Source organism: Fusobacterium sp., from assembly GCF_030528405.1.
Classification (GTDB): domain Bacteria; phylum Fusobacteriota; class Fusobacteriia; order Fusobacteriales; family Fusobacteriaceae; genus Fusobacterium.
Map to the genome: position 1 here is coordinate 1 of NZ_JAUMYY010000002.1, position 57,671 is coordinate 57,671.

Annotated in this window: 59 protein-coding genes (1 of these 59 running past the window's edge); 52 read left to right on the top strand and 7 right to left on the bottom strand. The window is 27.5% G+C overall.

Annotated features, from left to right (window positions below):
- The 5 genes from Q4A58_RS00370 to efp form a co-directional block, all read left to right on the top strand.
- On the top strand, positions 1–829 hold an 829-nt coding region (locus tag Q4A58_RS00370), incomplete at its 5' end, for a hypothetical protein (protein WP_303115390.1).
- Position 830: 1 nt separating this feature from the next.
- Positions 831–1,511: a pseudouridine synthase gene (locus Q4A58_RS00375; RefSeq protein ID WP_303115391.1), complete on the top strand. Its 681-nt coding sequence runs from the start codon at positions 831–833 to the stop codon at positions 1,509–1,511.
- 19 nt (positions 1,512–1,530) lie between these two features.
- Positions 1,531–1,848, top strand: a complete 318-nt coding sequence (locus tag Q4A58_RS00380) for a hypothetical protein (RefSeq protein WP_303115393.1) — start codon at positions 1,531–1,533, stop codon at positions 1,846–1,848.
- Positions 1,849–1,864: 16 nt separating this feature from the next.
- A complete protein-coding gene (earP, locus tag Q4A58_RS00385; RefSeq protein ID WP_303115394.1) occupies positions 1,865–2,923 on the top strand; it encodes an elongation factor P maturation arginine rhamnosyltransferase EarP in 1,059 nt (352 codons plus the stop codon).
- A complete protein-coding gene (efp, locus tag Q4A58_RS00390) occupies positions 2,920–3,483 on the top strand; it encodes an elongation factor P (RefSeq protein ID WP_303115395.1) in 564 nt (187 codons plus the stop codon). Before earP ends, efp begins: the two co-directional genes overlap by 4 nt.
- Before the next feature lie 72 nt (positions 3,484–3,555).
- Here the strand turns inward: efp and htpX are convergent, their stop codons facing one another.
- The gene (gene htpX, locus Q4A58_RS00395) at positions 3,556–4,419 is read right to left on the bottom strand and encodes a zinc metalloprotease HtpX (protein WP_303115398.1); all 864 of its coding nucleotides are present in this window, start codon (positions 4,417–4,419) and stop codon (positions 3,556–3,558) included.
- A gap of 200 nt (positions 4,420–4,619) precedes the next feature.
- On the opposite strand from htpX, the gene Q4A58_RS00400 reads away from it, so the two are divergent.
- From Q4A58_RS00400 to rocF, 14 genes are all read left to right on the top strand, one after another.
- On the top strand, positions 4,620–5,066 hold the full coding sequence (locus Q4A58_RS00400; RefSeq protein WP_303115400.1) for an FxLYD domain-containing protein: 447 nt from the start codon (positions 4,620–4,622) through the stop codon (positions 5,064–5,066).
- A gap of 13 nt (positions 5,067–5,079) precedes the next feature.
- A complete protein-coding gene (locus Q4A58_RS00405) occupies positions 5,080–5,832 on the top strand; it encodes an SDR family oxidoreductase (RefSeq protein WP_303115402.1) in 753 nt (250 codons plus the stop codon).
- 76 nt (positions 5,833–5,908) lie between these two features.
- Positions 5,909–6,865 (top strand): formimidoylglutamase, encoded by a 957-nt coding sequence (hutG, locus tag Q4A58_RS00410; protein ID WP_303115403.1) that lies wholly within the window; start codon positions 5,909–5,911, stop codon positions 6,863–6,865.
- A gap of 31 nt (positions 6,866–6,896) precedes the next feature.
- Positions 6,897–7,622, top strand: coding sequence for a hypothetical protein (locus Q4A58_RS00415; protein ID WP_303115404.1), 726 nt, complete (start codon positions 6,897–6,899; stop codon positions 7,620–7,622).
- Between the two features lie 158 nt (positions 7,623–7,780).
- Positions 7,781–8,551 carry an SDR family oxidoreductase gene (locus Q4A58_RS00420; protein WP_303115405.1) on the top strand — a complete coding sequence of 257 codons (771 nt, stop codon included), beginning with the start codon at positions 7,781–7,783 and terminating at the stop codon, positions 8,549–8,551.
- Between the two features lie 9 nt (positions 8,552–8,560).
- Positions 8,561–9,715 (top strand): glycosyltransferase family 2 protein, encoded by a 1,155-nt coding sequence (locus Q4A58_RS00425; protein WP_303115406.1) that lies wholly within the window; start codon positions 8,561–8,563, stop codon positions 9,713–9,715.
- A complete protein-coding gene (locus tag Q4A58_RS00430) occupies positions 9,687–10,358 on the top strand; it encodes a hypothetical protein (protein WP_303115408.1) in 672 nt (223 codons plus the stop codon). Before Q4A58_RS00425 ends, Q4A58_RS00430 begins: the two co-directional genes overlap by 29 nt.
- Positions 10,359–10,393: 35 nt before the next feature.
- Positions 10,394–11,371: an NAD(P)-dependent oxidoreductase gene (locus Q4A58_RS00435; protein ID WP_303115410.1), complete on the top strand. Its 978-nt coding sequence runs from the start codon at positions 10,394–10,396 to the stop codon at positions 11,369–11,371.
- Positions 11,346–12,185, top strand: coding sequence for an MBL fold metallo-hydrolase (locus Q4A58_RS00440; RefSeq protein ID WP_303115413.1), 840 nt, complete (start codon positions 11,346–11,348; stop codon positions 12,183–12,185). The genes Q4A58_RS00435 and Q4A58_RS00440 overlap by 26 nt, the downstream gene beginning before the upstream one ends.
- Entirely contained in the window at positions 12,169–13,461 is a 1,293-nt protein-coding gene (locus Q4A58_RS00445) for a F390 synthetase-related protein (protein ID WP_303115415.1), read from the top strand. Before Q4A58_RS00440 ends, Q4A58_RS00445 begins: the two co-directional genes overlap by 17 nt.
- Positions 13,458–14,387: a 3-oxoacyl-[acyl-carrier-protein] synthase III C-terminal domain-containing protein gene (locus Q4A58_RS00450; RefSeq protein ID WP_303115417.1), complete on the top strand. Its 930-nt coding sequence runs from the start codon at positions 13,458–13,460 to the stop codon at positions 14,385–14,387. The genes Q4A58_RS00445 and Q4A58_RS00450 overlap by 4 nt, the downstream gene beginning before the upstream one ends.
- Before the next feature lie 25 nt (positions 14,388–14,412).
- Entirely contained in the window at positions 14,413–15,135 is a 723-nt protein-coding gene (locus tag Q4A58_RS00455; RefSeq protein ID WP_303115419.1) for a hypothetical protein, read from the top strand.
- 16 nt (positions 15,136–15,151) lie between these two features.
- Entirely contained in the window at positions 15,152–15,589 is a 438-nt protein-coding gene (locus Q4A58_RS00460; RefSeq protein ID WP_303115422.1) for a flavodoxin domain-containing protein, read from the top strand.
- Between the two features lie 50 nt (positions 15,590–15,639).
- Positions 15,640–16,551, top strand: coding sequence for an arginase (gene rocF / locus Q4A58_RS00465; protein ID WP_303115424.1), 912 nt, complete (start codon positions 15,640–15,642; stop codon positions 16,549–16,551).
- Between the two features lie 63 nt (positions 16,552–16,614).
- Here the strand turns inward: rocF and Q4A58_RS00470 are convergent, their stop codons facing one another.
- Both Q4A58_RS00470 and Q4A58_RS00475 read right to left on the bottom strand, forming a co-directional pair.
- Positions 16,615–17,811, bottom strand: coding sequence for an SAM-dependent methyltransferase (locus Q4A58_RS00470; protein WP_303115426.1), 1,197 nt, complete (start codon positions 17,809–17,811; stop codon positions 16,615–16,617).
- Positions 17,812–17,857: 46 nt separating this feature from the next.
- Entirely contained in the window at positions 17,858–18,751 is an 894-nt protein-coding gene (locus Q4A58_RS00475) for a GTP-binding protein (protein WP_303115428.1), read from the bottom strand.
- A gap of 196 nt (positions 18,752–18,947) precedes the next feature.
- Here Q4A58_RS00475 and Q4A58_RS00480 point away from each other — a divergent pair, with 196 nt between their 5' ends.
- The 22 genes from Q4A58_RS00480 to Q4A58_RS00585 all read left to right on the top strand — a co-directional run bounded on the left by Q4A58_RS00480 (position 18,948) and on the right by Q4A58_RS00585 (position 43,803).
- The gene (locus Q4A58_RS00480; protein ID WP_303115430.1) at positions 18,948–20,150 is read left to right on the top strand and encodes a pyridoxal phosphate-dependent aminotransferase; all 1,203 of its coding nucleotides are present in this window, start codon (positions 18,948–18,950) and stop codon (positions 20,148–20,150) included.
- A 34-nt stretch (positions 20,151–20,184) separates the two neighbouring features.
- Positions 20,185–20,514 carry a hypothetical protein gene (locus Q4A58_RS00485; protein ID WP_303115432.1) on the top strand — a complete coding sequence of 110 codons (330 nt, stop codon included), beginning with the start codon at positions 20,185–20,187 and terminating at the stop codon, positions 20,512–20,514.
- Between the two features lie 24 nt (positions 20,515–20,538).
- Positions 20,539–21,759 carry a YihY/virulence factor BrkB family protein gene (locus Q4A58_RS00490; RefSeq protein WP_303115435.1) on the top strand — a complete coding sequence of 407 codons (1,221 nt, stop codon included), beginning with the start codon at positions 20,539–20,541 and terminating at the stop codon, positions 21,757–21,759.
- A 101-nt stretch (positions 21,760–21,860) separates the two neighbouring features.
- Positions 21,861–23,909 (top strand): penicillin-binding protein, encoded by a 2,049-nt coding sequence (locus Q4A58_RS00495; RefSeq protein ID WP_303115527.1) that lies wholly within the window; start codon positions 21,861–21,863, stop codon positions 23,907–23,909.
- A gap of 13 nt (positions 23,910–23,922) precedes the next feature.
- Entirely contained in the window at positions 23,923–26,220 is a 2,298-nt protein-coding gene (priA, locus tag Q4A58_RS00500) for a primosomal protein N' (protein WP_303115437.1), read from the top strand.
- A gap of 17 nt (positions 26,221–26,237) precedes the next feature.
- Positions 26,238–26,747: a peptide deformylase gene (gene def, locus Q4A58_RS00505; RefSeq protein ID WP_303115439.1), complete on the top strand. Its 510-nt coding sequence runs from the start codon at positions 26,238–26,240 to the stop codon at positions 26,745–26,747.
- 7 nt (positions 26,748–26,754) lie between these two features.
- Positions 26,755–27,027 carry a septum formation initiator family protein gene (locus Q4A58_RS00510; RefSeq protein WP_303115441.1) on the top strand — a complete coding sequence of 91 codons (273 nt, stop codon included), beginning with the start codon at positions 26,755–26,757 and terminating at the stop codon, positions 27,025–27,027.
- Between the two features lie 11 nt (positions 27,028–27,038).
- Positions 27,039–28,085, top strand: coding sequence for a class II fructose-bisphosphatase (glpX, locus tag Q4A58_RS00515; RefSeq protein WP_303115443.1), 1,047 nt, complete (start codon positions 27,039–27,041; stop codon positions 28,083–28,085).
- Positions 28,086–28,108: 23 nt separating this feature from the next.
- Complete coding sequence (locus tag Q4A58_RS00520; protein ID WP_303115445.1) at positions 28,109–28,600, top strand: hypothetical protein; 492 nt, start codon at positions 28,109–28,111, stop codon at positions 28,598–28,600.
- Positions 28,601–28,632: 32 nt separating this feature from the next.
- On the top strand, positions 28,633–29,901 hold the full coding sequence (gene aroA / locus Q4A58_RS00525) for a 3-phosphoshikimate 1-carboxyvinyltransferase (RefSeq protein WP_303115448.1): 1,269 nt from the start codon (positions 28,633–28,635) through the stop codon (positions 29,899–29,901).
- A complete protein-coding gene (gene aroC / locus Q4A58_RS00530) occupies positions 29,882–30,949 on the top strand; it encodes a chorismate synthase (RefSeq protein WP_303115450.1) in 1,068 nt (355 codons plus the stop codon). The genes aroA and aroC overlap by 20 nt, the downstream gene beginning before the upstream one ends.
- Positions 30,950–30,976: 27 nt before the next feature.
- Positions 30,977–31,750 (top strand): sulfite exporter TauE/SafE family protein, encoded by a 774-nt coding sequence (locus Q4A58_RS00535; RefSeq protein WP_303115452.1) that lies wholly within the window; start codon positions 30,977–30,979, stop codon positions 31,748–31,750.
- Between the two features lie 333 nt (positions 31,751–32,083).
- Complete coding sequence (locus tag Q4A58_RS00540; RefSeq protein WP_303115454.1) at positions 32,084–34,432, top strand: aminotransferase class I/II-fold pyridoxal phosphate-dependent enzyme; 2,349 nt, start codon at positions 32,084–32,086, stop codon at positions 34,430–34,432.
- A 155-nt stretch (positions 34,433–34,587) separates the two neighbouring features.
- The gene (locus Q4A58_RS00545; RefSeq protein WP_303115457.1) at positions 34,588–36,789 is read left to right on the top strand and encodes an ATP-dependent helicase; all 2,202 of its coding nucleotides are present in this window, start codon (positions 34,588–34,590) and stop codon (positions 36,787–36,789) included.
- A 15-nt stretch (positions 36,790–36,804) separates the two neighbouring features.
- A complete protein-coding gene (gene lpxC / locus Q4A58_RS00550) occupies positions 36,805–37,635 on the top strand; it encodes a UDP-3-O-acyl-N-acetylglucosamine deacetylase (RefSeq protein WP_303115459.1) in 831 nt (276 codons plus the stop codon).
- A 99-nt stretch (positions 37,636–37,734) separates the two neighbouring features.
- Positions 37,735–38,160: a 3-hydroxyacyl-ACP dehydratase FabZ gene (gene fabZ, locus Q4A58_RS00555; RefSeq protein ID WP_022819156.1), complete on the top strand. Its 426-nt coding sequence runs from the start codon at positions 37,735–37,737 to the stop codon at positions 38,158–38,160.
- A 15-nt stretch (positions 38,161–38,175) separates the two neighbouring features.
- Positions 38,176–38,949 (top strand): acyl-ACP--UDP-N-acetylglucosamine O-acyltransferase, encoded by a 774-nt coding sequence (lpxA, locus tag Q4A58_RS00560; RefSeq protein WP_303115464.1) that lies wholly within the window; start codon positions 38,176–38,178, stop codon positions 38,947–38,949.
- A complete protein-coding gene (locus tag Q4A58_RS00565; protein ID WP_303115466.1) occupies positions 38,949–39,752 on the top strand; it encodes an LpxI family protein in 804 nt (267 codons plus the stop codon). The genes lpxA and Q4A58_RS00565 overlap by 1 nt, the downstream gene beginning before the upstream one ends.
- Before the next feature lie 25 nt (positions 39,753–39,777).
- Positions 39,778–40,839, top strand: coding sequence for a lipid-A-disaccharide synthase (gene lpxB / locus Q4A58_RS00570; RefSeq protein ID WP_303115469.1), 1,062 nt, complete (start codon positions 39,778–39,780; stop codon positions 40,837–40,839).
- 48 nt (positions 40,840–40,887) lie between these two features.
- Positions 40,888–42,645 carry an ABC transporter ATP-binding protein gene (locus Q4A58_RS00575; RefSeq protein WP_303115472.1) on the top strand — a complete coding sequence of 586 codons (1,758 nt, stop codon included), beginning with the start codon at positions 40,888–40,890 and terminating at the stop codon, positions 42,643–42,645.
- Between the two features lie 129 nt (positions 42,646–42,774).
- Positions 42,775–43,212, top strand: coding sequence for a single-stranded DNA-binding protein (locus Q4A58_RS00580; protein ID WP_303115474.1), 438 nt, complete (start codon positions 42,775–42,777; stop codon positions 43,210–43,212).
- 18 nt (positions 43,213–43,230) lie between these two features.
- Entirely contained in the window at positions 43,231–43,803 is a 573-nt protein-coding gene (locus Q4A58_RS00585; RefSeq protein ID WP_303115477.1) for a cob(I)yrinic acid a,c-diamide adenosyltransferase, read from the top strand.
- Between the two features lie 68 nt (positions 43,804–43,871).
- Here the strand turns inward: Q4A58_RS00585 and Q4A58_RS00590 are convergent, their stop codons facing one another.
- Positions 43,872–44,306 (bottom strand): DNA starvation/stationary phase protection protein, encoded by a 435-nt coding sequence (locus Q4A58_RS00590; RefSeq protein WP_303115479.1) that lies wholly within the window; start codon positions 44,304–44,306, stop codon positions 43,872–43,874.
- A 209-nt stretch (positions 44,307–44,515) separates the two neighbouring features.
- Between Q4A58_RS00590 and Q4A58_RS00595 the strand changes: the two genes are divergently transcribed.
- From Q4A58_RS00595 to Q4A58_RS00630, 8 genes are all read left to right on the top strand, one after another.
- Positions 44,516–45,352, top strand: a complete 837-nt coding sequence (locus Q4A58_RS00595) for an N-acetylmuramoyl-L-alanine amidase (RefSeq protein WP_303115482.1) — start codon at positions 44,516–44,518, stop codon at positions 45,350–45,352.
- Between the two features lie 25 nt (positions 45,353–45,377).
- Positions 45,378–45,575 carry a hypothetical protein gene (locus Q4A58_RS00600; RefSeq protein WP_303115484.1) on the top strand — a complete coding sequence of 66 codons (198 nt, stop codon included), beginning with the start codon at positions 45,378–45,380 and terminating at the stop codon, positions 45,573–45,575.
- 129 nt (positions 45,576–45,704) lie between these two features.
- Entirely contained in the window at positions 45,705–45,989 is a 285-nt protein-coding gene (locus Q4A58_RS00605) for a hypothetical protein (protein WP_303115486.1), read from the top strand.
- Between the two features lie 244 nt (positions 45,990–46,233).
- On the top strand, positions 46,234–47,274 hold the full coding sequence (locus Q4A58_RS00610) for a C4-dicarboxylate TRAP transporter substrate-binding protein (protein ID WP_303115488.1): 1,041 nt from the start codon (positions 46,234–46,236) through the stop codon (positions 47,272–47,274).
- 102 nt (positions 47,275–47,376) lie between these two features.
- A complete protein-coding gene (locus tag Q4A58_RS00615) occupies positions 47,377–47,847 on the top strand; it encodes a TRAP transporter small permease (RefSeq protein ID WP_303115490.1) in 471 nt (156 codons plus the stop codon).
- 12 nt (positions 47,848–47,859) lie between these two features.
- Positions 47,860–49,146, top strand: coding sequence for a TRAP transporter large permease (locus Q4A58_RS00620; RefSeq protein WP_303115492.1), 1,287 nt, complete (start codon positions 47,860–47,862; stop codon positions 49,144–49,146).
- A gap of 85 nt (positions 49,147–49,231) precedes the next feature.
- A complete protein-coding gene (locus Q4A58_RS00625; RefSeq protein WP_303115494.1) occupies positions 49,232–50,023 on the top strand; it encodes an HAD-IIA family hydrolase in 792 nt (263 codons plus the stop codon).
- 22 nt (positions 50,024–50,045) lie between these two features.
- Positions 50,046–50,561, top strand: a complete 516-nt coding sequence (locus tag Q4A58_RS00630; RefSeq protein WP_303115496.1) for a nitroreductase family protein — start codon at positions 50,046–50,048, stop codon at positions 50,559–50,561.
- A 29-nt stretch (positions 50,562–50,590) separates the two neighbouring features.
- On the opposite strand, the gene Q4A58_RS00635 is transcribed toward Q4A58_RS00630, so the two are convergent.
- The 3 genes from Q4A58_RS00635 to nagA all read right to left on the bottom strand — a co-directional run bounded on the left by Q4A58_RS00635 (position 50,591) and on the right by nagA (position 55,486).
- Positions 50,591–52,468: an ABC transporter ATP-binding protein gene (locus tag Q4A58_RS00635; RefSeq protein WP_303115497.1), complete on the bottom strand. Its 1,878-nt coding sequence runs from the start codon at positions 52,466–52,468 to the stop codon at positions 50,591–50,593.
- Positions 52,461–54,194 (bottom strand): ABC transporter ATP-binding protein, encoded by a 1,734-nt coding sequence (locus Q4A58_RS00640; RefSeq protein ID WP_303115500.1) that lies wholly within the window; start codon positions 54,192–54,194, stop codon positions 52,461–52,463. Before Q4A58_RS00640 ends, Q4A58_RS00635 begins: the two co-directional genes overlap by 8 nt.
- 143 nt (positions 54,195–54,337) lie before the next feature.
- Entirely contained in the window at positions 54,338–55,486 is a 1,149-nt protein-coding gene (gene nagA, locus Q4A58_RS00645; protein ID WP_303115502.1) for an N-acetylglucosamine-6-phosphate deacetylase, read from the bottom strand.
- A 414-nt stretch (positions 55,487–55,900) separates the two neighbouring features.
- Here nagA and Q4A58_RS00650 point away from each other — a divergent pair, with 414 nt between their 5' ends.
- From Q4A58_RS00650 to rph, 3 genes are all read left to right on the top strand, one after another.
- Positions 55,901–56,686 (top strand): hypothetical protein, encoded by a 786-nt coding sequence (locus tag Q4A58_RS00650; protein WP_303115504.1) that lies wholly within the window; start codon positions 55,901–55,903, stop codon positions 56,684–56,686.
- A 13-nt stretch (positions 56,687–56,699) separates the two neighbouring features.
- Positions 56,700–57,311 (top strand): hypothetical protein, encoded by a 612-nt coding sequence (locus Q4A58_RS00655; RefSeq protein WP_303115506.1) that lies wholly within the window; start codon positions 56,700–56,702, stop codon positions 57,309–57,311.
- Positions 57,312–57,480: 169 nt separating this feature from the next.
- Positions 57,481–57,671, top strand: the beginning of a protein-coding gene (rph, locus tag Q4A58_RS00660) for a ribonuclease PH (RefSeq protein ID WP_303115508.1). The gene runs 529 nt beyond the window's last position; 191 of the gene's 720 nt are visible here — the first part of the coding sequence; it begins with the start codon at positions 57,481–57,483; its stop codon lies beyond the right edge, outside the window.

A 57,671-nucleotide genomic window follows, 5' to 3' on the forward strand; every position in this document is an offset into this window, starting at 1 on the left:
CGAAGAAGAAAAAATCCAGAAAAAACTTCAGAAAAAAATAAAAGAGAGTATCGAAATAGAAAGTAAATATTCTAAGGAAGAAGATAAGTCTGGAAAAGATAAATTAAGTCAGGAGTATAAGAAGCTCTCGGAAGAGATTGCTGCCCTTCAAGCAGAGTACTATTCTTTAACAGGGACTTATTATGAAGAATTTAATGAACAAAATAAATCCTTAGAAAAAGTCTTGGAGAGAAAACTTTCTCCTGATGAACAGTTTAAAGAAGACTTAAGAAATGTGTATCTTAATCAAAATTACTCTTTAGCTAATACAAGTTTATTTCAAAAAACAAAGAATTTTTTCAGTTCAAATAAAGTAGAAAATTTTGAAAGTGATAATCAAAGAGCTAAGATAATTTATGCTTCAGATAAAATTATGGTACAAGAGTTTAGAGAAAATGAACTTATAAGAGAAATAGAATATAGAACAGAAGACGGATACAATATAGTAACTGTTAAAATAGACGATAAACAACAGGGTTTTATAAGAAATTTAGATGATATAAAAAGTGGTTTTGGAGTTGATAAATTAAAGGATGGTGCAAAGATAGAATTTCGACATGAAAATCAAGTTCCAACAGGCCCTGCAGTTAAGTACTATACAAATGGTGATAGAGAAGAATTTATTTATAGAAATGGGAAAAAGCATGGTTTTTCAACTTATTACTTTTCAAATGGTGATAAAGAAGAAGTATACTATATAGAAAATGTATTAGAGGGAAAAGCAAAATATACTTATTCAGATGGCTATGTTGAAATATACAGATATAAGAATGGTAAAAGAGAAGAATAGTATGAGATTGGATAAGTTTCTGGTAGAGTGTGGAATTGGGAGTAGAAAAGAAGTAAAAGATATAATTTATAATAAAAAAATAAAAGTAAACAATCAAATTACAGTTAGTCCAAAAGAAAATATAGATCCTTTCAATGATAAGATTTGTTTAGAAGATAAAATGCTAGAATATAAAGAGTTTAGATATTATCTTATGAATAAGAAAGCAGGATATATAACTGCTGTAGAGGATAGTAGAGAGAAGACAGTTATGGATTTACTTCCAGATTGGGTTGTAAAAAAAAATTTAGTGCCAGTTGGAAGGCTGGATAAAGATACTGAGGGTTTACTTTTATTTACAAATGATGGAAAGTTAAATCATAAACTTCTTTCACCCAGAAATCATATTGAAAAATGTTACTATGTTGAAATAGAAAAAAGCATTAACATTGAAGATATAAGAAAATTAGAAAATGGAATCTGTATTGATAACTATAAGACTATGCCATCCAAAGTATATAAGTTGGAAGAAAGAAAAATTTTATTAACAATAATGGAAGGAAAATTTCATCAAGTAAAAAAGATGTTAGAAGCAGTTAATAATAAAGTTTTGTATTTAAAAAGAATATCTTTTGGAAAATTAAAGCTTGATAATCTTGAATTAGGAGAAGTTAAAGAAATTTTTATAGAAGATATAATTTAATTTTACAAGGAGAACAACTATGAAAAAGACAGTTTTAATTGGATTATTTGCACTATTAACTCTAAGTGCTTGTACAACATCATTAGGCTTAGGGGTAGGAACTGGAAGTAGCGGAATATCAACTTCGGCATCAGTTAGCAAAGAAATAAAAAAAGAAAAAAAAGAAGTAAAAAAAGTTAAGAAAACGAAAACAGAAAATGTAGAGAAAAAAGCAGAAAAGAGGGTAAAACAAACAAGAGAAGATGCAGTGAATAAAATGTCAGAAGAAAAACAAGAAATACAAGGAGAGAAAACTCCAAATTTAATAAACAAAAGAATAAAACAAGAAAGAAACTAAATTCTTTGTGAATATTATGGAAATAAAAAGTATAGATATTTTTTGTGAAGTTATTGATAATTATGGAGATGTTGGAGTTGCTTATCGTTTAGCAAGAGAATTTAAGTTTTATTTTCCTGATAGAAGGCTAAGATTGATAATAGATAGAACAGAAGAATTAAGACTTATAAAGAAAGATAATGATGGTATAGATGTTCTTGAGTTTTCTGAATTAAACGATGAAATAATAAGTTCTGATTTAATAATAGAATGTTTTGCATGTAAGATTCCAGATATTTATATGGAAAAAGCTTATAATAATTCCAAAATATTGTTGAACTTAGAATACTTTTCTTCAGAGGATTGGATAGAAAATTTTCACCTTCAGGAGTCTTTAATTGGAAAAGGTAGTTTAAAAAAATATTTTTTTATGCCTGGAATAAGTTTAAAGAGTGGTGGAATAATAATAGATAGAGAGTTTATTAGCAGAAAAGAAAAGGTTATAGAAAATAAAAGTCACTATTTAAAAAAATTCGGTATAGAGGAAGAATATGATTTAATAGGTAGTATATTTTCTTATGAAAAGAATTTTGATAAACTTATCTTTGAATTAGAAAGGACAGGAAAAAAAATCCTATTACTAATTATGAGTGAAAAAACTCAAAAAAATTTTACAAAATATTTTGATAATATTAATATATATGATAAAATACAATTTGTTAAATTACCATTCTATTCCTATGATGAATATGAAGAAATTTTAGCATTATGTGATTTTAATTTTGTTAGAGGAGAAGATAGCTTTGTTAGAGCTTTATTGCTTGGAAAACCATTTTTATGGCATATTTATCCTCAAAAAGAAAATGTTCATATGATTAAATTAAAAAGTTTTTTAGATAAATATTATGGTAATTGGGAAGAGTTAAAGGATGTTTTCATAAAATATAATTTAAATAACGATGACTATGAATATTTTTTTAAAAATTATGATAAAATTTCTTATTATAATCAAGAATGTAGCAAATATCTTTTGGAGAATTGTAATCTAGTTGAAAAATTAAATAATTTTTTAGAAAATTTAGGAGGTAACAAATGAAAATTGCACAAGAATTAAGGGCAGGAAGTACTATTAAAATAGGAAATGATCCCTTTGTAGTATTGAAGGCTGAATATAATAAATCAGGAAGAAATGCTGCGGTAGTAAAATTTAAAATGAAAAATTTAATATCAGGAAATATATCTGATGCTGTTTATAAGGCAGATGATAAAATGGACGATATTAAATTAGATAAGGTAAAGGCAATATACTCTTATTTAAATGGAGATTCTTATATGTTTTCTAATCCAGAAACTTGGGAAGAAATAGAATTAAAAGGAGAAGATTTAGGAGATGCTCTTAATTATCTTCAAGAAGAAATGGAATTGGAAGTAGTGTATTATGAATCAATACCAGTTGCGGTAGAATTACCTACTTTTGTTGAAAGAGAAGTTACTTATACAGAACCTGGTCTTAGAGGAGATACTTCTGGGAAGGTTATGAAGCCAGCAAAAATAAATACAGGTTATGAAATTCAAGTTCCTTTATTTGTTGAGCAAGGAGAATGGATTAAAATTGATACAAGAACAAATGAATATGTGGAAAGAGTAAAAAAATAAATACTTTGTATGGCACTCCCAATCTTAAAAGATACGATTGGGAGTGCTTTTTTGTACTTGTTTTACATATTTCTATAAGTATCCTTTTTCAATTGCTAATTTTTCAAGCTCTCTTATTCTATCATAAGTAGAAGGATGTGTTCGAAATAAATTTTGTAAACCTCTTAGACCTGAAAAAGGATTAACAATAAACATATGTGCAGTAGCAGGATTTTTTACATTATTCATAGAAATTTGATGGCTATAATTCTCAAGCTTTTCCAAAGCATTTCTTAGATATAAAGGGTTTCCTGAAATTTCTGCTCCAGCTCTATCAGCCATAAATTCTCTTCTACGTGAAATTGTCATCTGTATAATAGAAGCTGCTATGGGGGCAAGTATGGCAGCTAAGAGAGCAAAGCCAGCATTGTTATTTCTATTGTTTCTGTTATTGTTGTAATTTGCATATGGTAGAAAACGAGAAATATTAGCTATTGCACCAGCAAAGGTTGCAGCAATAGTACTAATTAAAATATCTCTATGTTTAACATGACCCAACTCATGTGCCATAACTCCAGCCAATTCATTATCGTTCATTAAATCTAAAAGACCTTGAGTACAAGCAACAGCAGCATTTTTAGGATTTCTTCCTGTTGCAAAAGCATTAGGCTGTCTCTCAGGAATAATATAAACTTTAGGCATTGGTAAATTTGCATTCATTGCAAGTTTTTTTACAATCCCATAAAGTCTTGGATTTATTGTAGAGTCAACTTCTTTCGCTTTATAAGCTTTAATTACCATTTTATCACTGAACCAATAGCTAAAAAAACTCATACCGCCTGCTATAAAAAGACCAATTAATGCACCGTTTTCATTTCCAAATAAACCTCCAATAAAAGTAAACAATGCAACTAATACAAAAATTAAAAAGCCAGTTTTTAAACTATTCATAAACATAAGTATATTCTCCTTAATTATATCAAAATTTATTTTTAAAAATTTATTATACTAATTATATCATATTGTAAAAAAATATTTTATTTTTTATTAATTAATTATTTTTTTAAAGTAAAATAAAAGTATACAATTATATTTTTAATCTCAGTAAAATATATGTTATTATATATATGCTACAAAAAGACTAAAGGAGAGTGACTATGAAGAAAATAATTTTGATAATAGTAATGGCTATTTTTTTTTCATCTTGTATAATTGGTAGTGTAGTTGGTGGGACTATAAGTGCTGCTGGTAGTATAGTAGGAGGAACAATAAAGGCAACTGGAAAGATTATTGGAGCTATTATAGGTGATGATGAAGGGGAAATAAAAGCTAAGGGTGTGAAGTATACTTACTCAGATGCAAAAGTTGAAGTAGATCATGATAAAACTGTAGTTTCTGGGACTGTTTATCACAATACAAGAACTAAGGAAAATGTCAGAATTGAAATTCCTTGCTATGATAAAAATAAAAATTATCTGGGAGATGCAGTTGATACTATAGAAGTTTTAGAAAAAAAAGAAAAATGGAAGTTCAATGCCATAATCTACAATACAGATGTTAAATATGCAAATGTGAAAGATGCATATATTTCATCTAGCAATTAAATTTGGAGGAAGAATGAAAATTTTTATAACAGGAGGAACATCAGGAATTGGTTTAGGTTTAGCAAAAGAATATTTGTTACAAGGATATGAGGTTGCTGTCTGTGGAAGAAATGAGAAAAAAATTTCTGACTTGAAAGAAAAATATCCTAAATTAAAAATATATAAGGTAGATGTTAAAGATAAATTTGAACTAAAAAAAGCTGTTGAGAATTTTTCACAGGATCATCTAGATATTATGATAGCTAATGCTGGGACTTATTCAAGTAATAGAGCTAAAAAACTTAATCAAGACGAGCTGATAAACTCACTTGATGTTAATCTAACAGGTGCTTTACATGCACTAGAAATAGGAAGAGATATAATGTTAAAGCAAAACGAAGGACAACTTGTAGTTATATCATCTGTCGCAGGTTTACTTGAATATCCAGATGCTTCTGTTTATAGCAAATCCAAAAGAGCACTAAATTATGTATGTGAAGCTTATAGAGAAGCATTGAAAGGAAGTAATATAAAAATTACAAATATTTTGCCTGGTTATGTTGAAACAGAGAGATTAAGAGACTTAAATGCAGAAGACACAGATAAAAAGGCTTTTATTATATCAGAGAATGAGGCAGTAAGGATAATAATTGAAGCTATTAAAAAGAAAAAAGAAAAAGAAATTTTTCCTAAAAAGATGAAAATAGCTATCAGCATAATTTCAAAATTACCTAAGAGTTTAATAAACTTTCTTTTCCATTTTTATGAAAAAGAAAATGGAGAATAAAAATAATAACTCTTGCTTGTTATATTATAAAGTAATATAATATAGAACAAAATTTACTATAGAAGGAGAAAAAATAATGGACTGGACAGGTCGTGTAGACGGTTATGATGAAGATGTATTAAGAGTACATCAAGTTGTAAAAGTAAAGACATTAAAAGAACTATTAGAAGATGATTCAAAAGATAGAAAGGTGTGTTTTGTAAGTTTTAACTCTGATGAAGGAATTAGGAGAAATAATGGAAGGACAGGAGCAAGTGAGGGTTGGAAGCATTTAAAAGCTGCACTTTCAAATTATCCTGTTTTTGATAATACTTTAAAGTTATATGATTTAAAGGAGTCTATAGATGTAATATCCGGTAATTTAGAAGCAGCTCAAGAAAAATTAGCTGATACGGTTGCAGAACTAAAGAAAAGGAATTATTTTGTAGTATGCTTGGGTGGTGGGCATGATATAGCTTATGGAACACATAATGGAATTTTAAAATATGCAAAATCAAAAGAAAAAAATCCAAAAATAGGAATAATAAATTTTGATGCTCATTTTGATATGAGGGATTACAAAGAAAAAGGTGCTAATTCAGGCTCAATGTTCTTACAAATTGCAGAGGATAGAGAAAAAGACGGATTGAGATTTGATTATAATGTAATTGGAATACAAAAATTCTCAAATACTAAAAGATTATTTGATACAGCTAAGAGATTCGGAGTAAACTATTTTCTGGCAAGGGACATAGAAAAAGTAAATGAACTTAATATAAATCCAATTTTAAATAGAAATGACTATATACATTTAAGTATTTGTACAGATGTGTTTCACGTAACTACTGCACCTGGAGTAAGTGCTCCTCAGTCATTTGGTATTTGGCCAAGTCAAGCTAATAGGCTTCTAAACATTATTGCTCAAACTGATAAAGATTTAACGCTTGAAGTGGCAGAAATAAGCCCTAGATATGACTATGATGATAGGACTTCAAGATTGGTTGCCAATTTTATTTATCAAATAATTTTAAGGTATTTTAAAGTTGAAATTTAATATGTTGAATAAAAATAAGAAGGGGCTAGCTATGAAAAAAAAGTTATTATTAGTTTTTTCTATTTTTTTAATCTGTTCATTTTATATTTTTGGAGTAAAATTTCCTGAAAAATCTCAAAAGATAGAAGATTTTATTCCTAAAGATTGGAAACTTATTAGTGATGCAAGGGGGGATTTAAATAAAGATAAGTTAGAAGATGTTGCTTTGCTTATAGAGAAAGATGATCTGGCAAATATCAAAAGTAATGAAGAAAAATTAGGACCACTTAAGTTAAATCTAAATCCAAGAATACTTTTAGTTTTATTTAGAGAAAAAGATGGGATGTATAGTCTAAAAGCTAAGAACGATAAAGGCTTTATAGCTAGTGAGCATAGTGATGATAATCCAACTCTTGAAGATACTTTTAGTGGGATGGATATAAGAAATAATACTCTTAGCGTAGCTTTTAGTTTTTTTACAAGTGCAGGAACTTATGGCTCTTCAAATAGTGTTTATATTTTTAGATTCCAAAATAAGAGAATAGAACTTATAGGAATGCAGGACTTTTCATTTATGAGAAATTCAGGTGATGGTGAAGAGATTAGCATTAATTTCTCTACAGGGAAATATAAATTAACAAAAGGACTTAATGTTTTTAGTAAAGAAGAAAACAAACCAAAAGTAACATGGGGAAAACTTAAGAGTTCTAAGAAATATAGCTTAGAAGAAATGGAAGATTCTGTGATTGGAAAAATATACGAATCTATATACAACTAAAAAGAATTTTGTATCAAATATTACTAATTAAATAAATTTTTAATAGTTCCAGAAAATAAAATCTGGGACTATTTTTTGTATAGCAATTAGTTTTAGTTGTATGCGATAAAAATATATAGTAAAATAACTTCAGTAACTTTATTTAAAGGTGATATATTATGTCAGTAGTTTTAATAACTGGAGCAAGTTCTGGAATTGGAAAGGAATTAGCCTATTTTTTTGCAAAAAGAAATTATAACTTAATTTTACTTGCAAGGAATACTCAAAAATTATTAGAGATTAAAGATAGCATTGAAAAAAAATTTAATATTGCTTGTAAAATAATAAGCTATGATTTAAAAAATACTGAAAATTTAGAAAAAATAGTTGAAGAGAATAATTTTGATATTTTAATAAATTGTGCCGCCTTTGGAGAAATGACAAATTTTGATAATTTAACTCTAGAAAAAGATATTGAGATGTTAAATGTAAATTTGATTAGTCCAATTATACTTACAAAATTATTTTTAAAAAAAGCTCTTGAAAGAGATGAGGGAACAGTTATGAATATCTGTTCGACGGCAGCACTGTATTATCACCCATATATGACTATGTACAGTACAACTAAGGCGGGGCTTCTTAATTACTCTTTATCTTTAAGTGAAGAAATAAGATTTAGAACTAAGAATGTGCACTTACTTTCAATTTGTCCTGGTCCAACTGCAACTCCTTTTTTTGAAGAGGAAACAAAGGCAAAGTTTGGAGTATTTAAAGTCTGGGAGATGTCAGCAGAATCTGTTGCAAAAGATATTTTAAGAGTTTTTGATAAAAAGAAAAGATTTGCAATAATAGGTCTGAGAAATAAAATTTTAGCAAAGTTTACAGCAATGTTGCCTATAAGTTTGCAACTTAAGGTAGTTGCCAGACATCTTAGAAAAGGTGCTAAATAAAGGAGTATTATGAAGATAATTTTTTATTTTATTCTCTCTTCCATTTTTTTAATATTTTTATTAAGACTTATTCTGTCTTTAAAATATTTTAAAAAATTTAACAGTTTTCCTAAAAAGACTTTGGATGAAACTAAATATACAATTGTTCAACCAATTCTTTCAGGAGATCCAAGACTGGAAGAAGACTTGAGAGAGAATCTTAAAAATATAGAAGCTATGAAATTTATTTGGCTTATTGATAAAAGCGATATGGAGGCTCAAAGAATTTCAAAGGAAATATTAAAAGAAGACTTGTATGCTAAGAGGATTAAAGTACTTGAGATAGATGATGTTCCACAAGAAATCAACCCTAAAACTTTTAAATTAAACTTTGCCTTAAATCATATAGAAAGTGAGTATACAATTATTCTGGATGATGACAGTGTAATAGATACAAAATATTTACATGAACTTGCTAACTATGAAGATGAAGAAGAGTATTTAGCAACAGGTATAGCCTATAATTATGGAAATAAAAACATTTATTCCAAATTACTTGCAGCTTTTGTCAACAGTAATTCATTTTTAACTTACTTTACTATGGCAGAACTTAAGGAAAATAAGAGTATAAATGGTATGTTTTATATACTTAGAACGGGAATTTTGAGAAAATATAATGCTTTTGAAGAAATAAAATATTATTTATGTGATGATTTGGCACTTGCAAGTCTTATGCTTGAGAAGGATGTTAAACTTATTCAAACTCGTATTTTTTGTAATGTAAGAACAAGTATAGCAAATTTTAAAAAATATATACTGCAGATGAAAAGATGGTTACTTTTTTCAAAAATATATATGATGAAAAATTTCTCGTTTAAATTTTTTATATTTATACTGCTACCTACAATTTTACCAATAATAATGCTACTAAGTAGTGTAATTTTAGGGGTAAATTACTTGTTATTGACAGCTCTCATATTTTTTGTCAAATCTTTTATTATGTATTTTTATCGATACTATATATTAAAAACAGGGGATGAATTATCTTCTATTTTATATGAATTTTTAAATGATTTAATATTACCACTGATATTTGTATATACACTTACAACAGCTCCAGTTATAACTTGGAGAAATAAAAAAATAAGAGTACTGGATGGAAAAATTCGTTATGAGCAGATTTAAAAAATATTTAGAACAATTAAAAAAATTAGACATTAAAAATAGCTTTTTTAATATATATCAGACTTCTGAAAAGGTCGTTATGATATTAAGTGGGAGTAGTTGTTATGAAACGGCAGCTCTTTCAGAAGAACAAAAAGAATTTTTGTCCATATTTAAAAAATACGGTTATGATATAGTTGAATCAAATTTTCCATATAATTTAGCTTTTCCTTATAAAAATTATGTTGATGAGAATTTAATAAAGGCAAGTTATGTCACAGCAATTTACTATATCCATACTTTAAAAAATAGAGAATTTCAAAATCAGATAAAAAAGCATCTAGAGGGGATTTTTAAATTAAAGAAGGTAATTATCATTACACAGAGTTCAGGACTCAATGTACTGAATAGATTCTTAGATTTTTTTGAAGAAGAAGATTTTAAAGCTACAGATATAAAAGTTTTTTCTTTAGGACCTGTTGCAAAAGAAACTAAAAAATTAAAAATGCTAGACTATACTATAATTAAAGGAAAATACGATGAATACAGCAGAGGACTGGATTGTCATAAGACAGATGTATGGCTTAAGTGTAGGCATTTAGGCTATTTAAAAAATAAAGAACTCTTAAAATATATAGAGGAATATTTGGAGGACAATTTGTAAAATTTATTGATATAAAAATAAAAAAAGGTGATAAAATGAAGATTCTAATAACAGGAGCAACAGGTTTTTTAGGTAAATATACTATTCAGGAATTAGAAGAAAATAATTATGAAATAGTTGCATTTGGGAGAAATGAAAAAATAGGAAAATCTCTGCTAAGTAAAAGAGTAAGTTTTTTTAAAGGAGATTTTACAAAGATTGAGGATTTATATGAAGCTGCAGAAAATGTGGATATGATAGTTCATGCGGGAGCACTTTCAACTATTTGGGGAAGATGGGAAGATTTCTATAATACAAATGTACTCGGGACGGAAAATGTACTTGAAGTTTGTAGAAAAAAGAGAATAAAGAGATTAGTTTATATATCTTCACCAAGTATTTATGCCGATGCCAAAGATCAAATCAACATAAAAGAAGAGGAAGCCCCTCTGGAAAATGAGCTAAATTTTTATATAAAAAGTAAGATTTTAGCTGAAAAGAAAGTAAAAGAATACTCGGATGTAAACACAGTTATCTTAAGACCAAGGGGAATTTTTGGAATAGGCGATACCAGTATTATTCCAAGACTTCTAAAATTAAATCAGGAAAAAGCCATACCACTTTTTGATAATGGAGAAAATAAGGTGGATATAAGCTGTGTTGAAAATGTTGCTCTAGCTATCAGGCTTGCTTTAGAGAGTGAAAAGGCAGTAGGAAATGTCTATAATATAACAAATGATGAGCCTATAGTTTTTAAAGAAATATTGGATTTATTTTTTTCTGAAATGAATATTAAAGGAAACTACAAACATTTAAACTATAACTTTATGAAAATTATAGTAAGTCTTTTAGAAAAAATTTATAAAATTTTTAAAATAAAAAAAGAACCGATTTTAACTAAGTATACTCTTTATCTTTTAAAATATTCTCAAACATTGTCTATTGAAAAAGCAAAGAGAGATTTAGACTATAAGCCAAAAATAAGCATAATTGAAGGGATAAAAAAATATGTTGAATACAATAAAGGAAAGTAAAGAACAATCTTTAATAGAGAGTGTTGATTATTTTTCCTGTGGTTACTGTATAAATAAAATAGAGAATATTTTTTCTGAGGTAAAAAAGGAAAAAATAATATTTGAAGCTGGAGTTTTTTTAATAAAACATAGAAAATATGGCTATATACTTTATGATACAGGTTATAGTACAAAAATTTTAAAAAATAAAGCTAAATATTTTCTATATAGATTTTTGAATCCTATAAATATAAAAAAAGAAGCTATGATAAATTTTCAACTTGAAAAACGAGGGATAAAAACCAAAGAGATAAAGTATATAATTTTGTCTCATCTTCATCCAGATCATATAGGTGGTTTAGAATTTTTTCCTCAGTCAAAAATAATTATTACTCAAAAATGTTTTGACGACTTAGAAAAAAGTACACTTCGTTCATTGATATTTAAAGAGTTATTGCCAAAGGATTTTAAAGACAGGCTAAAAGTTATAGAATCTTTTACTGAGAATAAAAACTTTAAATATTTAAAAAGCTATGATTTGTTTTCTGACGAGAGTATACTTCTAACAGAATTAGATGGGCACTCATCTGGACAGTGCTGTGCTTATATAAAGGATAGGAATTTATTTATTGCAGCAGATGCTACATGGAGGACGGAATTTTTAGATATGGTAGATAAGATGAAGCTTCTGCCTAGGTTAATACAAAATAACTTTTCAGAATATAAAAAGAGTATAGATATTTTAAAAGAGATTCAAAATGATGGAATAAAAATTCTTGTTAGCCACGATAAATCAATCAGGGCGTGGAAGGTGTTAAATGAAAAAAATATTTAAATTAATTTCCGTATTTATAAAAGTACGTTTTTTTGATAAATGGGATAGTCGTGAGAAAATAGAGAAATACCAAAATAAAATGTTAAAAAGACAGATGGAATTTTTTAGAAATAACTCACCGTATTTTAAGGCGGGAAAATTTAAAGAAAATGCTTCTATGAATAAAGAATTTATGATGGAAAATTTTGATGAGTTGAATACTGTTGGTATTAAGAAAGCTGAGGCCTTTAAAATTGCTATAGAAGCTGAACAAAATAGAGATTTCAAAGATAAATATAAAAACATATCAGTTGGACTTTCTTCAGGGACATCAGGCCACAGAGGACTTTTTATTACAACAGAAGAAGAACAGGCTATTTGGGCGGGGACTATACTTGCAAAAATGTTACCAAAGGGTTTTCAGAAACATAGATTGGCATTTTTTCTAAGAGCAAACAATAACTTATATAGCTCAGTAAACTCTTCCTTTATAAAACTTGAGTATTTTGATACTTTTCTAAATCCTAGTGGACATATAGAAAAATTAAATAATTATGCACCAACCATATTAATTGCACCTTCTTCAATATTAATTATACTTGGAAAATTTAAAGAAGAAGGTTTATTAAATATTAACCCGAAAAAAATAATTTCAGTTGCAGAAATTTTAGAGGATAGGGATAAAGAATACATAAAAAAATGCTTTTCAGTAAATGTAGTTCATCAAGTTTATCAGGCAACGGAAGGCTTTTTAGCTTATACCTGTGAATATGGTAATTTACATTTAAATGAAGATATTATAAAATTTGAAAAAGATTATATTGATGAGAGAAGATTCTATCCTATAATTACTGATTTTAAAAGAAGTAGTCAACCCTTTGTAAAATATCATTTAAATGATATTTTGGTAGAAACGAATGAAAGTTGTAGCTGTGGTTCTAAATTGCAAAGAATAGAAAAGATAGAAGGACGCTCTGATGATATTTTTAAATTTTATAATGATAAAGGGGAGATTATAAATATTTTTCCCGATTTTATAAGAAGGTGTATGCTTTTTATTGAAGGTATAAGAGAATATCAAGTTTTTCAAACTGATTATAATAAGATAGAAGTGGCTGTTTTAGATATAGAGCAGTTGCAAAAAGAAAAAATAAAAAAAGAATTTAAAAAACTCTTTAAAAATTTTAGAATAAAGAATGTAGAAATTAATTTTATAAGTTATAATATTGATAGTAAGGTTAAACTAAAAAGGATTATAAATAAAAGCAACTTAAGAAAAAGAGATGAGGAAGTATGAGAAAAATAAAAATAAGTGGCTATGGAATGAGCCTACCTAAAAATATTGTAAATTTTAATGGACAGATTCGCTATAGAATAAGTGGAGATGAAAATCAACTTTCACTTGCAGTTAGTGCATGTAAAAAAGCACTTATCTCAGCAAAAAAAGAAATTGAAGATATTGATTGTATAGTTTCAGCTAGTGCAGTAGGAATACAGCCTATTCCATGTAGTGCTGCCTTAATTCATGAAAAAATAGCAAAAGGATCAGATATTCCTGCACTTGATATAAATACAACTTGTACAAGCTTTATAACTGCACTTGACTTGATGTCTTATCTAATTGATGCAGGAAGATATAAAAATGTATTAATAGTTTCTAGTGATGTGAGTTCCCAAGCTTTAAATTCTAAACAAAAAGAAAGTTATGAACTTTTTAGTGATGGTGCAACGGCTTTTATAATATCGGCTACAGAAGAAGAGGAAGGAATTATTTGTTCTTTACAAAAAACTTGGTCGGAAGGAGTCCATGCGACGGAAATTAGAGGAGGACTTTCTGCTTATCTTCCAAAAAATTATACTGAGGCTACAAAAGAAGAATATATGTTTGATATGAATGGAAGAGATGTTTTATCATTATCAATAAAAAAATTACCAAAAATGATGGATGAATTTTTAAATAAAAATAATTTAAAAATCACAGATATAGATATGGTCATTCCACATCAGGCAAGTGTTGCTATGCCGATGGTAATGTCAAAATTAAACATAGAAGAAGAGAAATATCTTAACTTTGTTTCAGAATATGGAAATATGGTGTCCGCCTCTGTGCCTATGACTTTATGCCTGGCGCTTGATGAAAAGAAAATTAAAAAAGGCGATAAAATATTTTTAATTGGAACTGCAGCAGGACTAACGACAAATATGTTATATATGAAAGTTTAAATATATTATATAAGGAGGAGATTATATGAAAAAATTTGTATTTTCCACATTAACTGTGCTTTTTTTTACTGTGTTTTCTTTTAACATAATGGCACAAATTAAAGAAAAAGATGTAACAGAACTTGTTTTTATCTTAGATAGATCAGGTTCTATGGCAGGACTTGAAAATGAAACAATTGGAGGTTTTAATTCGATTCTTGAAAAACAGAGAAAAGAAACTAGAGGCTCTGTCATTGTAACAACAGTTTTATTTGATAATGAATATGAAATATTACATAACAGACTTCCTATTGATGAGGTTAAAAAGATTACAAATGAAGAATATTATGTTAGAGGTATGACAGCTCTCTTAGATGCAATAGGAAAATCGATAGTTAACTTAAAAGAAATTAATAAAAGTAAAAAAAATAAAGATAGCAAGGTTTTATTTGTAATAATAACTGATGGTATGGAGAATGCAAGCAAAGAGTTTACTATAGCTAAAGTAAAGGAGTTGGTGGAACTTCAAAAAAAAGAATTTAAATGGGAATTTTTATTTTTAGGAGCGAATATAGATGCAATACAAACTGCAAAAAGCTTTGGTATTGATGCTTCAAAAGCTGTTCAATATCACTCTGATAAAATAGGGACTGAAAAAAACTATAGAGTTTTGAATGAGGCAGTAAGTGAGTTTAGATCGGGAAAAGAATTGAATGCTGAATGGAAAAAAGAAATAGAAACAGATTTTAAAGAAAGAAAACAACAATAAGTTTAGGAGAAATTTTATGAATAAGATTGCAGTAGTTTATTATAGCTTTACAGGAAATACAATGAGGATGGTTTCAGCCTTAGAAAAGGGATTGGTGGAAGCTGGAGCTGATTATAAAATTTTTAAAGTTATGGAAATGAAGGAAGAAGATAGAGAAATAATGTTTGCGAGTGATATTATTGCAATGGCTTCACCTGCAAATGAAAGAGAGGAAATTCATAAACTTGCCTGGCAACCATTTATGGCAGAGAACGGAGAAAGGTTTAAAGATAAAAGAGTTTATCTTTTCGGTTCTTATGGCTGGGGGGAAGGAGTTTATCTTAAAAATTGGAAAAAACAATTGGAAGAACTTGGAGCGGAAATTGTAGCAGAAGCAATACTTTCAAATGGTAATCCTAAAGCTGAAGAAAAAGAAAAACTTTTTGAAATGGGTAAAAAACTAGTGTATATATAATTTATTTTTGAAAATAAAGATAAAAATTTGAGATTAAAAGGGAGGCGAAAATGAAGCCTGAATTAAAAAAAAATATTTCACTTATAGGAGTACCTCTTGATTTGGGAGCAAGTTTAAGAGGGGCAAATTTAGGTCCAGATGCCATTAGATATGCAGGAATAAAAAAGAGGTTGGAAGCTATTGGGTATAAAGTTAAAGATGAGGGAGATATACTTGTTAAAAGAGAAGAAGCTTTTACTGTTTTAGGTTCAAATTTAAAAAATATGAATGTTGTTGTAGATGTAAATAAAAAACTTTGCGAAAAAGTAGATCAAGTTATGAAAAAAGGTAGTTTACCTGTTGTTCTTGGTGGTGATCATAGTATTGCACTTGGTACAATAAAAGGAGTTTTACACAATGTAAAGAAACTAGGTATTATTTGGTTTGATGCACATGGAGATATTAACACCAATGAAACTACTCCAACAGGAAATATTCACGGAATGCCTGTTGCAAGTTTAATGGGACTTGGTGCAAAGGATCTAAAAGAAGTAGGTGGAGAAGAATATAAAATAGATAAAGCTAACTTTGTTTATATTGGTTCAAGAGATTTAGATGCACCTGAGCGTAAAATGATGAAAGAGCTTGGAATGAATGTTTTTACTATGCATGAAATAGATAAAATAGGAATAGTAGCTGTAATGGAAGAAGCTCTTCGTATTGCAACAGATGGAACAGATGGAATACATGTGAGTTTTGATATGGATGTATTAGATCCAGAAATTGCACCAGGAACAGGGACAAAGATAAAAGGTGGCATGACTTATCGTGAGGCACATTTATCCATGGAAATGATTGCCAAAAGTGAAAAGCTTGTAAGTGTAGAATTTGTAGAAGTAAATCCATTACTTGATCATGAGAATATGACAGGAAAAGAGGCAGTAGCTCTTGCAGGTTCTTTGCTTGGCGAATGGTTAATATAGAGTGAAAAAGGAACTGTTATTTAGCATAACCATTTGGTTTCTAAACAGTTCCTTTTAATTATTTTAAAGTATGTAAAAATATTTTTTTATTAAATCTTCAAGTAAGGGATCAATAGATAAAAAGTCTTTAAATCTTTTATATTCTTCTAATTTTTGCTCCAGCTGTTTAGGAGAAATATTGGATTTAATAGCTTTAATAAGTATATTTTTAGGTGTATGCTCCATATCTATAAATTCTGCCATTTTTACCTTATAACCACATAGTTCTAACGCTAGGCTCCTAAAAGAATCAGTTGCGAGTGTTGAAAATTTTTCCAGAATTATCCCTGAATCTACCATAATTTTTAAATTTTTATAAAGCTCACTGTTTTTAGTAATTTTTTCGTAAAATTCATGATGACAGCAAGGAACTGCAAGTATTGCTTTAGAATTTAATTCCAGTGCTTTTACTATAGAATAATCAGTTGCATTGTTACATGCATGTAGAGAGAAAACTAAATCAACTTCTTCACCATTAAAATCTTTAATATCCATATTTAAAAATTTTAAATTTTTATAATTTAATTTTCCAACCAGATTATTACAAAACTCAATTACATCTTTTTTTAGATCCAAGCCTATTATATTAAATGTAAGTTCTTGCCTAAATTTCTTTAAGTAATAATGCAATGCAAAAGTGAGATAAGATTTTCCACAGCCAAAATCTAATATATTGATAGAGTTTTGTATAAGTTTCTTATCTTTTAATTCTCTGATAGTATCGTCTATAAATTCTAAATATTTATTAATCTGCTTAAATTTATTATATGAATTTTTAAAAATTTTTCCTTCTTTAGACATAAGCCCTAGTGTAATTAAAAAGTCGATTTTTTCACCTTCATTTAGAAAGTATTTTTTTTCTTTGTTATGTGCAACTGAATTAAATTTCAAATTATTTTTTATTTCCTTTTTTGAAAATTTTCCATTTTTTTTACTAAAAATATAGTCAATACCAGCAGTTTTAGCTAAAATTTGCTTAAAATTATCTAAATACTCATCAAGTAAAAAGAAAAGTTTTTCTTCATCTAGAGAAAAATTATTATGAAAAACTTTACTTTCTTTGAAACTTTCAATTTGAATTTTTATTTCGTTTTTTATATTTATAGCAGAAAGAGTAACCTTTTTATATTCATAATCTTTTGTATCCGAGAAGATATATTTTATAATATTTTTATTTTCTATATTTTCTTTTAGAACTTTTAAAACATTTTCTTTGTTCATAAAAAACTCCTAATTTTTATTTTGCTTTAGTAAAATCAATATAAGTTTACTTTTTTAAATATGCTTCTAAAGATTTTATATCTAGATTATTTCCAATTACTACAATTTTACTTTCAGATACAGGATGACATGCTTCCATTTCAAAATTTTTATGGACTAAATTAAATTTACCCCATTGTCCATCAATTTGAATTAGTCCCTTAGCTCTATAAATCTTTCCAAAATTTCCATCCATTATTTTATTTAAAAATAGCCCAAATTCATCCATAGTAGAAATTTTTATATTTACTTGTGAAAAAGTTTTTAAATTTATATGTTTAAAAATTTTAAAATTTGGTAAAATTTCTTTTTTTTCTATATCAGTATTAAAAATATCAATAAAAAAATCATTCCCTAGTTTTCTATAATCATAATCTATAATTTCTATGTTAGGGTTTATTTCTAAAATTGACTTTTTTATGACTTCAATTTCAAATTTTGAAGAATTTTCTAATTTTGTTAATAAAATTTTCCCTGTATTTTTTATATTATCTATAAAATAGTCCTTAAAGTTTTCAAAATATTCATTAAAACAAGATACATCTATCATTGAGATTGGGTTTAGAAGCTTTATTTCATTATTTTTAATAGCTTTAATATTATTTATAATTGAACTTAGCATTCCAACACCAGTAGGTTCAATTAGTAGATATTCAGGATCTATTTGTGTATAAATATTTTTTATAGAATTTTTAAAATCACCTGTCATAGAACAACAAATACAGCCTTCTGATATTTCCCAAACATTTAATTTATTTTCAGTTAAAATGTCTTTATCCATTCCGATATCAGCGTATTCATTTTCTAAAACAACAAATTCCATATTTATATTTTTAGCTAAATGTTTTATAAAAGTTGTTTTGCCTGCACCTAAAAATCCTGATATAATTAAAATTTTCATAGCTATCTCCTTATTATTTAGAGCAAGTTTTTTAAGTTTCAGTAAATAATATTGCTCAATAGAATTATATAATAAATTCTATTTTAGTTCCATAAAAACTTCTATAAAAAATTTCAAAAATAGTATATAATAATAAAAGGATTTAGTTTTCATTTTATTATTGAAAATTCGGATTACTTTAATGGGAGGAAATGTTATGGAGATTTCAAAAAGAGCAATCAAAATGGAATATTCAGCAGTCAGGAAGCTACTTCCTTTAGCTAATGAAGCTGAGGCAAAGGGAATAAAAGTATTTCGTTTAAATATAGGTCAACCTAATATAGAAACACCTGAATTGTTTTTTGAAGGAATTAAGAATATAGATGATAAGGTTATAAAATATGCTGATTCCAAGGGCTTAACTCTTTTAATAGATAGATTAATAGAAACATATAAAAGAGATGGATACAGTTTGGAAAGAGAAAATGTTCTTGTTACACAAGGTGGAAGTGAAGCTTTAACTTTTGTTATTTTAGGTATCTGTAACGAAGGGGAAGAAATATTAATACCAGAACCATTTTATAGTAATTATAAAAGTTTTATAGGTTTTGCAGGGGCAAAAATAGTTCCTATTCCTACAGTTATTGAAAATGATTTTGCTCTTCCAAGTAAGGAAGAAATAAAAAAACTTATAGGACCAAAAACAAGGGGGATTTTATTCTCTAATCCTTGTAATCCGACTGGAAAAGTATATTCTAAAGAGGAAGTCAAAATTCTTTCAGAAATTGCAACTGAAAATAATCTATATTTAATAGGAGATGAGCCATATAGAGAATTTATATATGATGTTGAAAAAAAACATTATTCTATTTTGGATATGGAAAAAGCAAAAGAGAACATTATTTTAATTGACAGTGTATCTAAGCATTATAGTGCTTGTGGAGCAAGGATAGGCTTTATAATTTCTAAAAATTTAGAATTTATGAGTTATATGTTGAAATTCTGTCAAGCTAGGCTTGCTGTACCAATAGTTGAACAATACGCTGTTGCGAATTTGTTAAAAGCTCCTAAAGAATATTTTAAAGAGATTAAAGAGATCTACAGAAGAAGAAGAGATATAATAGTAAATGCTTTGAATCAGATAGAGGGAGTTACATGTGCAACACCTAGTGGAGCTATTTATGCTTTTGCAAAACTTCCAGTTGATAGTTCAGATAGATTTTGTAAATGGTTGTTGACAGATTTCTCATATGAGAACTCAACACTTATGTTAGCGCCTGGTGAAGGTTTTTATACAACAGAAGGACTTGGAAAACAAGAAGTTAGGTTTTCATTCTGTGTTGGAGAAGAAGAAATAGATAAAGCTATGACTGTATTAAAAATAGCCTTAGAAAAATATAATAAGGAAAATAAAAGATAGGAGGTTTTGTGATAGCTCAACATCACAAGAAATTATGAAAAAACTATTATTAATGTTTATGTTTATTGCGTCTACACTGGGTGCAGTTGAAATTTTAAATGAGTTTTATGTTATGCAAAAGGTAATACCTTTTATTGAAAAAGGAGATACTTATGATCTAAGTGGTACAAAGGTAAAGGTAGCTAGAGTTGATTCTAAAATATTAAAGGCACTTTCTACAAATGATAATCCTTTTTATTTTTATGATTCAAATCGTCAACAGACATTAGTTAGAATTGGAGATTATTTGATAAGTCCTTTAAATCTATCTGAAATATATTCGGTGGATGCAGAAATTTTTAAAGCAAATTATATAAAAGATTAAAATTGAATTAAAGGCGAGGAAGACATGGATAAATTTTTGAAATTACTTACTTTCGATAACATAACAGAAGGTGTAAAAAAAGCTTATGAAAAATATAAAATAGCTAATTCAAGTTTTTGGGTAGAATCTTTATCCTTTAATACAATTTTAGCTTTAGCACCTATTTTAGCAATTCTTTTTAGTTTAGGAAGTTGGTTTGGAGCTAAGGATTATCTATTGGAGCAATTAGTTGAGTCTACACCTCTTCCAAAGGATGCAGTGGACTTGATTTCTACTTTTGCAGATAATGCTTTAAAAAATGCAAGGAATGGATTATTGGCTGGGGTAGGTTTTTTATTTTTAGGTTGGACTTTTATTTCAATGTTTACTTTGATTGAAAGGTCATTTAATGATATTTGGCATATAAAAGTAACTAGAAGTTTTATAAGAAAGGTAAGTGACTACATATCTTTTTTTATTTTCTTACCTTTATTTTTTGTAATAATAAATGGACTTTTAATATTTCTTATGTCAAAGGTAGAGAATATTTCAATACTTTATGAGATTTTATCAAAAGTTTTACCTTATACTAGTTTACTTATATTTTTGGGAGCCCTTTATATGGTTATGCCTAATACTAGTGTTAAACTTGTTCCTGCTATGTCATCGGCCTTTGTAATTTCAGTAATATTTTCAATTTTTCAATTTCTATTTATAAAAACACAATCTCTTATAAATAGTTATAGCGTAATTTACGGAAGTTTTTCTGTCATTTTTATATTTTTGCTATGGATAAGAGTATCTTGGTTTTTTATTATTTTGGGTGTACATTTGACCTATTTATTTCAAAATGTAAGTCTTGATATAAGTTTAGAGGGCGAAACTGTTAATATAAGTTTTAACTCAAAATTATACATAACTTTAAAGATATTAGAAGAAATTATAAAAAAATATATTAATAATGAACCTCCTATAACATTTGAAGAATTAAAGAAAAATGTAAGTACATCTTCATTTTTACTTGAAAATATGTTAGAAGACTTAATTAAAATAGATTATTTGATTTTGGGCTATAACTCAAAAAATGAAAGAGTGTATACTATTGCAAAGAATATAGATGAAGTAAAATTGAAAGAAATATATAATTTAGTTGCTAGAAGTGGAGAAGAAATATTCATATTGAGAGATGAATCATTAGATAAAATAGAGAATATTATTTTTAATGAGGATTATGATAGAACATTGAAAAGTTTAGGAGGAAAATAGTGTCTAAAATATTAAAAATTATAGCATTATTAGTAGCAAGCTTAATATTTTTTGCACTGTCTTTTTCGCTTATAAACCAAAAAAAATTTTTTTTGTTGGTAATGCTTATAACTTTAATTATCTATATTATTTTTTTATTACTTTCTTTTAAAAATATAAAGAGAAAACAGATTTTTTATATAAGAAATAAAATGGCTGTATTTATAATTACGTTTTTTATGCTAGTTATTTTTTTAAGATTGGTGCAGATTCAAATTTTTGATAAAAATAAATATATAACTATGATGAACCAACAGATAATAAGTAAAAATGAAGAAGAGGGAGAAAGAGGAATAATTTTTGATAGTACAGGGAGAAAATTAGCTTTTAATAAAAGGCTTTATACTATGTACGTAAATCCTAGCTTACTTAATGATGAAAAATATTCTGAAAATTTATTAAAGGACATAAAGCTTATATTGGAGAGTAAGTTAATAAAACTTAATAAAAATATCATAGAAGAACTTAAAGAAATGGCAAGAAAAAATAAAAAGTATAAAATTCTAGCTAAAAATATTGATGATGAGACCAAAAAGAAAATAGATAAATTATTAGAAGAGGAGCATAATGTATCTGGTAAAAAAAATTATAAGACTTCTCTAGCCTATCAAAAAATAATAGAGAGAGTTTATTATCATGAAAAAGAATATGAAAAACTTATAGGTATGGTTAAATTTACAGATAACTCAAAAACAAAACTTGGAATTTCAGGAATTGAAAAACAGTATGAAAATTATCTGATAGAAAGAAAAAGAGCTATATCAAAATTATATGGACTTAATAAAAAAACAATATTACCATTATCTAAAGATACTATTTATTCTGATTTAAATGGTAAGAATGTGTATCTGACAATAAATTCAAATATGAACTATATTTTAAATGATGAGATGAGGATTCAATTTGAAGAAACAAAGGCTCGAGAAGCTTATGGAATCATAATGGATCCTAATACAGGACAAGTTTTAGCTATTTCAGCTTTATCAAGAGATAAAAAACTTTTGAGAAACAATATTTTTCAAAGCCAATATGAACCAGGTTCTATTTTTAAACCTATAATTGTTGCAGCTGCATTAAATGAGGGTTTAATAAATAAGAATACGAAATTTGATATTGGAGATGGGAGTATCTTAAAACATAAAAAGACAATAAAGGAAAGCAGCAGAACAACAAAGGGAATATTAAGTACAAAAGAAGTTGTAATGAAATCCAGTAATGTTGGTATGGTATTAATAAGCGATTATTTTTCTGACGAACTTTTTGAAAATTATTTAAAAAAATTTGGACTGTATGATAAGACAAATGTTGATTTTCCTGATGAATTAAAACCATATACAGTGCCATATAAAAAATGGGATAAGCTAAAAAAAAATAATATGGCATTTGGACAGGGAATAGTTGTAAGTCCTATACAGATGATAACTGCATTTTCAGCACTTGTTAATGGAGGAACTCTATATAGACCATATTTAGTTGATAAGATAACGGATAATGATGGTACGGTAATAATGAGAAATATACCAGAAAAGATAAGAGAAGTGGTAAAACCTGAAGTTTCTAAAGACATTATAGAAATGATGGAAGAAACAGTAACAGATGGAACTGGTAAACGAGCTATTGTAGAGGGCTATAGAATAGGTGGTAAAACAGGAACAGCACAGTTAAGTGCAGGAAAGTTTGGATACGAAAAGAACGAATATTTAGCATCTTTTATAGGATTTTTTCCAGCTGAAAAGCCTCGTTATGTTGTATTGGTTATGTTTATGAGACCGCAATCAGATGAGCAATATAAGAAATTTGGTGGATATGTATCAGCACCAGTGGTTGCTAATATAGCTAAAAGAATAATAAAAGATGACAAGGTATTGTTGCAAAATGTTTCTAAATTAAATTCTCAAATTCAAGAAACTCAAGAATATAAGAAAATTGATAATAGAGAAGAGAAAATAATGCCTAATTTAATAGGAATAAGCTCAAGAGAAGTTATGGAATTATTTATAGATGAAAATGTAGATATAGAAATAATAGGAACAGGTTTAGTTAAAGAACAAAGTCCACAAGCTGGTGAAAATATAGAAAATATTAGAAGAATAAAGGTTATTTTAAAATAAAAATGGAGAAATTATGCAATATTTTGATATCTATGTAGATGGAATGAAGGAGCTATATACCTATTCAGATATAAATGATGAATTTTCTGAGGGGGACTTTGTGTTAGTACCTTTCAGAAATATAAAGAAGTCTGCACTTATTATAAGAAGAAATATGAATGAAAGTTTTGACTTTAAAATTTTAAATATAAGTTCTGGAATAAAAAATTCAATTAAATTAAATAAGAACCAATTAAAACTTATAGAGTGGCTTGTAAATTATTATTTGTCTTCCTATGATAGTGTTGTAAAAACTTTAATACCCAAAAATTTAAAAATAAAATATAAACAGAACTACTGTTTAAATTTATATGAATCAGATTTTTCCCTACATAGAAATAATAAGATATTAAATTTTATCTTAAATTTAGCAAAAATAAGTTATTCAACAGCTAAAACTAAATTTAAAAAATCAGTTATTGATAAATTGCTCCAAGATAAATATTTAAATCTAAATTGCAATAAATTAGAGATAAGTATAGATAAGTTTTTATCCCTAGAATATGAAAATAAAGAAGTTTTTGATTATTTTTATAATAAAACCATTATAAGAAAGGAAAATCTTGAAAAAGTTTTCTCAAAAATTGAGATAAAAAAAGTTGTAGACATGGGTTTTTTAAAAATTAAAACGGATTTAGATGAAAAAAAAGAGTTTTTAAAAGAAAATTTGAAGAATATTAATAGAAAAAATAGTATTTTGACAAAAGAGCAGGACTTTGTAAGAAAAGAGATAGAGGAATCAGAACAAAGGTATTTTTTATTAAAAGGTGTAACGGGCTCTGGTAAAACAGAAGTGTATATTGAACTCATAAAGAGAGCTTTTTTTAAAGGTGAAGGAAGTATATTTTTAGTTCCAGAAATTTCTTTGACACCACAGATGATAGCTAAGTTTAAAAATGAATTTAAAAATAATATAGCTATATTACACAGCAGACTTACAGATAATCAAAGAGCGAAGGAATGGGAAAGTATTTATAGTGGAGAAAAGAAAATAGTTTTAGGAGTAAGATCAGCCATATTTTCTCCTGTAAAAAACTTAAAGTATATAATTTTAGATGAGGAACACGAAGCTACATATAAGCAGGATATGAATCCAAGATATCATGCGAAATATGTAGCAATAAAGAGATGCCTTACAGAGAATGCAAAATTAATATTAGGTTCAGCAAGCCCTTCTATAGAAAGCTACTATTATGCACAAAAGGGAATATATAAGTTACTAAATATGGATTTAAGATATGGAAATGCAAAAATACCAAGTATAGAAATAGTAGACATGAAAAAAGAGGAAGATATTTTTTTCAGTAAAAAGCTTCTAAAAGAGATAAGAGAAAGTTTAAAAAGAGAAGAGCAAATTATACTCCTTTTAAATAGAAAGGGCTATTCTACTTATATTCAATGTAGAGATTGTGGTCATGTTGAAGAATGTGAAAATTGTTCAATAAAAATGAGTTATTATAATGGAATAAAAAAGTTAAAGTGCAATTATTGTGGAAAAGTAAAAAATTATTCAGGAAAATGCTCAAAATGTGGAAGTAAAAATTTAGTCCATAGTGGAAAAGGAATTGAAAGGGTTGAGGAAGAATTAAAAAAATACTTTGATGTACCTATTATAAAAGCGGACGGTGATTATTCAAAAGATAGAAATTTTTTTGAAAATTTATATAATGATTTTTTAGATAAAAGATATAGTATTCTTATAGGAACACAAATAGTTGCTAAAGGTTTACACTTTCCAAATGTTACCTTAGTAGGAGTTATAAATGCGGACATAATTTTAAATTTTCCAGATTTTAGAGCTGGAGAAAAAACATTCCAGCTTTTAACACAGGTTTCGGGTCGGGCTGGAAGAGCAGAAAAGGAAGGAAAGGTTATTATTCAGACTTATCAAGATGAAAGCTATGTAATAGAGAACAGTAGAGAAGAGAAGTATATAAATTTCTATAAAAAAGAGATAGAGCTTAGAAAGATGTTTTTCTATCCTCCTTTTTCCAAAATAATAAATATAGGTTTGAGTTCAGAAAATGAAGAAAAATTGAAAGAAGAAGCTAAACATATATTTGAAGCTATAAAAAATGAAAAGATTGAAATTTATGGACCTATGCCAAGCATGGTATATAAAGTAAAAAGAAGATATAGAATGAATATTTTTATTAAAGGAAAGAAAAACGATATAGATGATTTTAAAAAAGAGCTTAGAAAAAAAATTAAAAGTTTCGAAAAAAGTGATTTGAGAATTGTAATAGATATAGATCCAATTAATTTATTTTAATAAAGAAAGGATAAAATATGGTTTATGAAATAAAAAAATATGGTGAGGCAGTTTTAAAAGAAGTCGCTAAAGAGGTTGATGTATCAGAGATAAATGATGAATTTAGAAAATTTTTAGATGATATGGTAGAGACTATGTATGCAACAGAAGGAATAGGGCTAGCAGCACCTCAAATAGGACTTAGTAAAAGAATTTTTGTCTGTGATAATGGAGAAGGAGTTGTTAGAAAAGTTATAAATCCTGTCATAACTCCTTTAACAGAAGAAATTCAAGAATATGAAGAAGGTTGTTTAAGTGTACCTGGGATATTCAAAAAAGTTGAGAGACCTAAAAAAATTCATATAAAATATTTAAATGAAAATGCACAAGAAGTAGAAGAAGAGGCTGATAATTTTCTTGCAGTAGTTATGCAACATGAATATGATCACTTAAATGGAATACTTTTTGTTGAAAGGGTTTCACCTATGGCAAAAAGAATGATAGCAAAAAAATTACAAATGTTGAAAAAGGAAACTTTAAAAGGATAAGAGAAAAATGGATAAAAAATTTTTTATTTGCTTAGCTATAATAAGCTTATTTAGTTTAAAAGTAATTCCTCAGATAAGGAGTAATATTTCTAAAAAGGAAAATCTGGAAAATGAAATAAGATTGACAGAAGAGAAGATAGAAGTTCTTAGGGAGCAAATAATTAGATATGAAAACTTTATAAAAAAGTTGGAAACAGATTTTGAACAGGAAAAGATAGCTAGGAATAAGCTTAAGATGATAAAAGAAAATGAAGTTATTTATAAATTAGTTGAAAATTAATAGGAGGAAAAATGAAAAGAGAGCTGGCATTAGAATTTGCAAGAGTTACAGAAGCTGCAGCTTTAGCTGCACATAAATGGGTTGGCAGGGGAAAAAAAGAATCTGCTGATCAAGCTGGAGTAGATGCAATGAGGACGATGCTCAATAGACTTGCTATAGATGGAGAAATAGTAATAGGAGAGGGTGAAATAGATGAAGCACCTATGTTATATATAGGTGAAAAAGTGGGAAGAGCTTACTCTAAGGAAGATGAAGAAGAAGATGGACAAACAATTTTTCCAGAAGTTGATATAGCAGTAGATCCTATTGAAGGAACAAGAATGACAGCTCAGGGGCAAGCAAATGCAATTACAGTTTTAGCTGTGGGAAAAAAAGGAAGTTTTTTAAAAGCACCAGATATGTATATGGAAAAATTGATAGTTGGTCCAGAAGCAAAAGGGAAAATAGATCTTTCAAAGCCTCTTATTGAAAATATAAATGCTGTAGCTAAAGCTTTGAATAAATCTTTATCAGAGCTTATGATAGTAATTCTTGATAAACCTAGACATACACAAATAATAAAAGATTTACAGGCTCTTGGAATAAAAGTTTATGCTCTACCTGATGGAGATGTAGCGGGTTCAATCTTAACATGTATGATAGATTCAGATGTAGATATGTTATATGGTATAGGAGGAGCTCCAGAAGGGGTTATTTCAGCGGCTGTAATTAGAGCTTTAGGTGGAGATATGCAAGCTAGATTAAAACTTAGAAACGAGGTAAAAGGAATTTCTGTTGAAAATGATAAAATATCAAATTTTGAAAAATCAAGATGTGAAGCACAGGGCTTAAAAGTAGGAGAAATTTTGAAATTGGAAGATTTAGCGAGTAGTGATGAAATAATATTTTCAGCAACAGGAATTACAGGTGGAGATCTACTAGAAGGAGTTAAAAGAAAAGGTAGCATAGCTAGAACACAAACTTTAGTTGTAAGAGGAAGATCAAAAACAGTTAGATATATAAATTCAATTCATAATTTAGATTTTAAAGATGAAAAGATAACGCATTTGGTAAAATAAAATATAAAAAATGGAGAATACTTATGTTATTTTATGAAGATTTACTTAAAGAATTAGAAAAAAATAGAAACGAAGAATTAAAATTAAAAAAAATAGAGAAATTTGGGTTAAATTCGAGTAAAAGTATAGCGGGTTATGGAATATCAATACCCCTTATAGCCATAGGTTTATTTCAAATATATTCATTTACAGTTTATAAAAAATGGTATTTATTAATTTTAGGAATGATATTTCTAGGTTTAGGTTTAAAGCAATTTAAAAATATATTTACTTATTCTATTTTAGTTGATACTGAAAGTGGAAGAATAAAAAGCGGGAAATTGGATATGTTACTTTCTAATGCAGAAAGCTTAATTCTAAAAGAAATGAAGTTGGGTAAAAGAGTTGTTCCAGTAATAGATATGGTTACTCTTGATAGAAAGCAGGTTATAATTCCTCTTTATATGAGGCAGCAACTTAGGTTTATTTCTGTTTTAAGAGAGTTATCTGGAAGTAAATTTTCAATTCAAAAGTAAGCTTATAATTAATTGTAATATAGAGGATTTTTATGAAAAAAATAGTTTTGGAAAAATCTAAGTTAAAAGGAAAAGTGTTCCCACCAGCTTCTAAAAGTATATTGCATAGATATATAATAGCAGCTTCAATGGCAGATGGAAAATCCAGAATAAAAAATATAAGTTTATCTGAAGATATTTTCGCTACTATATCTGCTATGAGAAATTTGGGTGCAAAAATAGAAATAGTTAATAGAGAACTACTTATTGATGGTAGTTCTTTTTCTAATGAAAAAGTGGTTGACATAAATGAAAGTGTTCAAATTGATTGTAATGAATCAGGTTCAACATTGAGGTTTCTAATACCAATATCGATGACAAAAAAAAATAAAATAATTTTTAAAGGAAAGTCCAGTCTATTTAAAAGACCACTTGAACCCTATTTTGAAATATTTGAAAAAAACTCTATAGAATATAAATTTTTAAAAAATCAAGAAGGAAAATTGTCAATAGAAGGTTTATTAAAGAGTGGAGAATATGAAATAATAGGCAATGTGAGTTCGCAATTTATAACGGGTCTTTTATTTGCCCTTCCTCTTTTAGAAGGGGATTCTTTAATAAAAATAAAGGGAAACCTTGAATCTAAATCTTATATAGATTTAACTTTAGATTGCTTAAAAAAATTTGGAATAAGTTTTAAAAATATTGACTACAAAGAGATTTATATAGGAGGATCTCAAAAATATAATGCTATTGATATAGATGTTGAAGCAGATTTTTCTCAGGCTGCTTTTTTTCTAGTTGCGAACGAGCTTGGTTCAGGTATAGAAATAAAAAATATAAACATTAACTCCTTACAAGGAGATAAAGAAATAATAGCCTTAATAGAGAAATTAAAAACTAAAAATAAAGAAATATTGATAGATGGTTCTAACTGCCCCGATATAATACCGATATTTAGCTTATATGCAGCTTATTTAAATAAAAAAGTTAAAATAATAAATGTGAGAAGACTTAGAATAAAAGAGTGCGATAGACTTAGTGCTACGGTTCAAGAACTTTCAAAATTAGGATTTGATCTTCAAGAAAGAGAGGAAGAAATATTGATTAACTATATGGGAAATAAAGATTTAAAAAAAGAAAATCAAAAGTTATCCTCTCATAATGATCATAGAATTGCAATGATGATAGCTATAGCTTCAACTGTCTATGAAGGAAAAATAGAGTTGGATAATGCAACTTGCGTAAATAAATCATATCCAGATTTTTGGGATATATTTTCTTACCTAGGAGGTATATATAATGAATGTATGGGGAAGTAAATTAAGACTTTCAATATTTGGGGAATCTCATGGTCAAGCTTTAGGAATAGTAATAGATGGATTACCAGCAGGAACAAGATTAAATTTTGAAAGTATTAATTTTTTTATAGATAGAAGAAGAGCAGGAAAAAACTCTTTTACAACCTCTAGAAAGGAAAAAGATGAGTATAATATTTTAAGTGGATTTAAAGATGGTTTTACAACTGGCTCACCTCTTTGTATAATTTTTGAAAATACTGATATTATAAGTAAAGATTACGGAAATTTAGAAAGTTTATTAAGACCTAGTCATGCTGATTACCCTGCAAAAATAAAATTTAAAGGTTTTAATGATTTTAGAGGAGGAGGACATTTTTCTGGAAGAATAAGCTTAGCTTTAGCTTTTGCAGGAGCTATAGCAAAGGATATTTTAAAAGAAAGAAAAATAGAAATCTACTCTCATATAAAAAAAATAAAGCATATTGAAGATGACAAATTTTCAGAAGATATTAGCTATAAAATTTTAAAAGAATTAGAAAAAAAAGATTTAGCATTTTTCAATTCTAAATTGGAAGAAGAAGCAAAAACTTTTCTTGAAAAAGTTAAAAAGGAAGGAAATTCTGTAGGAGGAGAAATAGAATGCATTTGTCTTAATTTACCAGTTGGCTTAGGGTCTCCATTTTTTGATAGTTTAGAGAGTAAAATAGCTCACCTTGCTTTTTCTGTACCAGCTGTAAAAGGGATAGAGTTTGGAATAGGTTTTGATTTTGTAGATAAGTTTGGTTCGGAAGCTAATGATGAATATAGGCTGGAAGGAGATAAAATTAAGACGAGAACTAACAATAATGGAGGAATTTTAGGAGGACTTTCAACAGGGATGCCTCTTATATTTTCAGTTGTTATAAAACCAACTGCTTCAATTGCTTTGGAGCAAAAAACGATAAATATAAAAACCATGAAAGAGGAAGTATTAAAAATAAATGGCAGGCATGATGCCTGTATAGTTCCCAGAGTTTTACCAATTATTGAGGCAATTATGGCACTTGTTATTTTAGATGAGATACTTTAATTATTTTTTAAGAGGTGAAAATAAAAAATGATTTTTGGTTTTTTTGTAGCTTTAATAACTTCAATTGTAGGTTCTATAACTGGAGTTGGAAGTGGAATTTTAATGAAGCCCATATTAGATTTATTTGGGAAAGATTCGGTAGAGGTTATAAATATTATGTCTTCTATCACTGTTTTTGCAATGTCCTTATCAGCAATGTTAAAGGAATTAAGAAATAAAGTAAGAATTGATTATAATACAGTTATTTTTTTATCAATTGGTAGTATAATCGGAGGCATAATAGGCAAGAAAATCTTTGAACATATTAGACAGAGTTACGGCAATGTAATAATTCCAACTCAATCAACTATTTTTTCAATTCTTATGTTTTTAATAATTGTATATTTATTGAAGGGAAAAGATATAAAAACATATAGAATAAGTTCAAAAATAGTTGTAGCCTTAGTTGGATTTTTATTAGGTTTTATATCAGCTTTTTTAGGTATAGGTGGAGGACCATTAAATGTAGTCCTATTAATTTTTTTATTTTCTTTATCTACAAAAGAAGCCAGTTTAAACTCAATATTTATAATTTTTTTCTCACAGATAGCCTCTTTAGTTTATGGGCATATAAGTTATGGTATGCCTGATGTAAATTACTTAGTACTTGTTTTAATGGTTGTTGGTGGAGTAGTTGGCGGAATATTAGGAAGAAATATGGCAAATTATTTTTCAGATTCTAGTGTAAAAAAAATGTTTGTATTAGCGATTTTATTTTCATTTATAATGGGGATAGCTCACCTATCTACTGTTGTATTTTAAATTTTTAAAAAAGTATTTAAAAGTTTATTAAACTTTATTTTTTAAATAGGAAATAGTTGCATGAAAAATTATTATTTGTGCTAATATTGATATTTGGAATGCATGCTTTAAAAACTAAAAATTTAACCTTGGAAGAAGTCAATGAAATTTTGTAAGAAATGGGATTTGAAGCATATGAATAATAGGAAAAATTTTTATTGACATTTGATTATAAAAAACATAAAATAGCTTGTATTTGAAAAATATGAAATAAGGTGAAGTAAGATTTCTAGTGTTTATTAAACTAAATTTTAACTTCACCTTTAAACTTAAATAAAAGGAGGTTTTAATTAAATGTCAAAGCTAGATCAGAATAAAACACCCTTATTCAGTGTTTTGAAAAATGAGTATGTAGGCAGAGATATATTACCTTTTCACGTTCCTGGACATAAAAGAGGAAAGGGAGTTGATAAGGAGTTTTATGATTTTATGGGAGAAGGACCTTTTACCATGGATGTTACTATTTTTACAATGGTAGATGGTTTGCATCATCCTAAATCTTGTATAAAAGAAGCTCAAGAATTAGCAGCAGATGCTTATGGAGTTAAGCATAGCTTTTTTGCAGTAAATGGAACTTCAGGAGCAATTCAAGCGATGATAATGTCAGTGATGAAAGCTGGAGAAAAAATTCTAGTACCTAGAAATGTTCATAAATCAGTTTCAGCAGGAATAATATTGAGTGGATCAGAACCAGTTTATATGAATCCAGAGATAGACGAAAATTTGGGAATAGCTTTGGGAGTTAAACCTCAAACAGTTGAAAATATGCTTAAACAAGATCCAGATATAGCAGCTGTTTTAATAATTAATCCAACTTATTATGGAGTGGCAACGGATATAAAAAAAATAGCTGATATAGTTCACAGTTATGATATACCTTTAATAGTTGATGAAGCACATGGTCCACATTTACATTTTCATGAAGAGTTACCTGTATCAGCAGTAGATGCTGGAGCAGATATTTGTACTCAAAGTACACATAAAATTTTAGGGGCATTGACACAGATGTCATTAATACATGTAAATTCAGACAGGGTAGATGCAGCTAAGGTTAAGCAAATATTGAGTTTACTACATACAACATCACCTTCTTATCCTTTGATGGCGTCTCTTGATTGTGCGAGGAGACAGATAGCAACTCAAGGAAGAGAACTTTTAACAAAGACTATAGCACTTGCAAGAAGGTTTAGAACTGAAGCTAATAGAATACCTGGAATTTATTGTTTTGGTGAAGAGCTTGTAGGAAAAGAAGGTTTTTTTGCCTTTGATCCAACTAAAATAACTATATCAGCAAAAGAATTGGGACTTAAAGGCTTTGAATTAGAAAGCTTACTTGTCAATGACTATAATATTCAAATGGAATTATCAGATTATTACAATACTTTAGGACTTGTAACTATAGGTGATACTGATGAAAGTATAAATAGACTATTAGAAGCTTTAAGGGACATCAGCAAGAGATTTATAAATAATGCTAAACAATTAGAAAAGAATTTTATAAAATTACCAGATACTCCAGAGCTTGTTTTAATGCCAAGAGAAGCTTTTTATAGTGAAAAAAATAAAGTACTTTTCAAAGAGAGTGTTGGAAAGATTTGTGGTGAAATGATAATGGCCTATCCTCCAGGTATTCCAATAATAATTGCTGGGGAGAGAATAAGTCAAGATATAATAGATCACATTGAGGAACTTAAAGATGCAAAATTACATTTACAAGGAATGGAAGATCCTAATCTTGAAACTATAAATGTAATTGAAGAAGAAGATGCAGTATATATTTATTCAGAGAAAATGAAAAATAAACTTATAGGTGTTCAGATGAATTTAGGAGCTAATAAGAGTGGAACAGAATTTGGACCTGATGAGCTTCTTCAAGCATACCCAGATACTTTTGATGAAATGGAAATAATATCTATTGAGAGGCAAAAGGAAGATTTTAATGATAAAAAATTGAAATTTAAAAATACTATATTACATACTTCTGAAAAAATAGCAAAAACTGTTAATGAAGCTGTAAAAGATGGTTATAGACCTATAATGATAGGTGGAGACCATACAATAAGCTTAGGAAGCGTGGCAGGTGTTACTTTAGAAAAAGAAGTTGGTTTAGTCTGGATAAGTGCACATGGAGATATGAACACACCTGAAAGTACTTTAACAGGAAATATTCATGGAATGCCTCTGGCGTTACTTCAGGGAATAGGAGACAGAGATTTGGCAAACTGTTTTTATGAAGGAGCAAAGGTTGATAGTAGAAATGTTATCATCTTTGGAGCTAGAGAAATAGAATTAGAAGAAAGAAAAATAATTGAAGAGTTGGGTATAAAAATAATTTACTATGATGAAATCTTAAGAAAAGGAATTGATAATGTGCTAGAAGAGGTAAAAGATTACCTATCTATAGATAATATACACATTAGTTTTGATTTAAACGCTATTGATCCTGAGATAGCACCAGGAGTTTCAGTACCTGTTAGAAGTGGATTTACAGAAGACGAAGTATTTAAAACTTTAAAATTCTTATTTAAAAATTATTGGGTAACATCTGCAGATTTAGTTGAATTTAACCCTGTAAATGATACTAATGGTAAGACGGCAGAGCTTATAAATGATATAGTTTCTTATATGACTAATCCAGACTAAAAATAAAATCACAGTTGATAGAGATGTTGACTGTGATTTTTTATTTATAAAAATATAAGTTAAATTTTAAAATTTAGCTATTTAAAATATTATTATTTTTGTTTTATCGTTATATATGATATAATTAATTAATTTTAAGAAGGAGAATTTAACTAATGAGTTTTGAATTGTTAGCAAAATTAAATGATAAACAAAGAGAAGCGGCAAAACAAGTTGAAGGTTCAATTTTGATACTTGCAGGTGCTGGTTCTGGAAAAACAAGAACAATAACATATAGAATAGCTAATATGATAAAAAATGAAAATATAAATCCTTATAATATTTTAGCTGTAACTTTTACAAATAAAGCAGCAAAGGAAATGAAAGACAGAGTTGAAGCTTTAATTGGAGAAGATGCAAAAAAATGCACTATTTCAACTTTTCATTCTTTTGGAGTAAAACTTTTAAGAATGTATGCAAAAGAATTATCTTATGATTCAAACTTTACAATATATGATAATGATGACCAAAGAAGAGTTGTAAAAGGAATATTAAAAGAATATGGCTTAGAAAATATTAAAGAGAGAGAAATAGTTTCCCTTATTTCAAAGATTAAAGAAGAAGATTTAGATTTAAAAGATTTTGAATATATAAATAAAAATTTTACAGAAATATATGAGAGATATAATAGAAATTTAAAAACTAATAATGCCATAGATTTTTCAGATATCCTTGTAAATACATATAATTTATTAAAATTGCCTCATATTTTAGAAAAAATTCAAGATAAATATAAATATGTAATGATAGATGAGTATCAAGATACAAATAATTTACAATATAAGATAATAGATTTGATTGCTAGAAAGCATTTAAATCTTTGTGTTGTTGGTGATGAAAATCAAAGTATTTATGGGTTTAGAGGAGCAAATATATCAAATATTTTAAATTTTGAAAAAAATTATTCTGACTCTAAAATAATAAAACTTGAGGAAAATTATCGTTCTACCTCAACTATATTAGAGGCAGCTAATGAAGTAATAAAAAATAATAAATCTTCAAAAGATAAAAAATTATGGACACAAAATGGGAGTGGAAATTTAATTCAAATTCTTGAATGCGATAATGGAAGGGATGAGGTAAATAAGATAATTGAAATAATAAAAGAAGAACATTCACAAGGAATTCCCTATAGAGATATGACAATACTTTATAGAACAAATGCTCAATCAAGAGTTTTTGAAGAAGGATTTTTGAGGTATAATATTCCTCATAAGGTTTTTGGTGGAATAAGCTTCTACGCAAGGGCTGAAATAAAAGATATAATTGCTTATTTATCAGTCATAATAAATTCAAAGGATGAATTAAATTTAACAAGGATTTTAAATGTACCAAAAAGAAAACTTGGAGATAAGGGTTTGGAAAAGCTAAAAGAATACGCAAATTCTAATTCAATAAGTTTATTTGAAGTGCTTTCTCATGTAAATGAAATTTCAGGGCTAACAGTATCCACAAAGGAGAAGTTACTTAATTTATATAAGTTGATAAAGGAATTTCAAGAACTTTTAACCTATGATACAGCTTCTGTAATAGTTAATGATTTAATTGAAAAGATAGCTTATTATGACCATATAAAGGATAGTTATGATAATTTTGAGAGTAGAATAGAGAATATAGAAGAATTTAAAAATTCTATATTAGAGCTAGAAAATGTTCTTGGAAGCGTAAGTCTTAATGAATATATAGAGAATATATCTCTTGTCAGTGCAACAGATGATTTGGAGGAAAGCAGTGACTATATAAAACTTATGACTATACATAATTCAAAAGGTTTAGAGTTTCCCATAGTTTTTTTAGTAGGTTTTGAAAATGAAATATTTCCAGGAAATAGAGCTTTAACAGATGATAATGAGCTTGAAGAGGAGAGAAGACTTTGCTATGTTGCTATAACCAGAGCTGAAAAAAAATTATATTTGAGTTATTCACATTTGAGATTTTTTTATGGCGAAGACAAAGTTATGAAAAAGTCTTTATTCTTAGATGAAATTCCAAGAAAACTTTATGAAGAAAAATTCAAGAAAAAAGGTAGGGATTTTTCTAGCACATCCTTATTATCCTCAACTAAATCAAATAGTTTTGAGGATAAATTTAATAAAAGATCTAGTTTTGAAGCAAAAAATATAATTCCTAACTCTATAACAAAATCTGATGTAAGTTGTAAATTAGGTTTCTATGTAGGAGATAGGGTTAAACATAAAAAATTTGGTTTAGGTGTTGTAAGGGACATAACAGATAAAAAAATAATAGTGCAATTTGTAGATGGAAACAAGGAAATAGCAAATATAATTGCTGATAAATTTCTTACAAAGGTAGAATAATAAAGAAAGGAAACTATGAAAAGAAAAACTTTGAAAAATGAAATAAAACATGAGGGAATAGGTTTACATAAGGGAGAAATGATAAAATTAAAATTGATTCCTGCAAATTCTGGAGGAATAGTTTTTAAGAGGGTGGATTTAGAAGAAGGAAAAAATATAATAAATTTAAGTCCTGACAATACTTTTGATTTAACAAGAGGAACTAATTTGAGAAATGAACATGGAGCAGAAGTTTTTACAATAGAACATTTTATGTCTGCTATGTATATTAAAGGAATTACAGATTTAATTGTTGAATTGGATGGGAATGAGTTTCCAATATGTGATGGTAGTGCATTAAAATTTCTTGAACTTATAGAGAATGCAGGAGTTCAAGAACTTGAGGAAGATATTGAAGAAATAGTTGTAAGAGAACCTATATATCTTTCAAAAGGTGATAAGCATGTTATAGCACTTCCTTATGATGGTTATAAATTAACTTATACAATAAAGTTTGATCATACATTTTTAAAATCACAATTAGCTGAGTTTGAAATAGATGAGAGAACTTATAAAAGTGAAATAGCACCTGCAAGAACTTTTTGTTTTGACTATGAGATAGATTATTTGAAGAAGAATAATCTGGCTTTGGGAGGGAGTTTAGAGAATGCTATAGTGATAAAAAAAGATGGAGTTTTAAATCCTGAAGGTCTTAGATTTGAAGATGAATTTGTAAGGCATAAGATGCTTGATATAATAGGAGATTTAAAAATATTAAATAGACCAATAAAAGCTCATATTATAGCCATTAAAGCTGGTCATCTTATAGACGTTGAGTTTTCTCAACTATTGAATAAAATAAGTTAGGTTGTTATAGAATATTTCATAAGTTAAAAAATTATAATTTATCATATTAAATTAACTTTTTTAATAAAAATAAAAAAATAAATTTCAGGAGGAATATTGATGTTAAATGTTTTAGAAATAATGGAAAGAATACCACACAGATATCCATTTTTATTGGTGGATAGAATAATTGATATGAATAAGGAAGAGCAGTCAATTAAAGGGAAAAAGAATGTAACTATAAATGAAGAATTTTTTAATGGACACTTTCCAGGGCATCCTATAATGCCAGGAGTTTTAATAGTTGAAGGAATGGCTCAATGTCTAGGAGTTTTTGTTTTAGAAGGAATAGAAGGAAAAGTTCCATATTTTGTTGGTATTGATGAAGCTAAATTTAAACTGCCTGTAAAACCTGGGGACACAATAATCTATGATGTGAAAGTTGATAAAATAAAAAGAAATTTTGTAAAAGCAAGTGGAAAAGCTTATGTAGATGAAAAAGTAGTTGCAGAGGCAAGCTTCACTTTCTGTATAGCAGATAAATAGTAAGGGAGGCACAAAATGGTAGAAATACATAGCACTGCCATTGTAGAGCAGGGAGCCATTTTAGAAGATGGAGTGAAAATAGGCCCTTATTGTATAGTTGGAAAAGATGTAAAAATAGGAAGAGGAACTATTTTACAATCACATGTTGTTGTTGAAGGAATTACAGAGATTGGAGAGAGTAACACCATCTATTCTTTTGTTTCAATAGGAAAGGCAAATCAAGATTTGAAATATAAAAATGAGCCAACAAAAACAATAATAGGTTCTAATAATTCAATAAGAGAATTTGTAACTATTCATAGAGGAACAGATGATAGATGGGAAACAAGAATAGGAAATAATAATCTACTTATGGCCTATGTGCATATTGCCCATGATGTAATAGTTGGTGATGGTTGTATATTAGCAAACAACGTAACTCTTGCTGGGCATGTTGTAGTAGATAGCCATGCTATAATCGGGGGACTTACTCCAGTACATCAATTTACAAGGATAGGCTCTTTTTGTATGGTAGGAGGAGCTAGTGCAGTTAATCAAGATATTTGTCCTTTTGTTTTGGCAGAAGGAAATAAGGCTATTGTAAGGGGTCTAAATAGTGTAGGATTAAGAAGAAGAGGCTTTACAGATGAAGATATATCCAATTTAAAAAAGGCTTATAAGATCTTGTTTAGGCAAAATGCTCCACTAAAGGATGCCATAGAAGAGCTGGAAAGAAACTTTAATCAAGATAAAAATATTATGTATTTAGTAGATTTTATAAAAAGTAGTAGTAGGGGGATTGCAAGATAATGGATAAAATAGGGCTTATTGTAGGAAATGGAGATTTTCCATTTTATTTCATAGAAGAAGCCAAAAGAAACAATATTCTTATATATCCCATAGGTCTTTTTCCGACTATAAATGTCAATATTAAAAAAATAGAAAACTATGTTGAATTTAATATAGGAAACATAGGAGAGATAGTAAAATATTTGCTTAAAAATGATATAAAGAAAATAGTAATGTTAGGTAAGGTAGAAAAAAAACTTATCTTTGAGGACTTAATACTTGATAAATATGGAGAGCGGATAATGGAAATTGTTCCAGATAAAAAAGATGAAACTCTCCTTTTTGCAATTATCGGATTTTTAAGATTAAATAAAATAAAAGTTTTACCTCAGAGTTATTTAATGAAAAAATTTTTATTTGAAGATAGGTGTTATACAGATGTAATTCCTAACAAAGAGGACCAAAAAACTATAAAAATTGGTATAGAGGCTGCAAAAGCATTAAGTCGTGTTGATGCAGGACAAACAGTTGTATGTAGAGATATGTCTGTAATTGCAATAGAGGGTATTGAGGGAACAGATGAAACAATAAAAAGAGCAGGTCTTTATTCAAATAAGAATAATATTATAGTTAAAATGTCAAGGCCACAGCAAGACATGAGGGTAGATATACCAACAATAGGTATAAATACATTAAAAATAGCTTATGAAAATAATGCTAAGGGAATAGTTGCTGAAGCAAAAAAGATGATGTTTTTAGATCAAGAAGAATGTATCAAATTTGCTAATGAAAAAGGACTTTTTATAGTAGGTAAAAAAATATAGAAATTTAGGAACAAAGGGTGGTTCTATGAAATTTTTTGTTTCAAGTGGAGAAGCTTCAGGAGATTTGCATCTTTCTTATCTTGTAAAAAGTATAAACAATAGGTATAAAGGTGTTGAATTTTTTGGAGTCGCGGGTGAGAAATCAGAAAAAGAAGGAGTAAAAGTTCTTCAAAATATAGATGATTTAGCTGTCATGGGTTTCACTCAAATTTTAAGTAAGTATAAATTTTTAAAAAAGAAAGCTCAAGACTATATGGATTTTATTAAATTAAATAATATAAAAAAAGTTATTTTAATAGACTATGGAGGTTTCAACTTAAAATTTTTAGAAATGTTAAAAAAAGAAATTAAAGGTATAGAAGTATTTTATTATATTCCACCTAAGCTTTGGATTTGGGGAGAAAGAAGAATAGATAAATTAAAATTGGCTGATCATATAATGGTAATATTTCCTTGGGAAGTAACTTTCTATAAAAAACATAATGTTGAAGTTATTTATTTTGGAAATCCTTTTTCAGACATATATAAAAAAAATATTGAAAAGGGAGATGATATACTATTATTGCCAGGGAGTAGAAAACAGGAATTGAAATCAATGTTACCTATTTTTCTAGAGTTAGTTAAGAAATTAGGGAATGAAAAATTTATATTGAAATTAAATAGTAAAAATGATTTAGTTTACACAAAAGAAATTTCAAAATATAAAAATGTAAAAATCAAGATTGAGGAGAAGTTGACAGATATTTCAAAAAAATCTAAAATTGCAATAGCTACATCTGGTACTGTTACTTTAGAGTTAGCATTACTAGATCTACCAAGTATAGTAGTTTATAAAACAAGCTTCATTAATTATTTTATAGGTAAATATATTTTGAAAGTAGGCTTTATATCTTTACCTAATTTAATTTTAAATAGTGAGATATTTCCTGAACTAATACAGGGAGAATGTACATCGGATAATATAATAGATAGTATAAAAAATTTAGAGGGAAAAAAAGAAGAGATTTTTCTTAAATTAGAAATGATGAGACAAAAAATATCAGGAAAATCAGTAATAGATGGTTATGCAGATTTTCTAATGAAATAGATTAGTTCCCTTTATAAGAATAGCAAAAATTTGATAGCGGAGAAAAATATGAAAATTTTAAAATTTAAAAACAAATCATTAAATATTTTTTTAGAGTATAGTTATAGATATAAGTGGTATATGGTAGCTGTAATTATACTTTCTACTATTGCTTCAGCAATGAGTGCATTGCCAGCATGGCTTAGTAAATATTTAATAGATGATGTTCTAGTAAGACGGAGAAAAAATGAATTTTATTTAATACTCATAGCAGTTTTTGTATCGACTATAATAAAAGTTGTAGCAGCATATTATTCAAATATAGCTTCCAACTATGTCACAGAAACTATAAAAAGAGAGATAAAAATAGATATTTTTTCTCATTTACAAAAGTTACCAATAGAATATTTTAGAAAAAATAAACTTGGTGATATTTTATCAAAACTTACAAATGATACTTCCAATTTAGGACGTATGGGTTTTATAATTTTTGAAATGTTTAAAGAATTTTTAACAGTTTTGGCCCTAACAATAAGATTATTTCAAGTAGATTATATTCTTGCTTTAATTTCTCTGGTTTTAATGCCGTTTATTTTAAAAATAGTTAAAAAATATACAAAGAAAATAAGAAAATCTGGGAGAGAGAGACAGGATACAGCTGGAAGAGTTACGGCATTTACTCAGGAAACTTTATCTGGAGTTTTTGTAATAAAAGCATTTAATAATATAGATTTTGTAACTAAAAAATATGAAGATTTTAGTGAAGAAGAATTTAAAAATTCATATAAGACTACAAAAATAAAGGCAAAAGTATCTCCAATTAATGAGATTATTACAACATTTATGGTACTTTTAGTTGTTCTTTATGGAGGGTATAAAATTTTATATGAAAAATCTATTAGTTCTGGAGATTTAATTTCTTTTGTTACTGCATTGGGACTTATGCATCAGCCATTAAAAAGATTAATTAATAAAAATAACGATCTCCAAGATGCTTTACCTTCTGCAGATAGAGTTGTTGAAATTTTTGATGAAGAGATAGAAAAAGAATATTTTGGTGAAAAAGTAGAATTTAAAGAGAGTATAAAAACAATAGATTTTAAGAATGTTTTTTATAGATATAGAGATTCAGATGGCTATGTCTTGAAAGATGTAAACTTAGAGGTGAAAGCTGGGGAGATAATAGCGTTTGTTGGAAAAAGTGGAAGTGGAAAAACAACTCTAGTAAACTTATTAGCAAGGTTTTTTAATGTAGATGAAGGTTCAATTAGTGTTAATCATGTAGATATAAAAAATATTCCGTTGACTGAATATAGAGAAAAATTTGCTGTTGTACCTCAAGAAACTTTTTTGTTTAGTGGAACGATAAGAGAAAATATAAGATTTGGTAGAAATGTTTCTGAAGATGAAGTTATCTCTGCATTAAAAATGGCCAATGCTTATGATTTTATAATGGAATTTCCAGATAAATTAGATACTCAAGTTGGAGAAAGAGGTGCTTTATTGTCAGGTGGACAAAAACAAAGAATTGCAATAGCCAGAGCACTAATAAAAAATCCAGAAATTATGATATTAGATGAGGCGACATCAGCTCTTGATAGTGAATCAGAGATGTTAGTTCAAGAAGCCTTAGATGAACTTATGAAGAATAGAACAACATTTGTCATAGCTCATAGGCTATCTACAATAATAAGAGCTGATAAAATAGTTGTTATGGAAAATGGAGAGATAAAAGAAATAGGTAAGCATTCAGAGCTTTTAGAGCTTAATGGGATTTATAAAAATCTCTATGATATCCAATATAATGAAAGTTTGGTTGCAAAATAATATAAAAAGTAATTGTTATAGCTTTGGAAGTCAAAGATAAAGCTTAAATTTATCTTGACTTATATCTGTATTTATATTTTAATATAATAAAAATGGTAATTTTAATTTAAAATTTTTTAGGAGGTTTTTATGAATTTAGTTGTTTTAAATGGAAGACTTACAAGAGATCCAGAATTGAAGTTTGGACAGAGTGGGAAGGCTTATTCAAGATTTTCAATTGCTGTAGATAGAGGTTTTCAATCTGATAAAACTACACAGACAGCTGATTTTATAAATTGTGTTGCTTTTGGTAAAACAGCTGAGTTTATAGGAGAATATTTTAGAAAAGGAAGAAAAATTTTACTAAATGGTAAATTACAAATGAGCCAATATGAAGCTGAGGGGAAAAAAATTACAACTTATGTTGTGGTAGTTGATTCTGTAGAATTTGGAGAGAGTAAGGCAGCTTCTGCAGATACAGGTTCATACAGTAGTTACACTAAAGCTACTGACAAGAATACAAATGAGCCAGAACCTATGTTTGATGAAAGCTCAGATTCTAACTTTGATGATGAGTTTCCATTTTAATATGGAGGTGTTTTGTTAATGGAAGATAAAAAGGAAAACAAAAAATATGTGAGCATAGGTAAAGTATACACTAAAAGAGGAGATAAAGGAGAAACTGATCTATTAGGAGGAAGTAAAGCTAAAAAAGATAGTTTAAAAGTTGATTCGTATGGCTGTATAGATGAAGTTTCAGCTTTTATAGGATTAGCTAGATATTACACTAAAAATAAAGAAATAAAGGAAAGGTTAAAAGAAATACAAAATAAATTACTCGTTTTAGGTGGATATTTAGCAAGTGATGATACTGGAAAAGATATGTTAAAAGATCAAATATCAGAAGCAGATGTTAAAAATTTAGAGGACTTTATAGATGAATATAATCAGAAATTAGGAGCTCTTTTTCAATTTATTTTACCTGGTGATGAAGAAGTTTCTGCACATTTTCATGTTGCGAGAACTGTTGTTAGAAGGGCTGAGAGAAAGATAGTAAGTTTAGCTAGAGAGGAGCTCTTGGAGCCGTTTATTCAAAAATATATGAATAGACTATCTGATTTAATGTTTGTTTTAGCTAGATATTTCGAAGAGGTTGAAAACAAAAAAGCAAGTTTTTAAACTTGCTTTTCTTTTTTTCAATGTAATGTATCGTTTCTTAATATATTTTATAAGGATGGTTGTAAAACTTATTTCATTATAGAATTAATAAACCAAAGTTGTTTAGTGAAGTGTGCAATATGATCTTCCATTTCATTAGCTACAGCAAAATCGTCCTCTTCATTTGCAATTTCTCTTATTTTTTTAGCATCTGCCAATAATAATTCCATATCTACTTTGATAAGTTCCATAACTTCTTTTGTACATAAATCTTTAGAATCTAATTCCTTAACAGTTGCATTAGCAAGGTAATCAGATAATTTCGCTAAAGGATAATGCCCCTTCATCTTAATTATTTCAGCAACTTCATCATATTTTTCAAAATAATAATCATATAACTCTTCAGTGTAATTGTGTATAGTAGTGAATTGTAATCCTACAACATTCCAGTGTAAATTGTGAGTTTTAGTTATTAAAACTGCTAAGTTTGATAAATATACATTTAAATTCTTTAAATTATTCATTTTTTCCTCCTAGATTGATTTAATTTCTTTCATTGTTCATATTCTAACATAGTATATAAAATATGTCAATATTTTTTTGTAACTATTACAAATCTGTAATATGAGATATTGCTAATATTAAATAAATTTAAATAGTTTTTATACTAGAGAAAAAAATTTTTTTTAACAAATGAATATGTTATAATTATATACTAAAGAGAGGTGTTAAAATGAAGAAAAAATTTTATTTATTATTTTTTATATTTGTATTGTTAATTACAGGCTGTACAGCTGGTAAAAAAATTTATCAAATTGATAATAAAAAATATGTGGCAAAAGGTAAGAATGAAAGAATACAATTTATAGTTATTCATTACACAGCAGGTTCAAATGAAGCTTCAATAAGAGAGTTAACTTCTGAACGAGTAAGTTCTCATTTCTTAATTCCTTCAGGAAAAGATGAAAAAATATATAATTTAGTTCCAGAAAATGAAAGAGCATGGCACGCTGGGGTTAGTGCTTTTAGAGGAAGGACTAATATAAATGATACTTCAATAGGAATAGAAATTGTAAATGAAGGTATTTACGAAAAATATAGAAATTATGAAACTTATAATCTGTACGAACACTATGTTGACTATGAAGAAATGCAAATAGAAAAAGTTGCTCAGCTGATAAAAGATTTATCACTCAAATATAAAATACCTGCAAGAAATATTTTGGCACATTCTGACATAGCCCCTTCAAGAAAAAAAGATCCAGGAGCAAAATTTCCGTGGAAGAGACTTTATGATGAATATCAAATAGGGGCTTGGTATGAGGAAGAAGATAAACTTCTTTTTATGAATCAAGAAGAATTTTCTAAAAAAAGTATAAAAGAATTAAAACAAGAACTGAAGGATTATGGTTATGAAATAAATGATACAGATGAATGGGACAAGCAAAGCAGAGATGTTATCTATGCTTTTCAGCTTCACTTTAATCCAAAAAATTTAAGTGCTGAAATGGATCTGGAAACTTATGCTATTTTGAAGGCATTAAATAAAAAATATTTACATAAGAAATAAATTTGAAAATTTAAGGTGAAAAAATATGAGTTTAAAGAAAAACAGATTTACTAAAAATGATAATCTTCTTATTAAAGTATCAAAAGTATATTTATTTCCCTTGTATGTTTTGGCTCTTTTTCTTAGATTTTATGATGGCTTAAAGTTAAAGTTAAAAAATATTATAGACTATAAAATTTTAAAGAAGAAAAAAGAAGTCAAGATTGAGGATTGGTGGGTATGATGAATGATGAAGAAATTGAAATTTCTATGCAAAAAGCAATTAAAAAATTGCCTTTTGAAATTAAAAAAATAAAGTTTATTTTGGCATTAATAAAATTATTAAAAAAAAATAAATGAATTGGGTGAATTTATGTTAGATGAAAAATTACTGAAAAAAATAAAAACAATAAATGAAAATTTTATAAAATTGGGCTTTGATTTAGAAACAGATTTAATAGAGCTCTTAACTGAAAGAGAGGATATAAGAAAAAAAATAGAGAATACAAAATATAAGAAAATGACTTTTGCAAGAGATGAAGAAAATAATTCCTATATATTGAATTTAGAAGATTGTCAACTCAGTTTTGATATATTATATGGCGAAGATGAGGAAGGTCCTTGGTATGAAGTTGAGTGTAATATTTTATTTTTTTGATGAAAATAAAAGCTAAATAAAAAATAAAAAAATATTGATTAAATAAATATTAGATAAAAGGTAAAAAAATAACCAAAAAAAATAGGTAAAAGTTCTAAATTTATTCTAAAAAAAAGCCTGTATCTTGTTGACAGCTTTTTTTTTCTGTGTTATTATTAGTTTGTATATAAAAACAATATATTCGACAAAAATCAGAACACATATGACTGATTTTGAAAATCACTATTTTTAGGGAGGATTTCTTATGAAAAAGTTTTTATCTTTAGTTTTACTATCACTATTCACTTTTATATTAGTGGCTTGTGGTGGAGAAAAAAAAGAAACTGCAGCAAATACAAGTGCACCAGTTGAAAAAAAGGTTATAAAAGTTAGTACTAAGTTTGTTGATGATGAGCAAACAGCTAAGTCATTAGTGAAAGTTGTTGAAGCAATTAATACTAGATCTAATGGAAGTTTGGAGCTTCAATTATTCACAAGTGGAACTTTACCGTATGGAAAAGATGGTATGGAACAAGTTATGAATGGAGCAGACTGGATATTAGTAGATGGACTTAATTTCTTAGGTGATCATATTCCAGATTACAATGCTGTTACAGGACCATTTTTATATCAATCATTTGAAGAATATTTTAGAATGATGAAAACGCCATTAGTTCAAGATTTAAATGCACAAGCATATGAAAAAGGAATCAAGATTTTATCTCTTGACTGGGTTTTTGGTTTTAGAAATATGACTACAAATAAAGTTATAGTTACTCCAGAAGATATGAAAGGTTTAAAAGTAAGAGTTCCAACTAGTCAACTTTATACTTTTACAATGGAAGCTATGGGAGCAAGTCCTGTTGCTATGCCTTATCCTGATACTTATGCAGCATTACAACAAAAAGTTATAGATGGTTTAGAAGGTTCAGTAATGTCTTATTACGGAACTAAACAATATGAAAATGTTAAAAACGTAGCTAGAACTAGACATTTATTAGGGGTTTCTGCAGTATCAATTTCTAGAAAATTATGGGAAAGTTTGACTGAAGAGCAAAGAGTGATAATTCAAGAAGAATTTGACAAGGGAACAGCTGATAACTTAGCTGAAACAGAAAAACTTGAAAAACAATATGAAGAAGAATTGGTAAAACTTGGAGTTCAATTTAACGATGTAGATGCAGAAGCTTTCAGTAAAGCAGCAGCAGTTGTATTTACTCAATTTCCAAAATGGACACCAGGAGTTTACGATAAAATAATTGAAAATCTTACTCAAATTAGAGAAGATATTAAAAATGGAAAATAATAAATCTAAACTTAATTAGTAAAAGAAATAATACAATTATATTTTTATGGAATAGGGGATTTATTCAGTCCCCTATTTTATAAATTTACAGAGGGAGAGAAAATGAAGAATTTTTTTAAGAAATTTGAGTTATACATAGGAAGTATATTTTTAAGTATAACTACAATCGTAGTTATAATGAATGTATTTACTAGGTATTTCTTAAAATTTACTTATTTTTGGACAGAAGAAATAGCTGTTGGTTGTTTTGTGTGGACAATTTTTTTAGGAACAGCGGCAGCATATAAAGAAAAATCACTTATTGGTGTTGAAGCAATAGTTGTTTTACTACCTGAAAAAATAAGAAATGTAGTAGAGTTTTTCACATTTATTTTATTAAGTATTTTAAGTGCCATAATGATGGTATTTAGTTTTACATATGTTTCATCTTCTTCTAAAATAACAGCAGCTTTGGAGTTTTCTTATGGATATATTAATTCATCAATAGTTCTAAGTTTTGCTTTGATGACTTTATATTCTGTGATGTATGCAGCTGCAAGTTTTAAAAAAGGATTTTTAAATAAAAAGAATTAGGAGGAGGACACGATGCAATCTTTATACCCAATATTTTTGCTATTTGGATTATTTTTTCTAAATATTCCTATAGCTTTTGCTCTAATAGGAGCATCACTTTTTTACTTTATATTTATTAATACAGGAATGCCTATGAATTTGGTCATTCAACAGTTTGTTACAGCAGTTGAGTCTTTCCCATATCTTGCAGTTCCTTTCTTTATAATGGTAGGTTCTGTAATGAATTATTCAGGTATAAGTGAAGAACTGATGAATGTTGCTGAAGTTCTAGCAGGACATATGAAAGGTGGACTTGCACAAGTAAACTGTTTACTTTCAGCTTTAATGGGAGGTATTTCAGGTTCTGCTAATGCTGATGCAGCTATGCAATCTAAACTTTTAGTTCCTGAAATGATAAAAAAAGGATTTTCTAAAGAGTTTTCAGCAGCTGTTACAGCTTCCTCATCGGCTGTTAGTCCAGTTATACCGCCAGGAACAAATTTAATTCTTTATGCTTTAATAGCAAATGTTCCTGTAGGAGATATGTTTTTAGCAGGATATACCCCTGGAATTTTAATGACAGTAGCTATGATGATAGTAGTTTATATTGTTTCAGTTAAAAGAGGTTATGCACCAAGTAGAGATAAAATGGCAAGTCCTGCAGCTATAGCTAGACAATGTCTTAGATCTATATGGGCTTTAGCTATACCTTTTGGTATCATAATGGGAATGAGAAAGGGAGTTTATACACCAACAGAAGCTGGAGGAATAGCAGTTTTATTCTGTTTTATAGTAGGATTTTTTATATATAGAAAGCTAAAACTTCATCATATACCTATAATATTAGTTGATACAGTTAAGAGTACAGGTGCAGTTATGATTATAATAGCTAGTGCAAAGGTGTTTGGTTATTATATGACATTAGAGAGAATACCACAGATAATTACTCAAGGTTTAATGAATTTTACAGCTAATAAATTTGTTTTATTAACTATAATAAATTTCCTTTTATTATTTGTAGGAATGTTTATAGAGGGAGGAGCAGCTCTTGTAATATTAGCTCCGTTACTAGTACCAGCTGTAAAAGCTTTGGGAGTAGATCCTCTGCACTTTGGGGTTATATTTATAGTTAATATAATGATAGGTGGATTGACACCGCCGTTTGGTTCAATGATGTTTACAGTGTGTTCAATAGTAGGAGTTCGTTTAGAAGGCTTTATTAAAGAAGTATGGCCGTTTATAATATCACTTTTAATAGTGTTATTCTTAGTGACATTCTCAGAACCAATTGCATTGTTTATACCAAATCTTTTAAAATAGAATTAGAAGAAAGGGGCTGTTTTAATAATTTTCAAAATATAACAGCCCTTTTTTATTATAAAAATATATAATTTTAGGAGGAAAAATGAGGAACATAAAAGATATAAAATGTTTTTTATTGGATATGGATGGAACTATTTATTTAGGAAATGAATTGATAGAAGGTGCTAGAGAATTTTTAGATACTTTGAAAAAAAAGAATATTAAATACTTATTTTTAACAAATAACTCATCAAAAAATAAAGATAAGTATGTTGAAAAATTAAATGTATTAGGTATAGAAGCTAATAGAGAGGATGTTTTTACTTCTGGAGAAGCTACGACAATTTATTTAAATGGATTGAAAAAAGGAGCTAAGATTTTCTTGCTGGGAACAAAAGACTTAGAGGCTGAATTTGAAAGAGCTGGTTTTACTCTTGTAAAGGAGAGAGGTAAAGAGATAGACTTTGTTGTTTTGGGTTTTGATACAACTTTAACTTATGAAAAATTGTGGATAGCTTGTGAATATATAGCTGAAGGGGTTAATTATATAGCAACTCATCCTGATTTTAATTGTCCCTTAGAGGGAGGAAAGTTTATGCCAGATGCAGGCTCTATGATAGAGCTAATAAAAGCTTCAACTGGTAAGATTCCAACAGTTATAGGTAAACCTAGTTCACATATAATAAATGCTATTACAAGCAAATATAGATTAAATAAAGAAGAACTGGCAATGGTAGGAGATAGATTATATACTGATATAAGAACAGGTTTAGATAACGGACTTACATCAATTTTAGTTATGAGTGGCGAAACTAATGAGGCAATGTTAAGAGAAACAATTTATAAACCTAATTATATTTTTAAATCTGTAAAAGAATTAGCAAAAGAATTGTAATTTAAAAATTAAAGGAGGGTTTATGTCACTTTTAAAACTTATGGAGGAAAGATATACTTGCAGAAGATATTCAACTGAAAAAATAAAAGAAGAAGATCTATTAAAAATTTTAGAAGCAGGGCGACTTGCACCAACTTCTCATAATAATCAACCACAAAAGATATATGTTGTGAGCTCAGAAGAGGCGAAAGAAAACTTAATGAAAGATTTTGCTTATAATTATAAAGCTCCTTGTTATTTAGTTTGTACTTATGATAAAAATGAAACTTGGAGAAATGACTTAGATGATAATAAAGAAAGTGGAGAGATAGATGTTGCAATTGTAATGACTCATATGATGCTTATGGCTGAAAACTTAGGACTAGGTGCTTGTTGGATAGGACGTCTTAATCCAGAACTTGTGAAAAAAAATTTATCGATTGCAGAAACAGAAAAAGTTGTAGCAGTTTTAAGTTTAGGATATCATAGAGAAGATGATAGACCTTCTAAACTACATAATATAAGAAAATCAAATGAAGAATTAGTTAGATATTTATAAAAATACAGCGACTACAATCGCTGTATTTTTTAGCTATTCTCAAAGCCACTAATAAAAAGCTGATAATAAGAACCTTTTTTATTCATGAGTTCTGAATGATTTCCTCTTTCTATAATTTTTCCTTTATCTAATACCATAATAACATCTGAATTTTTTATTGTAGAAAGTCTATGAGCTATAACAAAGACTGTTCTTCCTTGCATTAATTTATCCATTCCATCTTGAACAATTTTCTCAGTCCTTGTATCAATACTTGAAGTTGCTTCATCAAGAATTAAAACAGGAGGATCGGCAATAGCAGCTCTCGCAATAGCAAGTAATTGTCTTTGTCCTTGAGAAAGTTTTGCTCCACTACGGCTTAAATAAGTATTATAACCATCAGGCAAATATTTAATGAATTGATGAGCATTTGCAAGTTTGGCTGCTTTTTCAATTTCTTCATCACTGGCATCAAGTTTTCCATATCGTATATTATCGGCTATAGTTCCAGAAAAAAGATGAGTGTCTTGTAAAACTAGAGCTAGAGATTTTCTTAAGTCAGATTTAACAATTCTTTTTATATCTATGCCATCATATTTTATTATTCCATATTGTATTTCATAAAATCTGTTTATAAGATTTGTAATAGTTGTTTTTCCTGCTCCAGTTTCACCAACAAAGGCAATTTTTTGACCTGGTTTCGCATATAAGTTTATATTATGTAAGACATTTTTTACACCATCATAAGAAAAACTAACATTTTCAAAAACTATATCTCCTAATAGTTCTTTATACTTATAGCCATTATTTTTATCAATTTCCTTCCAAGCCCATCTTCCTGTATGTCTTTCAACTTCTTTTATATTACCTAGCTTATCAGACTCGATATTTACAAGTTTTACATGACCACAGTCAGATTCTTTTTCTTGTTGGAGAAGTTTAAAAACTCTCGATGAACCCGCGGCTGCTAAAATAAGAAGATTTATCTGTTGGGCTATTTGAAAGACAGGTTGTCTTAATATTCGAGTAAATTGTAAAAAAGATACCAGAGCTCCTATTGTAAAAGTACTATTCGAAAGGGCTAAGAAAGAACCTATTGTAGCTATTAACAGAAAATTAATATTATTTAAATTACCAATAACTGGAAGTAATATATTTGAAAACCTGCTTGCATTATTAGAACTTATAAATAAATTTTCATTTAAATTATCAAATTTTTCAAGTGTTTTCTCTTCATATGAAAAAACTTTAACAACTTTTAGACCTTCAATTATTTCTTCAATATAACCATTTAATTTCCCTATATTAGCCTGCTGTGCTTTAAAATTAGTAGAACTTTTTTTTGATATTGAATTAGTTAAAAAAATTATAATTGTTATCATAGTAAGAGCGAATATAGTAAGTGCTATATTTAGGGTAAACATTGAACTTATTACAGTAATTATAGTAAAAATAGCAGCTAGAACTTGAATTAGGCTTTCATTTATCATATTTTTAAGGCTATCTATATCACTGGAATAAATGCTTATAATATCTCCATGAGCATTAGTATCAAAATATTTTATAGGAAGAGCTTCCATATGTATAAAAACATCGTCTCTTAATTTTTTTAAAGTTCCCTGTGCAATATATATCATTGCTTTTTTATAACAATAGGTAAATATAATTTCTAAACAGTAAATTATAGCCATAGAAGACAGTATTTTTATAAAGATATCTATACTTATATTTTGTTTTCCTATATTTGGAATAATATAGCTATCAATCAGTTTTTTTATAAGCATAGTACCACGAACCATACATAGAGTAGCAAGACTCAAGAAAATTATGACTATAGAACTAAGCAATTTATTATTTTTGAAGATATATAGCAGCAAAGTTAGGATTGCTTTTATTTGATTTTCTTTTCTTTTCTTTTTATTATTCATTTTCAGAACCTCCATCAATTTGAGATTCATATATCTCCTTATAGATAAAATTGTTTTTTAGAAGTTCTTCATGGTTCCCAAGCCCAACAATTTCTCCTTCATCTAAGACTATAATTCTGTCGGAAAATTTTATAGATGAAATTCTTTGAGAAATAATAATTTTTGTAGTATTGATTAAGTATTTTTTTAAAGCTTCTCTAAGTGCTTCATCAGTTTTACTGTCAAGTGCGTTTGTAGCATCATCAAGAATTAAGATTTTAGGTTTTTTAAGAAGAGCTCGAGCTATACAAAGTCTTTGCTTTTGTCCACCAGAAAGATTAACACCACCTTGATCGATATAAGAGTCATATTTATTAGGTAAATTTTCTATAAAATCATGGATTTGGGCAATTTTAGCTGCATTAATTATTTCTATATCACTGGCATCTTTATTACCCCAAAGTAAATTTTCTTTGATAGTACCTGAAAACAGGATATTTTTTTGTAAAACTATGGAAATACTTTCTCTTAATGTTTTTAAATCATAGTCTTTAATATTTTTATTTCCTATTAATATTTCTCCACTCATAACATCATAGAGCCTTGGAATTAGTTGTACAAAGGCAGATTTAGAACTTCCTATACCACCTATTATACCTATAACTTCTCCTTGGGAGATTCTTATATTAATATTTTTTAAATTTAAAAACTCAGGTCTAGCTGTGTAACTGAAATTGACATTTTTAAATTCAATATTAGCATTTTCTATATTATAACAAGGATTGTCAGGATTTTTTATACTACCTTCTTCATCCAAAACTTCAATTATTCTTTCAGCTGAAACTCTTGATAGGCTGATTGACACCAATATCATTGCGAGCATAAGCAGATTTATTAAAATATTAGAAGTATATACGAATAGACTCATAAGTTGCCCAGTTGTCAAAGTTTCAGAAATTATCATTTTTGCTCCTAACCAAGAAAGGAACAATGTGCAAATATACATGGTACTTTGCATAAGTGGGGAAATAAAGATTACTATTTTAAAACCTTTAAGCATATTGCTTTTTAAATTTTCAGTTGCTTCTTTAAATTTTTCAATCTCATATTCTTCTTTGACATAGGATTTCACAACTCTTATTCCAGCAATATTTTCTTGGAGGGTACTGTTTATATTGTCATATTTTTTTACAGCAGCTGAAAAGATAGGATAAACAAATAAAATTATAAATGCTAACATAGAAGACATAAATAGAATTGCAGCAATATAAATTAAAGATAGTCTTGCACTTATATAAATAGCCATTAAAGTTGCGAAAACTATCATAAAAGGAGCCCTGATAAAAACTCTTATAAGCATATGATATGAATTTTGAATACTTGAAATATCGGTAGTAAATCTTGTTATAAGACTAGCAGTAGAAAATTTATCTATATTTGAAAAAGATAAAGTTTGAATTTTATAAAATAGAGCTTTTCTGATATTTTTAGCAAAGCCTGAAGCAGCTCTAGCAGAATGTTTTCCAGCAATTAAACCAAATGACATGGATAAAAGAGTTAAAATAAAAGTAAAGCCTCCTATAAAAAAAATATAGTTCATATCATTTTTATTAAGCCCTTTATCAATAATATTAGCCATAAAAAAAGGTATTGTTATTTCAATTAAAACCTCCATAGAAATGAATATTGGTGCTAATATGGAATTTTTTTTATATTCTCCTACATATTTCAATAATTTTCTTAGCATGTTGAACCCCTTAATTTAAAAAACAGATGAAAAATCATCTGTTTTATGTACTTAAATAAAAAGTTAAATAATAATTTTTCCTTATTATTATATAAAAAATTATTTAATAATTCAATGCTATTTAATTTTATAAAATGAAAATTTTAATGTAATTTATATTTAATTTTTCCTTTTACAAAGGTCATGTTGACATTATAATTTTCATCCATTATAACTAAATCAGCATCATAATTTTCTTTAATAGATCCCGAATTTAATTTAAATTCTTTAGCTGCATTGGTAGAACACATTTTAAAAGTATCAACTATACTGTAACCTAAGTCAATTAGATTTCTAAAAGCTTTATCCATAGTTAGAACACTACCTGCTAAAGCATTATTACTAGCAAGCCTTGCTTGACCATCTTTTACGTTTACATCAAATTCTCCAAGCTTGTAACAACCTTCTTTTAAACCTGTTGCAGACATAGAATCAGTTATACAGACAATTTTATCTACTCCCTTAATTTTTATTAAAGTTCTTACAGCTTCAGGGTGAACATGAAATTTATCAAAAATTACCTCAGCCATAATTTCATCAAAATTAAATATGGCTCCAACAACCCCTGGCTCTCTATGAGTAAATCCCTTCATTGCATTAAAAGTGTGAGTTGCATGGCTAAGACCATTTTCAACGGCTTTTTCCACATCTTCATATGTAGCAGTACTATGAGCCACAGAAGCTATAATACCTTTTGAAACAAGATATTTAATGGCATTTATATTTTCTACATTATGTGGAGAAATGGAAAATATTTTTATAAGTCCTTCTTTTATTGAGAGATATTCTTCAATTTCTTTAATTTCAGCAGATTTCATATATTTTTCATTTTGAGCCCCTTTATATTCTACAGAAAAATAAGGACCTTCCATATGAACTCCAAAAATATTTGCTCCTTCTATATCTTTATCTTGTAAATTTCCAACAACTTTTAAAACTTTTTTTAAATCTTCCTTTGAACTTGTAAGAGTTGTGGCTAAGAAGTTTGCAGTTCCTTCTTTTGCAAGATATAAAGATATATTTCTAAGAGCTTTCTCAGTCGAATCCATTGTATCTGAACCATTTGCTCCATGTATATGAACATCAACAAAGGCAGGTCCTAGATATTTTCCATTTAAATTTATTTCTTCGTAATCTTGATTAATTATTTTTTCAGATATTTTTTCTATCTTTGAATTATTCAGTAAAATATCGCCTTCAATAATTTTATTAGACAAAACAATTTTAGCGTTTTTTAATAATATTTTTTTCATATTAAAAATCCTCCTTATTTTTTATTTTATACTATTATTTAAAATAAATCAAATAAAAAAGTAGGCTTCATCGCCTGACTTTCTTTGCTGTATTAACTCAAAGATTAGGCTCTTAAAAAGCTAAATCTCTATAATATTTGCTTATTTAATATATTAAAAATATTAAATTTATATTTTTCATATATTAAAAATTTTTTAAAATAGAATTAACCATTATATACAAAAATATTTCTATTTCAAATTTAATAAAAGCTTAAATATTAGTGTATTTTTAAAAATATTTTACTTTTATAATATTTAATTAATATAATATATATATAATTCAGAATTAAAAATATACTTAAGAACTTATTGTAATATGGTATAATATATTATAAAAATTATAAAATTTAGAAGTAAATAGGAGTTGAGAGAATGAGTGATTATAGTAAAATTAAAAAAATTGAAGGAATAAAAACGAGTTTAAAAATATTAATTATAGCTTGTGCTACTTTGTTTACCTTTTTTCTACTTAAGGCAGTACTTTTTTTTATAAGGAATTTTGAAAGAGGATATGCATCAGTTGGAATAAGATATTTAATTGGGGCAATAGTATCTGTTTTAATTTTAGCGACCATAGCTTTTGTCTTGCCATATTTATTAATAAAATTATATCCTAAAATATATTACTATGAAGATGGTTTTACTTTAGGAAAAAATGGGAAAAAGATTTTTTACAAAAAATTGGATTACTTCTATGTACCTGCTTATAATAAAGTAAATACTTTTTTAGCAATTAAATTTAAAAATAATGAAGATGACTGGGAAAATATAGCAGCTACAGGTTATTCTAAATCAGCTTTTGATTTGTTTCAACAAGATTTTTTAAGTGCAAATTATCAAGAGGCTATGAATAAAATAGAAGCTGGAGAAACATTAGAATTTTTATTTAATGATCCTAGAAAGAAGATAGTGGCATTTGGAAAAAGAAAATATATGGAAAAGAAACTGGAACAAGCTCTTAAAATAAAAGTAACAAAGGAAGGCATAAATTTTGATGGTGAAAAATATGACTGGGATAAATATAAAATATTTGTATCTTTAGGAAATATAATAATTCAAGATATAAATTCCAACAATATTTTATCTATAGGTGATAAAGCCTTAATTCATAGACTAAATTTATTAGAAGCAATAATTGATACATTAGGGAAAAAATAAAAGGAGTTAAAGTTTGGAAACAAGGAGATTTTTTACATTAGAAAAAGATGAATATAAAGTATTTACCTTCTTAGGAGCATTCTTAGCCTTTTTAATTGTAACATTTTTAGCTTATATAGTAGCTCAAGATAATAAAACTCTGCTTTATGTTCCATTATTTATATTAAGTTTAATAGTTTACGGAGCTGCACTTGGAAACTATATAGGTAGAGTATTGAAAAATAAAAAAATTCATAAAAATAATCAGAATATATGGAGTGATGATAGAAAAATAAATAAAGAAAAAAAGAGTAGATTTAATATTCATGATAATGTTAAGGTAACAGTGTTTGGTTCTTTCTTATCAGTATTTTTTTCATACTTATCAATATATTTATCAGAAGTATTAAATTTAACAAAAAATCTTCAAAGAGAAGCAGTTGATGAAAAATTTTCTATTATTTTTTTAGGTGTATTTAAAGATATATTGAGAGTTAAGTGGGCTAGAGAATATTTAATAGAATATTGGTTGATATTGAGCTTTATAATTTTGATATATTTTGTGGCTATAATTTGGGCACTGAAAAAAATTAAAAATTTAAAAAGAGAAGAAGAGAGAAAAAAAGCAACTTGGAACAAAAAATAATATTTATAATTTTAAATTTATATTTTAAACTACACTTTAAATTCTAATTTACTGAATAAAGTGTAGTTTTTTTATTAGAGTTAAAACTAACACTACAAATTTAGAATTTGCAAAAGAAGTTTAAAAAAAGTATAATAAAATAATAAAGATTAGAAAGGAAGTAAGAAAATTGTTAAGAGAAGATGGAAGAAAACTAGAGCAGGAAAGGGAAATTAAAATAATAAAAGATATAAATATATATGCTGAAGGTTCAGTATTAATAGAAGCAGGTAATACAAAAATAATTTGTACGGCCTCAGTTTCAGATAAGGTTCCACAATTTATAAGAGGAACAGGAAAGGGATGGGTAACAGCTGAGTA

Coding starts and splice junctions, on each gene's coding strand:
- Q4A58_RS00375 (WP_303115391.1), top strand. CDS start 831: ATGAGATTGGATAAGTTTCTGGTAGAGTGTGGAATTGGGAGTAGAAAA.
- Q4A58_RS00380 (WP_303115393.1), top strand. CDS start 1,531: ATGAAAAAGACAGTTTTAATTGGATTATTTGCACTATTAACTCTAAGT.
- earP (WP_303115394.1), top strand. CDS start 1,865: ATGGAAATAAAAAGTATAGATATTTTTTGTGAAGTTATTGATAATTAT.
- efp (WP_303115395.1), top strand. CDS start 2,920: ATGAAAATTGCACAAGAATTAAGGGCAGGAAGTACTATTAAAATAGGA.
- htpX (WP_303115398.1), bottom strand. CDS start 4,419: ATGTTTATGAATAGTTTAAAAACTGGCTTTTTAATTTTTGTATTAGTT.
- Q4A58_RS00400 (WP_303115400.1), top strand. CDS start 4,620: ATGAAGAAAATAATTTTGATAATAGTAATGGCTATTTTTTTTTCATCT.
- Q4A58_RS00405 (WP_303115402.1), top strand. CDS start 5,080: ATGAAAATTTTTATAACAGGAGGAACATCAGGAATTGGTTTAGGTTTA.
- hutG (WP_303115403.1), top strand. CDS start 5,909: ATGGACTGGACAGGTCGTGTAGACGGTTATGATGAAGATGTATTAAGA.
- Q4A58_RS00415 (WP_303115404.1), top strand. CDS start 6,897: ATGAAAAAAAAGTTATTATTAGTTTTTTCTATTTTTTTAATCTGTTCA.
- Q4A58_RS00420 (WP_303115405.1), top strand. CDS start 7,781: ATGTCAGTAGTTTTAATAACTGGAGCAAGTTCTGGAATTGGAAAGGAA.
- Q4A58_RS00425 (WP_303115406.1), top strand. CDS start 8,561: ATGAAGATAATTTTTTATTTTATTCTCTCTTCCATTTTTTTAATATTT.
- Q4A58_RS00430 (WP_303115408.1), top strand. CDS start 9,687: ATGGAAAAATTCGTTATGAGCAGATTTAAAAAATATTTAGAACAATTA.
- Q4A58_RS00435 (WP_303115410.1), top strand. CDS start 10,394: ATGAAGATTCTAATAACAGGAGCAACAGGTTTTTTAGGTAAATATACT.
- Q4A58_RS00440 (WP_303115413.1), top strand. CDS start 11,346: ATGTTGAATACAATAAAGGAAAGTAAAGAACAATCTTTAATAGAGAGT.
- Q4A58_RS00445 (WP_303115415.1), top strand. CDS start 12,169: ATGAAAAAAATATTTAAATTAATTTCCGTATTTATAAAAGTACGTTTT.
- Q4A58_RS00450 (WP_303115417.1), top strand. CDS start 13,458: ATGAGAAAAATAAAAATAAGTGGCTATGGAATGAGCCTACCTAAAAAT.
- Q4A58_RS00455 (WP_303115419.1), top strand. CDS start 14,413: ATGAAAAAATTTGTATTTTCCACATTAACTGTGCTTTTTTTTACTGTG.
- Q4A58_RS00460 (WP_303115422.1), top strand. CDS start 15,152: ATGAATAAGATTGCAGTAGTTTATTATAGCTTTACAGGAAATACAATG.
- rocF (WP_303115424.1), top strand. CDS start 15,640: ATGAAGCCTGAATTAAAAAAAAATATTTCACTTATAGGAGTACCTCTT.
- Q4A58_RS00470 (WP_303115426.1), bottom strand. CDS start 17,811: ATGAACAAAGAAAATGTTTTAAAAGTTCTAAAAGAAAATATAGAAAAT.
- Q4A58_RS00475 (WP_303115428.1), bottom strand. CDS start 18,751: ATGAAAATTTTAATTATATCAGGATTTTTAGGTGCAGGCAAAACAACT.
- Q4A58_RS00480 (WP_303115430.1), top strand. CDS start 18,948: ATGGAGATTTCAAAAAGAGCAATCAAAATGGAATATTCAGCAGTCAGG.
- Q4A58_RS00485 (WP_303115432.1), top strand. CDS start 20,185: ATGAAAAAACTATTATTAATGTTTATGTTTATTGCGTCTACACTGGGT.
- Q4A58_RS00490 (WP_303115435.1), top strand. CDS start 20,539: ATGGATAAATTTTTGAAATTACTTACTTTCGATAACATAACAGAAGGT.
- Q4A58_RS00495 (WP_303115527.1), top strand. CDS start 21,861: ATGCTTATAACTTTAATTATCTATATTATTTTTTTATTACTTTCTTTT.
- priA (WP_303115437.1), top strand. CDS start 23,923: ATGCAATATTTTGATATCTATGTAGATGGAATGAAGGAGCTATATACC.
- def (WP_303115439.1), top strand. CDS start 26,238: ATGGTTTATGAAATAAAAAAATATGGTGAGGCAGTTTTAAAAGAAGTC.
- Q4A58_RS00510 (WP_303115441.1), top strand. CDS start 26,755: ATGGATAAAAAATTTTTTATTTGCTTAGCTATAATAAGCTTATTTAGT.
- glpX (WP_303115443.1), top strand. CDS start 27,039: ATGAAAAGAGAGCTGGCATTAGAATTTGCAAGAGTTACAGAAGCTGCA.
- Q4A58_RS00520 (WP_303115445.1), top strand. CDS start 28,109: ATGTTATTTTATGAAGATTTACTTAAAGAATTAGAAAAAAATAGAAAC.
- aroA (WP_303115448.1), top strand. CDS start 28,633: ATGAAAAAAATAGTTTTGGAAAAATCTAAGTTAAAAGGAAAAGTGTTC.
- aroC (WP_303115450.1), top strand. CDS start 29,882: ATGAATGTATGGGGAAGTAAATTAAGACTTTCAATATTTGGGGAATCT.
- Q4A58_RS00535 (WP_303115452.1), top strand. CDS start 30,977: ATGATTTTTGGTTTTTTTGTAGCTTTAATAACTTCAATTGTAGGTTCT.
- Q4A58_RS00540 (WP_303115454.1), top strand. CDS start 32,084: ATGTCAAAGCTAGATCAGAATAAAACACCCTTATTCAGTGTTTTGAAA.
- Q4A58_RS00545 (WP_303115457.1), top strand. CDS start 34,588: ATGAGTTTTGAATTGTTAGCAAAATTAAATGATAAACAAAGAGAAGCG.
- lpxC (WP_303115459.1), top strand. CDS start 36,805: ATGAAAAGAAAAACTTTGAAAAATGAAATAAAACATGAGGGAATAGGT.
- fabZ (WP_022819156.1), top strand. CDS start 37,735: ATGTTAAATGTTTTAGAAATAATGGAAAGAATACCACACAGATATCCA.
- lpxA (WP_303115464.1), top strand. CDS start 38,176: ATGGTAGAAATACATAGCACTGCCATTGTAGAGCAGGGAGCCATTTTA.
- Q4A58_RS00565 (WP_303115466.1), top strand. CDS start 38,949: ATGGATAAAATAGGGCTTATTGTAGGAAATGGAGATTTTCCATTTTAT.
- lpxB (WP_303115469.1), top strand. CDS start 39,778: ATGAAATTTTTTGTTTCAAGTGGAGAAGCTTCAGGAGATTTGCATCTT.
- Q4A58_RS00575 (WP_303115472.1), top strand. CDS start 40,888: ATGAAAATTTTAAAATTTAAAAACAAATCATTAAATATTTTTTTAGAG.
- Q4A58_RS00580 (WP_303115474.1), top strand. CDS start 42,775: ATGAATTTAGTTGTTTTAAATGGAAGACTTACAAGAGATCCAGAATTG.
- Q4A58_RS00585 (WP_303115477.1), top strand. CDS start 43,231: ATGGAAGATAAAAAGGAAAACAAAAAATATGTGAGCATAGGTAAAGTA.
- Q4A58_RS00590 (WP_303115479.1), bottom strand. CDS start 44,306: ATGAATAATTTAAAGAATTTAAATGTATATTTATCAAACTTAGCAGTT.
- Q4A58_RS00595 (WP_303115482.1), top strand. CDS start 44,516: ATGAAGAAAAAATTTTATTTATTATTTTTTATATTTGTATTGTTAATT.
- Q4A58_RS00600 (WP_303115484.1), top strand. CDS start 45,378: ATGAGTTTAAAGAAAAACAGATTTACTAAAAATGATAATCTTCTTATT.
- Q4A58_RS00605 (WP_303115486.1), top strand. CDS start 45,705: ATGTTAGATGAAAAATTACTGAAAAAAATAAAAACAATAAATGAAAAT.
- Q4A58_RS00610 (WP_303115488.1), top strand. CDS start 46,234: ATGAAAAAGTTTTTATCTTTAGTTTTACTATCACTATTCACTTTTATA.
- Q4A58_RS00615 (WP_303115490.1), top strand. CDS start 47,377: ATGAAGAATTTTTTTAAGAAATTTGAGTTATACATAGGAAGTATATTT.
- Q4A58_RS00620 (WP_303115492.1), top strand. CDS start 47,860: ATGCAATCTTTATACCCAATATTTTTGCTATTTGGATTATTTTTTCTA.
- Q4A58_RS00625 (WP_303115494.1), top strand. CDS start 49,232: ATGAGGAACATAAAAGATATAAAATGTTTTTTATTGGATATGGATGGA.
- Q4A58_RS00630 (WP_303115496.1), top strand. CDS start 50,046: ATGTCACTTTTAAAACTTATGGAGGAAAGATATACTTGCAGAAGATAT.
- Q4A58_RS00635 (WP_303115497.1), bottom strand. CDS start 52,468: ATGAATAATAAAAAGAAAAGAAAAGAAAATCAAATAAAAGCAATCCTA.
- Q4A58_RS00640 (WP_303115500.1), bottom strand. CDS start 54,194: ATGCTAAGAAAATTATTGAAATATGTAGGAGAATATAAAAAAAATTCC.
- nagA (WP_303115502.1), bottom strand. CDS start 55,486: ATGAAAAAAATATTATTAAAAAACGCTAAAATTGTTTTGTCTAATAAA.
- Q4A58_RS00650 (WP_303115504.1), top strand. CDS start 55,901: ATGAGTGATTATAGTAAAATTAAAAAAATTGAAGGAATAAAAACGAGT.